Origin of the sequence: Streptomyces sp. NPDC056373 (assembly GCF_042262425.1) — a bacterium.
Lineage (GTDB): Bacteria > Actinomycetota > Actinomycetes > Streptomycetales > Streptomycetaceae > Streptomyces.
The window spans coordinates 71,958-126,949 of record NZ_JBHJPX010000015.1 but is presented as its reverse complement, the minus strand read 5'-3'; the positions used below and the strand labels follow the sequence as shown (position 1 = coordinate 126,949).

At 72.2% G+C, this 54,992-nt stretch carries 56 protein-coding genes and 3 pseudogenes (2 of these 59 cut by a window edge); 32 read left to right on the top strand and 27 right to left on the bottom strand.

The genetic code is table 11. From position 1 onward, the window contains the following. Positions 1-274: the 3' end of a LysR family transcriptional regulator substrate-binding protein gene (locus ACFCXS_RS29560; RefSeq protein WP_376646395.1), read on the top strand. 515 nt of this gene lie to the left of the window's left edge; 274 of the gene's 789 nt are visible here — the last part of the coding sequence; the start codon falls outside the window, past its left edge; it ends in the stop codon at positions 272-274. Between the two features lie 97 nt (positions 275-371). On the opposite strand, the gene ACFCXS_RS29555 is transcribed toward ACFCXS_RS29560, so the two are convergent. The 3 genes from ACFCXS_RS29555 to ACFCXS_RS29545 all read right to left on the bottom strand — a co-directional run bounded on the left by ACFCXS_RS29555 (position 372) and on the right by ACFCXS_RS29545 (position 2,459). After that, positions 372-1,136 (bottom strand): DUF4142 domain-containing protein, encoded by a 765-nt coding sequence (locus ACFCXS_RS29555; RefSeq protein ID WP_376646394.1) that lies wholly within the window; start codon positions 1,134-1,136, stop codon positions 372-374. A gap of 131 nt (positions 1,137-1,267) precedes the next feature. Beyond that, on the bottom strand, positions 1,268-1,963 hold the full coding sequence (locus ACFCXS_RS29550; RefSeq protein ID WP_376646393.1) for an HAD family hydrolase: 696 nt from the start codon (positions 1,961-1,963) through the stop codon (positions 1,268-1,270). Positions 1,964-1,982: 19 nt separating this feature from the next. After that, the gene (locus ACFCXS_RS29545) at positions 1,983-2,459 is read right to left on the bottom strand and encodes an Lrp/AsnC family transcriptional regulator (protein ID WP_376646392.1); all 477 of its coding nucleotides are present in this window, start codon (positions 2,457-2,459) and stop codon (positions 1,983-1,985) included. A gap of 197 nt (positions 2,460-2,656) precedes the next feature. Here ACFCXS_RS29545 and ACFCXS_RS29540 point away from each other — a divergent pair, with 197 nt between their 5' ends. Then, the gene (locus tag ACFCXS_RS29540; protein ID WP_376646391.1) at positions 2,657-4,147 is read left to right on the top strand and encodes an FUSC family protein; all 1,491 of its coding nucleotides are present in this window, start codon (positions 2,657-2,659) and stop codon (positions 4,145-4,147) included. A 249-nt stretch (positions 4,148-4,396) separates the two neighbouring features. Continuing rightward, positions 4,397-5,422 (top strand): lactonase family protein, encoded by a 1,026-nt coding sequence (locus ACFCXS_RS29535; RefSeq protein WP_376646390.1) that lies wholly within the window; start codon positions 4,397-4,399, stop codon positions 5,420-5,422. A gap of 100 nt (positions 5,423-5,522) precedes the next feature. On the opposite strand, the gene ACFCXS_RS29530 is transcribed toward ACFCXS_RS29535, so the two are convergent. From ACFCXS_RS29530 to ACFCXS_RS29515, 4 genes are all read right to left on the bottom strand, one after another. Next, positions 5,523-6,446 carry a sirohydrochlorin chelatase gene (locus ACFCXS_RS29530; protein ID WP_376646389.1) on the bottom strand — a complete coding sequence of 308 codons (924 nt, stop codon included), beginning with the start codon at positions 6,444-6,446 and terminating at the stop codon, positions 5,523-5,525. 110 nt (positions 6,447-6,556) lie between these two features. After that, on the bottom strand, positions 6,557-7,543 hold the full coding sequence (locus ACFCXS_RS29525) for an N-acetylglucosamine kinase (protein WP_376646388.1): 987 nt from the start codon (positions 7,541-7,543) through the stop codon (positions 6,557-6,559). Continuing rightward, positions 7,540-8,217: a uracil-DNA glycosylase gene (locus tag ACFCXS_RS29520; protein ID WP_376646387.1), complete on the bottom strand. Its 678-nt coding sequence runs from the start codon at positions 8,215-8,217 to the stop codon at positions 7,540-7,542. Before ACFCXS_RS29520 ends, ACFCXS_RS29525 begins: the two co-directional genes overlap by 4 nt. 111 nt (positions 8,218-8,328) lie before the next feature. Further along, complete coding sequence (locus ACFCXS_RS29515) at positions 8,329-9,486, bottom strand: WD40/YVTN/BNR-like repeat-containing protein (protein ID WP_376646386.1); 1,158 nt, start codon at positions 9,484-9,486, stop codon at positions 8,329-8,331. 213 nt (positions 9,487-9,699) lie between these two features. On the opposite strand from ACFCXS_RS29515, the gene ACFCXS_RS29510 reads away from it, so the two are divergent. Further along, positions 9,700-10,284, top strand: a complete 585-nt coding sequence (locus tag ACFCXS_RS29510; RefSeq protein WP_376646385.1) for a hypothetical protein — start codon at positions 9,700-9,702, stop codon at positions 10,282-10,284. Between the two features lie 138 nt (positions 10,285-10,422). Here ACFCXS_RS29510 and ACFCXS_RS29505 read toward each other — a convergent pair whose 3' ends face one another. Next, complete coding sequence (locus ACFCXS_RS29505; RefSeq protein WP_376646384.1) at positions 10,423-12,525, bottom strand: HEAT repeat domain-containing protein; 2,103 nt, start codon at positions 12,523-12,525, stop codon at positions 10,423-10,425. 192 nt (positions 12,526-12,717) lie between these two features. After that, positions 12,718-13,070 (bottom strand): annotated as a pseudogene (locus tag ACFCXS_RS29500) (DNA alkylation response protein); the annotation flags it as partial. Here ACFCXS_RS29500 and ACFCXS_RS29495 point away from each other — a divergent pair. Continuing rightward, positions 13,068-13,513 (top strand): annotated as a pseudogene (locus ACFCXS_RS29495) (PaaX family transcriptional regulator C-terminal domain-containing protein); the annotation flags it as partial. The pseudogenes ACFCXS_RS29500 and ACFCXS_RS29495 sit on opposite strands and share 3 nt — an antisense overlap. A gap of 76 nt (positions 13,514-13,589) precedes the next feature. Here the strand turns inward: ACFCXS_RS29495 and ACFCXS_RS29490 are convergent. Continuing rightward, positions 13,590-14,378 carry a pectate lyase gene (locus ACFCXS_RS29490; protein WP_376646383.1) on the bottom strand — a complete coding sequence of 263 codons (789 nt, stop codon included), beginning with the start codon at positions 14,376-14,378 and terminating at the stop codon, positions 13,590-13,592. Between the two features lie 379 nt (positions 14,379-14,757). On the opposite strand from ACFCXS_RS29490, the gene ACFCXS_RS29485 reads away from it, so the two are divergent. Next, the gene (locus ACFCXS_RS29485; RefSeq protein ID WP_376646492.1) at positions 14,758-16,065 is read left to right on the top strand and encodes a PHB depolymerase family esterase; all 1,308 of its coding nucleotides are present in this window, start codon (positions 14,758-14,760) and stop codon (positions 16,063-16,065) included. Between the two features lie 21 nt (positions 16,066-16,086). On the opposite strand, the gene ACFCXS_RS29480 is transcribed toward ACFCXS_RS29485, so the two are convergent. Next, entirely contained in the window at positions 16,087-17,166 is a 1,080-nt protein-coding gene (locus tag ACFCXS_RS29480) for an NADH:flavin oxidoreductase/NADH oxidase (protein ID WP_376646382.1), read from the bottom strand. A 117-nt stretch (positions 17,167-17,283) separates the two neighbouring features. On the opposite strand from ACFCXS_RS29480, the gene ACFCXS_RS29475 reads away from it, so the two are divergent. Further along, positions 17,284-17,634, top strand: coding sequence for an ArsR/SmtB family transcription factor (locus tag ACFCXS_RS29475; RefSeq protein WP_376646381.1), 351 nt, complete (start codon positions 17,284-17,286; stop codon positions 17,632-17,634). Between the two features lie 9 nt (positions 17,635-17,643). On the opposite strand, the gene ACFCXS_RS29470 is transcribed toward ACFCXS_RS29475, so the two are convergent. Beyond that, positions 17,644-18,987: an FAD-dependent oxidoreductase gene (locus ACFCXS_RS29470; protein ID WP_376646380.1), complete on the bottom strand. Its 1,344-nt coding sequence runs from the start codon at positions 18,985-18,987 to the stop codon at positions 17,644-17,646. Between the two features lie 209 nt (positions 18,988-19,196). Between ACFCXS_RS29470 and ACFCXS_RS29465 the strand changes: the two genes are divergently transcribed. Beyond that, positions 19,197-19,655, top strand: a complete 459-nt coding sequence (locus ACFCXS_RS29465) for a DUF6214 family protein (protein ID WP_376646379.1) — start codon at positions 19,197-19,199, stop codon at positions 19,653-19,655. A 190-nt stretch (positions 19,656-19,845) separates the two neighbouring features. Here ACFCXS_RS29465 and ACFCXS_RS29460 read toward each other — a convergent pair whose 3' ends face one another. Both ACFCXS_RS29460 and ACFCXS_RS29455 read right to left on the bottom strand, forming a co-directional pair. Then, positions 19,846-20,217 (bottom strand): VOC family protein, encoded by a 372-nt coding sequence (locus ACFCXS_RS29460; RefSeq protein ID WP_376646378.1) that lies wholly within the window; start codon positions 20,215-20,217, stop codon positions 19,846-19,848. 70 nt (positions 20,218-20,287) lie between these two features. Beyond that, positions 20,288-20,941 (bottom strand): DUF305 domain-containing protein, encoded by a 654-nt coding sequence (locus tag ACFCXS_RS29455; RefSeq protein ID WP_376646377.1) that lies wholly within the window; start codon positions 20,939-20,941, stop codon positions 20,288-20,290. Between the two features lie 190 nt (positions 20,942-21,131). Between ACFCXS_RS29455 and ACFCXS_RS29450 the strand changes: the two genes are divergently transcribed. Continuing rightward, positions 21,132-22,634: an LVIVD repeat-containing protein gene (locus ACFCXS_RS29450; RefSeq protein WP_376646376.1), complete on the top strand. Its 1,503-nt coding sequence runs from the start codon at positions 21,132-21,134 to the stop codon at positions 22,632-22,634. On the opposite strand, the gene ACFCXS_RS29445 is transcribed toward ACFCXS_RS29450, so the two are convergent. From ACFCXS_RS29445 to ACFCXS_RS29430, 4 genes are all read right to left on the bottom strand, one after another. Further along, on the bottom strand, positions 22,622-23,308 hold the full coding sequence (locus ACFCXS_RS29445; protein ID WP_376646375.1) for a TetR/AcrR family transcriptional regulator: 687 nt from the start codon (positions 23,306-23,308) through the stop codon (positions 22,622-22,624). The genes ACFCXS_RS29450 and ACFCXS_RS29445 overlap by 13 nt on opposite strands. Before the next feature lie 304 nt (positions 23,309-23,612). Then, entirely contained in the window at positions 23,613-24,320 is a 708-nt protein-coding gene (locus ACFCXS_RS29440; RefSeq protein WP_376646374.1) for a phosphatase PAP2 family protein, read from the bottom strand. A gap of 115 nt (positions 24,321-24,435) precedes the next feature. Beyond that, entirely contained in the window at positions 24,436-25,371 is a 936-nt protein-coding gene (locus ACFCXS_RS29435) for a M56 family metallopeptidase (RefSeq protein ID WP_376646373.1), read from the bottom strand. A gap of 95 nt (positions 25,372-25,466) precedes the next feature. Beyond that, complete coding sequence (locus ACFCXS_RS29430; RefSeq protein WP_376646372.1) at positions 25,467-26,015, bottom strand: DUF5134 domain-containing protein; 549 nt, start codon at positions 26,013-26,015, stop codon at positions 25,467-25,469. A gap of 149 nt (positions 26,016-26,164) precedes the next feature. On the opposite strand from ACFCXS_RS29430, the gene ACFCXS_RS29425 reads away from it, so the two are divergent. Further along, positions 26,165-27,829: an FUSC family protein gene (locus tag ACFCXS_RS29425; protein WP_376646371.1), complete on the top strand. Its 1,665-nt coding sequence runs from the start codon at positions 26,165-26,167 to the stop codon at positions 27,827-27,829. Between the two features lie 245 nt (positions 27,830-28,074). Beyond that, positions 28,075-28,557 (top strand): MarR family winged helix-turn-helix transcriptional regulator, encoded by a 483-nt coding sequence (locus ACFCXS_RS29420; RefSeq protein ID WP_376646491.1) that lies wholly within the window; start codon positions 28,075-28,077, stop codon positions 28,555-28,557. Positions 28,558-28,591: 34 nt separating this feature from the next. Here ACFCXS_RS29420 and ACFCXS_RS29415 read toward each other — a convergent pair whose 3' ends face one another. Continuing rightward, positions 28,592-29,644, bottom strand: a complete 1,053-nt coding sequence (locus ACFCXS_RS29415; protein WP_376646370.1) for an aldo/keto reductase — start codon at positions 29,642-29,644, stop codon at positions 28,592-28,594. Between the two features lie 98 nt (positions 29,645-29,742). Continuing rightward, entirely contained in the window at positions 29,743-30,504 is a 762-nt protein-coding gene (locus tag ACFCXS_RS29410) for a VOC family protein (RefSeq protein ID WP_376646369.1), read from the bottom strand. A gap of 171 nt (positions 30,505-30,675) precedes the next feature. On the opposite strand from ACFCXS_RS29410, the gene ACFCXS_RS29405 reads away from it, so the two are divergent. Continuing rightward, positions 30,676-31,029 carry a hypothetical protein gene (locus ACFCXS_RS29405; protein ID WP_376646368.1) on the top strand — a complete coding sequence of 118 codons (354 nt, stop codon included), beginning with the start codon at positions 30,676-30,678 and terminating at the stop codon, positions 31,027-31,029. Here ACFCXS_RS29405 and ACFCXS_RS29400 read toward each other — a convergent pair. Beyond that, positions 31,011-31,403 carry a VOC family protein gene (locus ACFCXS_RS29400; RefSeq protein WP_376646367.1) on the bottom strand — a complete coding sequence of 131 codons (393 nt, stop codon included), beginning with the start codon at positions 31,401-31,403 and terminating at the stop codon, positions 31,011-31,013. The two genes, ACFCXS_RS29405 and ACFCXS_RS29400, sit on opposite strands and share 19 nt — an antisense overlap. 72 nt (positions 31,404-31,475) lie before the next feature. Here ACFCXS_RS29400 and ACFCXS_RS29395 point away from each other — a divergent pair, with 72 nt between their 5' ends. Next, positions 31,476-32,021: a GNAT family N-acetyltransferase gene (locus tag ACFCXS_RS29395; RefSeq protein WP_376646366.1), complete on the top strand. Its 546-nt coding sequence runs from the start codon at positions 31,476-31,478 to the stop codon at positions 32,019-32,021. Here the strand turns inward: ACFCXS_RS29395 and ACFCXS_RS29390 are convergent. After that, a complete protein-coding gene (locus tag ACFCXS_RS29390) occupies positions 32,018-32,701 on the bottom strand; it encodes a glycerophosphodiester phosphodiesterase (RefSeq protein WP_376646365.1) in 684 nt (227 codons plus the stop codon). The two genes, ACFCXS_RS29395 and ACFCXS_RS29390, sit on opposite strands and share 4 nt — an antisense overlap. 249 nt (positions 32,702-32,950) lie before the next feature. Between ACFCXS_RS29390 and ACFCXS_RS29385 the strand changes: the two genes are divergently transcribed. From ACFCXS_RS29385 to ACFCXS_RS29365, 5 genes and pseudogenes are all read left to right on the top strand, one after another. After that, the gene (locus ACFCXS_RS29385; RefSeq protein WP_376646364.1) at positions 32,951-34,348 is read left to right on the top strand and encodes a DUF6421 family protein; all 1,398 of its coding nucleotides are present in this window, start codon (positions 32,951-32,953) and stop codon (positions 34,346-34,348) included. Between the two features lie 50 nt (positions 34,349-34,398). Next, the gene (locus ACFCXS_RS29380) at positions 34,399-35,148 is read left to right on the top strand and encodes an SDR family NAD(P)-dependent oxidoreductase (RefSeq protein WP_376646363.1); all 750 of its coding nucleotides are present in this window, start codon (positions 34,399-34,401) and stop codon (positions 35,146-35,148) included. After that, positions 35,145-36,215 carry a threonine aldolase family protein gene (locus ACFCXS_RS29375; protein WP_376646362.1) on the top strand — a complete coding sequence of 357 codons (1,071 nt, stop codon included), beginning with the start codon at positions 35,145-35,147 and terminating at the stop codon, positions 36,213-36,215. The genes ACFCXS_RS29380 and ACFCXS_RS29375 overlap by 4 nt, the downstream gene beginning before the upstream one ends. A gap of 89 nt (positions 36,216-36,304) precedes the next feature. Further along, on the top strand, positions 36,305-36,877 hold the full coding sequence (locus ACFCXS_RS29370) for a transglutaminase domain-containing protein (RefSeq protein ID WP_376646361.1): 573 nt from the start codon (positions 36,305-36,307) through the stop codon (positions 36,875-36,877). A 12-nt stretch (positions 36,878-36,889) separates the two neighbouring features. Next, positions 36,890-37,590 (top strand): annotated as a pseudogene (locus ACFCXS_RS29365) (B3/4 domain-containing protein). 18 nt (positions 37,591-37,608) lie between these two features. On the opposite strand, the gene ACFCXS_RS29360 reads toward ACFCXS_RS29365, so the two are convergent. Next, the gene (locus tag ACFCXS_RS29360) at positions 37,609-38,337 is read right to left on the bottom strand and encodes a lysophospholipid acyltransferase family protein (RefSeq protein ID WP_376646360.1); all 729 of its coding nucleotides are present in this window, start codon (positions 38,335-38,337) and stop codon (positions 37,609-37,611) included. Between the two features lie 188 nt (positions 38,338-38,525). Continuing rightward, on the bottom strand, positions 38,526-38,942 hold the full coding sequence (locus ACFCXS_RS29355; RefSeq protein WP_376646359.1) for a DUF4395 domain-containing protein: 417 nt from the start codon (positions 38,940-38,942) through the stop codon (positions 38,526-38,528). A 78-nt stretch (positions 38,943-39,020) separates the two neighbouring features. Between ACFCXS_RS29355 and ACFCXS_RS29350 the strand changes: the two genes are divergently transcribed. The 4 genes from ACFCXS_RS29350 (at position 39,021) to ACFCXS_RS29335 (ending at position 42,034) form a co-directional block, all read left to right on the top strand. Next, on the top strand, positions 39,021-39,434 hold the full coding sequence (locus ACFCXS_RS29350; protein ID WP_376646358.1) for a thioredoxin family protein: 414 nt from the start codon (positions 39,021-39,023) through the stop codon (positions 39,432-39,434). Positions 39,435-39,517: 83 nt separating this feature from the next. Next, a complete protein-coding gene (locus tag ACFCXS_RS29345) occupies positions 39,518-40,009 on the top strand; it encodes a flavin reductase family protein (protein ID WP_376646357.1) in 492 nt (163 codons plus the stop codon). Between the two features lie 221 nt (positions 40,010-40,230). Continuing rightward, positions 40,231-41,019 (top strand): electron transfer flavoprotein subunit beta/FixA family protein, encoded by a 789-nt coding sequence (locus ACFCXS_RS29340; protein WP_366713936.1) that lies wholly within the window; start codon positions 40,231-40,233, stop codon positions 41,017-41,019. Between the two features lie 52 nt (positions 41,020-41,071). Beyond that, a complete protein-coding gene (locus tag ACFCXS_RS29335; RefSeq protein WP_376646356.1) occupies positions 41,072-42,034 on the top strand; it encodes an electron transfer flavoprotein subunit alpha/FixB family protein in 963 nt (320 codons plus the stop codon). A 56-nt stretch (positions 42,035-42,090) separates the two neighbouring features. Here the strand turns inward: ACFCXS_RS29335 and ACFCXS_RS29330 are convergent, their stop codons facing one another. Further along, positions 42,091-42,996 (bottom strand): endonuclease/exonuclease/phosphatase family protein, encoded by a 906-nt coding sequence (locus ACFCXS_RS29330; RefSeq protein WP_376646355.1) that lies wholly within the window; start codon positions 42,994-42,996, stop codon positions 42,091-42,093. 193 nt (positions 42,997-43,189) lie between these two features. On the opposite strand from ACFCXS_RS29330, the gene ACFCXS_RS29325 reads away from it, so the two are divergent. Both ACFCXS_RS29325 and ACFCXS_RS29320 read left to right on the top strand, forming a co-directional pair. Further along, complete coding sequence (locus tag ACFCXS_RS29325) at positions 43,190-44,491, top strand: DUF6986 family protein (RefSeq protein WP_376646354.1); 1,302 nt, start codon at positions 43,190-43,192, stop codon at positions 44,489-44,491. Between the two features lie 150 nt (positions 44,492-44,641). After that, a complete protein-coding gene (locus ACFCXS_RS29320) occupies positions 44,642-46,483 on the top strand; it encodes a protein kinase (RefSeq protein ID WP_376646353.1) in 1,842 nt (613 codons plus the stop codon). Here ACFCXS_RS29320 and ACFCXS_RS29315 read toward each other — a convergent pair. Together ACFCXS_RS29315 and ACFCXS_RS29310 are read right to left on the bottom strand one after the other, a co-directional pair. After that, on the bottom strand, positions 46,429-47,244 hold the full coding sequence (locus ACFCXS_RS29315; RefSeq protein WP_376646352.1) for a hypothetical protein: 816 nt from the start codon (positions 47,242-47,244) through the stop codon (positions 46,429-46,431). The genes ACFCXS_RS29320 and ACFCXS_RS29315 overlap by 55 nt on opposite strands. Positions 47,245-47,251: 7 nt before the next feature. Beyond that, the gene (locus ACFCXS_RS29310; protein ID WP_376646490.1) at positions 47,252-48,238 is read right to left on the bottom strand and encodes a LacI family DNA-binding transcriptional regulator; all 987 of its coding nucleotides are present in this window, start codon (positions 48,236-48,238) and stop codon (positions 47,252-47,254) included. Positions 48,239-48,511: 273 nt separating this feature from the next. On the opposite strand from ACFCXS_RS29310, the gene ACFCXS_RS29305 reads away from it, so the two are divergent. The 8 genes from ACFCXS_RS29305 to ACFCXS_RS29270 all read left to right on the top strand — a co-directional run. Further along, positions 48,512-49,465: an ROK family protein gene (locus ACFCXS_RS29305; protein ID WP_376646351.1), complete on the top strand. Its 954-nt coding sequence runs from the start codon at positions 48,512-48,514 to the stop codon at positions 49,463-49,465. Between the two features lie 348 nt (positions 49,466-49,813). After that, positions 49,814-50,257 carry a helix-turn-helix transcriptional regulator gene (locus ACFCXS_RS29300; protein ID WP_376646350.1) on the top strand — a complete coding sequence of 148 codons (444 nt, stop codon included), beginning with the start codon at positions 49,814-49,816 and terminating at the stop codon, positions 50,255-50,257. A gap of 10 nt (positions 50,258-50,267) precedes the next feature. Further along, positions 50,268-50,684 carry a VOC family protein gene (locus ACFCXS_RS29295; protein WP_361870359.1) on the top strand — a complete coding sequence of 139 codons (417 nt, stop codon included), beginning with the start codon at positions 50,268-50,270 and terminating at the stop codon, positions 50,682-50,684. Between the two features lie 110 nt (positions 50,685-50,794). After that, a complete protein-coding gene (locus tag ACFCXS_RS29290; protein ID WP_376646349.1) occupies positions 50,795-53,188 on the top strand; it encodes an ATP-binding cassette domain-containing protein in 2,394 nt (797 codons plus the stop codon). A 159-nt stretch (positions 53,189-53,347) separates the two neighbouring features. Then, on the top strand, positions 53,348-53,623 hold the full coding sequence (locus tag ACFCXS_RS29285) for a hypothetical protein (RefSeq protein ID WP_376646348.1): 276 nt from the start codon (positions 53,348-53,350) through the stop codon (positions 53,621-53,623). Between the two features lie 50 nt (positions 53,624-53,673). Next, positions 53,674-53,898 (top strand): hypothetical protein, encoded by a 225-nt coding sequence (locus ACFCXS_RS29280; RefSeq protein ID WP_376646347.1) that lies wholly within the window; start codon positions 53,674-53,676, stop codon positions 53,896-53,898. A 66-nt stretch (positions 53,899-53,964) separates the two neighbouring features. Beyond that, positions 53,965-54,204: a hypothetical protein gene (locus ACFCXS_RS29275; protein ID WP_376646346.1), complete on the top strand. Its 240-nt coding sequence runs from the start codon at positions 53,965-53,967 to the stop codon at positions 54,202-54,204. A gap of 148 nt (positions 54,205-54,352) precedes the next feature. Then, positions 54,353-54,992, top strand: the 5' portion of a protein-coding gene (locus ACFCXS_RS29270) for an NUDIX domain-containing protein (protein WP_376646345.1). It continues 404 nt past the right edge of the window; only the first 640 of its 1,044 coding nucleotides appear in the window; it begins with the start codon at positions 54,353-54,355; its stop codon lies beyond the right edge, outside the window.

Sequence of the window (54,992 nt, the reverse complement as noted above, 5' to 3'; positions counted from 1 at the left end):
GGCCCTCTCCTGGCCCGAGGACGCGAAGACGGACCAGGTCGAGGACTTCATCGGCATCGTCCGCGGCCGCACGGTCAACAGCACACGGGGCCGTCAGCAGCCGCCGGCGCGAGAGCGGTCCAAGGACGCGGCCACGGGCCGGGGAGACGCCCGGCGGAAGCCGGTGCCCGGCAAGTCGGCGGCCGGGAAGTCCGCGGGGGCGAAGCGGACGGGGAAGGGCGGGAGCGGCGCGCCCAGGAGCACCGGACGCGGCAAGCCCCGCCGCCGTTCGTGACACCGGGTCCCGCCCTCGTCCGTGGGCCCGGACCGGCCGTGGTCCGCGGTGCGGGGCGGCGGACCGACCGCAGCCCCGGACGCATGGCCGTGTCTGCTCAGCCTGCCGACGGAGACGGCGCCGGCGCCCCGTAGGACGGGTTGGGGGCGACCGTCTGGAAGTCCTTCAGGTCGTCGGGGATCGGCAGCACGCGGACCGGCGCACCCTGCTGCGGCGGCGGCGGTGTCGTCTGGTCCCCGGGCAGCTTGGGCGGCGCGGTGATCTGGAAGCTGACCTGCTCCTGGTTGATCAGGCCGGTCTTCTCCAGGACCGTGATGTGGTCCAGGACGGTGTCGTTGGTCGTGTCGGCGAGTTCCCGCACGAGGCTGTTCCGGGTGGTCGCCCGGATCTTGGCGATCGTCGGGAAGATGCCGCCATGTGCGACGCGCATGATGGTCACGGCCGTGGACTCGAACTCCTTGCCGGTGCTGCCCTCGGCCGTCGCCACGAACTGCTGCTGCTGGGGCGACGGCTCGTTCGGCAGGGTGATGCCCAGGTCCGTGGAGATCTTGCGGCAGCCCGCGTCGAGCCGGCCGTGACCGACGAGCAGGTGCTTGGAGACTTCCTGCATCTCCGGTGACGTGCTGCGCTCTTTGATCATCTGCCCGAGCGGGTACTCCCAGAGTCCGGCTGCGCGCACGCGCACCACGAAGTCGCGGTCCGCCTCGGTCAGCGGACCCCACTGGGTGTTGGCGATGATGCGGTCCTGGCCGGAAGCGGCGTTCTGCACGCCCAGCATGCTCGGGTAGGCGAGCGCGGTGAGCGTAAGGATCAACGCACCGCCCACGAACGCGGTTCCTGCCGTGCTGCGCGAGATGCGCATCGTGCCTCCTGGGATATGAACGGCCCAACACCAAGAGGTACGGACGCCGGGGGCGAAACAATCACCGCTGCCGCAAAAAAGTTCGCAGAACCCGCCGGTCCCGCTCCCCGCACGGGACGGGAGAGGCCAGATCAGGACAGGTCGGCCGAGCCGGCGAGCCAGTCGTAGGCCGATCGCGCCGTGAACTGCTCCTGGCCGCCCCGCAGGAGCAGGCCCGCGGTCGCGAACTCGGGTGCGTTCGCCTGGGCCGGGACGTACGGGATCGCGATGCAGCGCATGCCCGCCGCGTGCGCGGCGGCGGCCCCCGGAGCGGCGTCCTCCAGCACGACACAGCCGGACGGGGCGGCGCCCAGCCGTCGGGCCGCCTCGAGGAAGACGTCCGGCGCGGGCTTGCCGTGCGCGACCTCGTCGGCGGAGACCACGGTCTGCAGGCGCGCGTCCAGTCCGGTTCCGGTCAGCACCGCCGCGATGGCCTGCGGCGACGAGCCCGAGGCCACGGCCATGGGTACGCCCTCCGCCGCCAGCAGCTCGACGAACGCGCGCATCTCCGGGTAGGCGCGCGTGGCGCTGCGGGCCAGCTCCAGGTAGTGGCGGTTCTTCAGGGCGACCATGTCGTCGACCGAGGCGGGCAGGCCGTAGCGGTCCTTCCAGTCCGCGACCGTCTCCTGCGTGCTGATGCCGACGTACCGCTCGTGGTCCGCCCAGGTGAAGTCCCTGATGCCGTACTCGGCGAGCGTCCGGCGGCCTGCCTCGTAGTAGTTCGGCTCGCTGTCCACGAGTGTTCCGTCGAGATCGAAGATGACTGACATTCCACGGAGCTTGCTCATGCGGCCATGCTCTCAAAGATCATCCGCGGGCCGACCGCCCGATCGACTCCACCAGCGGCAGCATCCGATGGGCCACACGCTCGCGCAGGGCGACCTCGGTACGGGTGCGTACCACCCCGGGCATGCTGATCAGCTTCTGGACGACGTCCTCCAGATGTGCGTTGTCCCGGGCCACCACCCGGGCCAGCAGATCCCCGCCACCCGTGATCGAGAACGCCTCCACGATCTCCGGCACCGCCGCCAGGGCGTCCCCCACCTCGTCGAGATGGCCCTGGGTCACCTCGATGTGGACGAACGCGAGCACGGGATGCCCGAGCGCGGCGGGGGAGAGGGACGGCGCCGTGCCGGTGATCACGCCGTCGCGCTCCAGCCGGTCGAGCCGGGCCTGGAGCGTGCCCCGGGCGACGCCGAGGATCCGCGCGTACTCGCGCACGCTGGTGCGCGGCTGCTCCAGCAACAGCCGCAGGACACGGGTGTCGAGCTCGTCCACGGGCATGGCGCCTCCTCGTCGTCCGTTGGCTCTGCTGCGGCCGCCCATCAGCCGCTCCAGCAGTACCAATGGACCAGTCTAGAAAGAGCCGGTTGAGCCAGTGGCCTCCGGGATGCTGATATGGGGGAGTCGATGGCGCTGCGGACCCCGCGGCGCCTTTTTCATGCGTGCTCATGGCCGGTGTTCGAGAGGGGCGGTAAGCGGTGCTGAAGAGGGTGTTCATGGCTCCGGATCCGGGGCGGACACGGCTGCGGTTCGCCGCGCGTGCCGTGCTCGGCATCACGCTCGCGGTCGCCCTGTGCGGCCTCGCGGGGCACTCCCTCGCGGGAGCCGTCACCGGCGGCCTCGCCGCCCTGCTCGCCCTGTTCACCGTCACCGACGCCACGGTGCGCGCTCAGGCCGTCACGACCGCGCTGCTGCCCGCCGTCGGCCTGCCCGTGCTCACCGCCGCGGCCGAGCTGCACGACCACCCGGTGGCCAGGGACCTCACCTTTCTCGCCGTCGTCGGCGCGGGCGTGTACGCGCGACGCTGGGGCCCGCGCGGTCACAGCCTCGGCGTGTTCGCGTTCATGACCTTCTTCGTGGCGCAGTTCCTGCACGCCACCACCGACCGGCTGCCCCAGCTGTACGCCGCGGTGCTGCTGTCGGTCCTCGCCGCCGCCGCGGTGCGCTTCGGCCTGTGGTGCTACGAGCGCCGCCTGCCCCCGCCCGTCGTGCCCGTGCCGCCGGGCGGCACCGGTCTGGCCCGGGTGACCACCCGCCAGGCCGTCCAGGCGACCGCCGGGGCCGGTTTCGCCCTCGTCGTGGGCCAGCTGGTGTCCGGACAGCGCTGGTACTGGGCCGTCGGCGCCACCTGGTGGATCTTCGTCAACACCACCTCGCGCGGCGAGACCCTGGTCCGTGGTTTCCGGCGGCTGCTCGGCACCGTCATCGGCATCGCCCTCGGCCTGCTCGTGGCCGTGCCCGTGCACGGCGACCCGGCCGTCACGGCCGCGCTGGCCGCCGTCTGCGTGTTCGGCATCTTCTACACCGCCGCCGTGTCCTACACCTGGATGATGCTCTGGGTCACCCTCCTCGCGGGGCTGCTCTACGGCCTCCTCGGCGTGCTCGGCCCCGGTCTGCTCGCCCTGCGGCTCGCCGAGACCGGCGTAGGGGCGCTCGGCGCCGCCCTGGCCGTGGTCCTCGTCCTGCCCGTGACCACCCACAGCATCACCGACGCCTGGATCCGGCGGGCCCTGCGCAGCGTGCACGCCTGCGCCGTCGAGACCGCCCGGCGCCTGGCGGGTGCGGCGGACGCCGACCCGGGTCCGCTGGTGGCCGAACTGGAGCAGCTCCTCGCCCGGGTCCGGCTCTCGGTCGCCCCGCTCGTGCACCCGCTGAACCCGATGCTCGGCCGCAAGCGGCGGGCCCGGCACGTGCTGGCCCTCCTCGACGACTGCGCCCGCGAGATCCGTGGTCTGGTCGCCGTCGCCGCGGACCCGGAGGCCTCCCACGACGCCCGTCTCGCCACGGCCTGCCGGCGGGTGGAGGCCGCCGTGGAGGCCCTCACCGAGGGCAGGGACATCGCGGTCCACGCGGACGGCCTGCCCCACGCGGAACCCGCCCTGGCCCATCTGCACGGGCTGGAGCGCGCCCTGGCCGATCTGGCCCGCCCCCTGCGCACCCCGTCGGGCTCACCGCTGGTGGGCGCGTGACAGGGCTGTGAGGCGTGGGCGGCACCCTGGGCGGCACGGGCCGACTGGGCCATGAGGTGCAAACGGCCCATGGGAGGCACGGTGGCGATGCGCGCCGTGAGGACATGGGCCGCCCTGCGCCGGCACGGCGCCGATACGCGATCCGCCGGGCCCGGGGCCGACCGGGCGACGCACCCTTGACCGTTTGGTCTAGACCGCGCATGATCGGCTGCGCGGTCCACCCGGCCGCGCGGACGAGAGGGGACAGCGGTGGCGGACGGCAGGCGGCGGGCGTTCATCGGGTCGTTCACGGCGGCCGGCGGCCCCGGCATCGTGACGGCGGAGGTCGACGCCGACACCGGCGCGCTGACCGTGCTGAGCAGCGTGAACGCCGTCCCGGACCCCTCCTGCCTGACGCTCTCACCGGACGGGGAGATGCTGTACGCGGTCAGCGAGACCGCCGCGGGCGCGGTGGCCGCGTACCGGGTGGACGGGGACAAGCCCGAGCCGGCCGGGCGGCCCGTGCCGGTCGACGGCAGCGGCCCTACCCACCTCAGCCTGTACGCCGGGCACGTCCTGACCGCCAACTACGGCTCCGGCAGCGTCACCGCGGTCCCGCTCCGCCCCGACGGCACGCTCGCGCGGTCCGCGTCCCGCGTGCTCCGGCACACCGGCGCCGGTCCGCACACGCCCCGCCAGCAGAGTCCGCACGCCCACCAGGTGCAGCCCGACCCGAGCGGCCGCTGGGCCGTCAGCGTGGACCTCGGCACGGACTCGGTGCGGGTGTGCACGCTGACCGACGGCGCCCTCGTCCTGCACCGGGAGACCGCCCTGCGCCCCGGCTCGGGGCCGCGCCACCTGGCCTTCCACCCGGACGGTGGCCACGCCTACGTCGTCAACGAACTGAGCCCTTCCGTCACCGTATGCCGCTGGGACGCTTCGGAAGGCGCCCTCACGCCGCTGTCCGAGACCCCGGTCCTGCCCGGTGCACCGAAGCACGACGCCTACCCGTCGGGCATCGCCGCCTCACGCGACGGCCGCTTCGTCTGGACCGCCACCCGCGGCGAGGACGTCCTGTCCGTGCTCGCCGTCGAGGGCGAAGGGCTGCGACTCGTCACCACGGTGCCCTGCGGCGGCCACTGGCCGCGTGCCCTCACCGCCGACGACGGCTTCCTGTACGTCGCCAACGAGCGCTCCGGCGACGTGACCTGGTTCGCGGTCGACCCGCTCACGGGTGTCCCGCGGCGAGGCGGCTCGATCAGGGTGGCGGCGGCCTCGTACGTGACCCTCGGCTGAGCGGGAGCACCGAGCCGCCCGCGCCCCGCCGCGTCCTCGACGAGGAAGGCCCGCTCCGAACCGGAGCGGGCCTTCTCGGTGTTCTGCGCGGCGCCGGGTGTCAGCGCGCGGGCGTGCTCTGCGGCTGCTGCGGGGCGATGCCGAGCGCCGTCGTGTACTTGGCCAGGGCGAGCTTGCCGATCGCCGGGTACGGGCCGAGCGGCTCGGCGGCGGAGCACCCGGCCTCCTTCGCGGCCTCCTCGAGCAGGACCTGCTCGATCTCCGGGCCGATCAGGTACGGCGCGAGCGCCAGCTGCTGCGAGCCCGAGGAGCGCAGCTGGTCGGCGACGGAGGCGATGGAGCCCTCCTGGTCCAGCGCCGCGGCCATCACCGGAACGGCGAGACGCGCGGCGAGCAGCATGCCGGTGATGCCCGCCGCCTGCACCGCCTCGTCACCGCCCACCGAAGCGAGGATGATGCCGTCCGCGGCGGTCGCGACGGTGAACAGCCGGGCACGGTCGGCACGGGCCAGACCGGCCTCGGACAGCCGCACGTGCAGCGCCTCGGCGAGCAGCGGGTGCGGGCCGAGGACATCGGTCAGCTCGGCGGCGACACGGCTTTCCATGAGGGCCTGGCGGACCTGGCGCAGCAGCGAACCGTCCGGGCCCGCGAGCAGCGGCACGACGACGGCGACGGGGCCGTCGGGCATCTTGACGTCCATGCCGGCGGCACGGGCCTGCTCGAAACGGGCCGTGCGCTCCTCGGCCGCGTGCACGAGCACGGCCTGCAGAGAGGGGAACTCGGCATTGTCCCCGTCGAGGTATCCGATGCGGGCGTCGAGGCCGGGCAGCTCGGAGCGGGCGATGCTCACGACCTCTTCGGCGAGGCTGCGCGTGGTGTTACTGGGCGTCCCCGGCACGGCGAGGACGAGCGCGGGCGCGCCCTCGGGAGCAACCAGCGGCTCGGGACGGCGGTGGCGTCCGGGCTGGCGGGGGCGCGGCATTCGTACGGGCAGGCCATCCGCGGGCCCAGTGGGGGAACTCATGGCGCCGCATGTTACTGGCTTCCTGGGTTCCTCTGTTCGGGGAGGGTGCAGGTGAGCGGTATCCGTCCCGTTTTGTCTATTGAGTTAGGTACGGATCGGACGCGATCGGATCAATCACCCGAACGGATGGTCACGGACAGCAGCCTCTCGTCACCCGGCAGCGAGAGGGAACCGGTGCTCAGTGCGGCCGCGATGCGCACCGAGCCGTGCAGCGGATCGCCCTCGGCCGCTACCCGCCGCGCCCGCGGCAGCCGCCGGGTCAGTTCCTCGTCCAGGGGCCCGAGCAGCGGGTCGCCCAGCTCGAACAGGCCGCCGGTGACGGCGACGCGCGGCTCACCGCCCGTGGGGCACACGGCCGCCGCGGAGTCCGCCATGTGCCGGGCGGCGCTACGCAGGATGCCCGCGGCAACGGGATCCTCGTCCGCGCAGGCGGCCACACGGGGTGCGAAGGAGGCGAGCACGGCGGGCCGGTCGGGACGGGGATACAGCGCGCCGGGCAGCCCCGCGACGGGCCCGAACTGCTCTTCGGCGCACGCCAGCAGGCGGGCCGAACCCTCCTCGCGTCCGTCGTGGGCGCGCAGCGCGGCCTCGAGGCCGGCCCGGCCGATCCAGGCGCCGCCCCCGCAGTCGCCGAGAAGATGCCCCCAGCCGTCCGCGCGCCGCCAGCCGGTCAGGTCGGTTCCCATCGTGATCAGCCCCGTACCGCCGGCGATCACGGCACCGGGGCGCGCCCCGAGCGCACCCATGTACGCGGTCACGGCATCGGCGGCCAGCGCGACCCGGCGCACCCCCCACTCCCGGGCCAGAGCCCCGGGCAGTTCGGCCCGCAGCCCGTCCCCCAGGGAGGCCATCCCGGCGGCGCCGACGGCGACGGTGGTCAGCGGCACCGCTCCCGCCTCCGCGGTCAGCGCGGCCACCAACGGCACGAGTCGGGCCATGAAGTGCTCGGGATCGATGCCCCGCTCGCCCGTGCGCACCGGCTCACCGGCCGCCCGGCGGGCCAGCGGTCCACGCTCGGCGGTCCCGATCACGGCCCGAAGCCCGGAACCGCCGGAGTCCACGGCGAGAAACCCGGAACCTTCCGGCGCGCCTGTCATGGCAGGCGCCAGTCCACCGGTTGGCCGCCCTGACGGATCAGCAGGTCGTTGGCCCGGCTGAACGGGCGCGAACCGAAGAAGCCCCGGTCGGCCGACATGGGGGAGGGGTGGGCGGACTCGACGGAGGGGAGGTCGCCGAGGAGCGGGCGCAGATTGCGGGCGTCACGGCCCCACAGGATGGACACCAGCGGCTTGCCGCGCCCCGCCAGGGCCCGGATGGCCTGCTCCGTGACCTCCTCCCAGCCCTTGCCCCGGTGTGCGGCGGGCTTGCGCGGGGTGGTGGTCAGCGCCCGGTTGAGCAACAGCACGCCCTGCCGTGTCCACGGCGTGAGGTCGCCGTTGGACGGCTGCGGGAGCCCCAGGTCGGCGTTCAGCTCGCGGTAGATGTTGATGAGGCTGCCGGGCAGCGGCCGCACGTCCGGCGCCACCGAGAACGACAGCCCCACCGCGTGCCCCGGAGTGGGGTACGGGTCCTGACCGACGATCAGGACGCGTACGTCGTCGAAGGGCTGCTGGAAGGCCCGCAGGACGTTCGGCCCGGCCGGGAGGTAGGTGCGTCCCGCGGCGATCTCCGCGCGGAGGAAGTCCCCCATCGCGGCGACGCGTTCGGCCACCGGTTCCAGGGCGTTAGCCCAGCCCGCTTCGACGATTTCATGCAAGGGTCGTGGTGCCACGGGCGTCACCCTACTGCCGTACGGACAGCGGCGATCAACCGGTGGCCAACGCCTGCGCGCACTCGTCCCCCGCCCGTTGCCCTGCCTCGTCCCCCCGTCCTCGTCCCTGCCTCAGCCGACGAGCGCGGCCCGCACGCACAGCACGTCCGGCAGGTGCGAGGCGAGCTGCTGCCAGCTGTCGCCGTCGTCGGCCGACGCGAACACCTCGCCGTTGCGGTTGCCGAAGTAGACGCCAGCGGGGTCGGCGTCGTCCGTGCACATCGCGTCGCGCAGCACCGTGCCGTAATGGTCTTCCCGGGGCAGGCCCGTCGAGAGGGGCTCCCAGCTCTTGCCCGCGTCCGCCGTCCGGTAGACCCGGCACCGGTGACCGGCCGGGACCCGGTCCGCGTCGGCGTTGATCGGGAACACGTACGCCGTGCCACCCCGGTGCGGATGCGCCGCCGTGGCGAAGCCGAACGTGGACGGCAGCCCCTCGCCGATGTCCGTCCAGTGCGCGCCGGCGTCGTCGCTGCGGTACACGCCCCAGTGGTTCTGGAGGTACAGCCGGTCCGGAGTGGCCGCGTCCCGGGCGACCTTGTGCACGCACTGGCCGAACTCCGGATTCGGGTCGGGCAGGAACACCGCGGAGACACCCGAGTTGGAAGGTGCCCAGCTCGCGCCGCCGTCCAGGGTGCGGAACACACCGGCGGTCGAGACGGCGACCGTCACCGCCTTCGGGTCGCGCCGGTCGGTGAGCACGGTGTGCAGGCCCTCGCCGCCGCCGCCCGGCACCCATTTCGAACGCGTGGGGTGCTCCCACAGGGGCCTGACCAGCTCGAACGTCTCCCCGCGGTCCTCCGAGCGGTACAGCGCGGCCGGCTCGGTGCCCGCGTACACCACGTCCGGCTCGGCGGCGGCCGGGTGCAGCTGCCAGACCCGTTCCAGTGACGCCCCCGTGTCCTTGGGGAACTTGACCGCCGGGCGGGCCGGTTCGGTCCAGGTCCGGCCGAGGTCGTCGGAGTGGAACACGGACGGGCCCCAGTGTGCGCTGTCACCGCCGACCAGCAGCCGCGGAGTCCCGGTCCGGGTGTCGATGGCGACCGAGTACACGGCCTGCGCGTTGAAGTAGGGGCTCTCGTCGAACTCCCAGGCCTCACCGCCTCGCCGGCGCCCGATGAACAGGCCTTTGCGCGTGCCCACGGCGAGCAGTACCTCGGTCATGCCGATCACCTCCGCGGCGTCGTCGTTGACGCCCTCGTCCCGAACACCGGCCAGTCTGCACCCGGCCACTGACAGTCACCTCCGGAGCGGGCTGCGCCCCAGGTCAGCGGGGGTGTCGGCGAGGCGGGCCCGGGGGCTCGCGGGCCGCCCCGGCCGGGCGCTCGCGGGCGCGGGGAACCGTGGAGATCGTCACGCCGGGTAGGTGCAGTGAGCATCCAGGCGCCGCCGTCCGTATGGGGAGAACGGCGGGATGGTCGTGGGCTCGTGAGGAGGAGGCCTTCGATGGCGTTACGTGGTCCGAAGGTGTGGCTGTGGCGCTGGCGGCGCAATGCGCTCAAGCGCCGTGGTGACCGGGTGGAGGCCTGGGTCGTCCTGGGCGTGTGGATGCTCACCGCGCTGGTCGGGCTGCTGGCCGGCACGACGGTGAGCCGCTCCGTCGAGGACGGACTGGCCCGGGAACGCGCCGAGTGGCGCCCCCTCGTGGCACGGCTCGCCGAGCGCGCGCCCGGGGCGGCCCCCGAGAGCGGCCGTGCGTCCCGCACCGAGACGGTGTGGGCGACGGCACGGTGGACCGCCGCGGACGGGTCCGAGCACTCCGGTCAGCTGCGGGTCCCGGCGGGCAGTGCCATGGGGGCGCCGGTCACCGTGTGGACGGATCCCGAGGGCCGTCAGGTCACCCGGCCCGTCACCGAGTCCCAGGCGCGGGTACGGGCCTCCCTGATCGGTGGCGCGACAGGTCTGTGCGCCGCGGCCGTCCCCCTGCTCGCCGGCCGTGCCCTTCGCGGTCGCCTGGAGCGTCGCCGCATCGACCAGTGGGACGCGGAATGGGCCCGCTTCGGCCCGATGTGGGGGCGCACGACGGGGTGAGGCCGTGGACATGATGAGCCCGTGCGGCACCCCGCTCCGGCGGCAGACGGGCCGGTCCTGCCGGGAGTCGGCCTGTCCGGCCCCTCCGCAGGCGCCGGCCTGCCGGTGGCGTCGTCCCGCTGCCCGGAGGCGTAGGCCTTACCGGTGCCCCGCTCCGGCCAGTGCCTGACCGCATGTCCGGAGCAACGTCAGGTCCTCGCGTATGCCGTCGCCCCCGGCGCCGGTGCGATGCCGCAGGGGAGAGGCGAGTTCCGCTCGGAGCAGGTCGTGCAGGGGCGCTCCCGAAGGTCCCAGTGCCCGGACGCACTCGGCGATCGTCGCGCGGGTGCGTGGGTGATCCCTCCACGCCGAGCGCAGGACGGGGAGGAACCGTTCCGGTTCGCCCGTCGCCCGCCACACCGCGCAGGCGGCGGTGGCCCGTGCCTGCGCGTCACCCCGGTCGGCCAGCTCGCGCAGCCCGGGCAGGGCCGGGCGAGCGGCCGGGCCCAGCCGCCCCAGTACGGCCGCCGCACGGCGTCGGTGGCCGCTGTCCGTGTCCGGCGACGTGTCCGTCAACGCGCGGAGCAGCACGGGCAGCACGGCATGCGCGTCGCCAGTGATCGACCACAGCGCGTCCGCCGCCGCGACCGCGCAGTCGCTCTCCAGCAGCCGGTGCAGATCCGGTACCGCCTCGCGCGCGGCGCCGCCGAACGCGCCGAGGGCACGAACCGCCGCCTCCGTGACGGTGTCACGCCGCCGCAGCCCGTCCGGCATGCCCCGCAGCAGACGCAGCACAGCGGGCAGGGAAGCCTCGTCACCCAGCGCGGCGAGGGCCGACAGCAGGGGAACGGCCCGCTCGCAGATGTCGGACGTGTCGAGCGGCACGCGGGCGAGCGACCGCCGCAGCGCCGGGACGAGCGGCACGGCCGTGCGGCCCAGACGGGGTACGGCCAGCCCCAGATCGAGCGGTACGACCGGACCCGCCAGCACCTCGGCCAGCACCGCGGCGGCCCGCGCGTCGCCCGTCCCGGCCAGTGCCTTGAGCGCGCCGCCCAGGGTCGGAGCACCCCGCTCCCCATGCCGTACCCGCAGCTCGGGACGGTACGTCACCAACGCGTGGAGACGGTCCGCGGCGGGCGCGGCCAGCTCGGAGAGCTCCACCAGGACCGCGACCGCCGCGTCGTGCAACCGGCTCTCCTCCGCGCCCAGTTGGTTGCTGATGAGGAGGACCGGCTCCGCGTGGCCGGTGCGCCACTCGCGGAAGAGCCCGGCCGACATCCACACCCCGTTGCACCGGTCCAGGGGATCCGGGCTGGTCAACTGCCCGCACAGCAGGGCGACACGGTCGGCGACCCGGCTGCCGAGCGACGAGTGCAGGGTCCGCAGCAGCCGGGAGCCCTCCTCGTCCGAGGGGCGCAGCCGCCGCAGCCGGGAGGCGAGCGTGTCCGGACCGGGACAGTCGTCCGGGGCCCCCGCCCGGGCCCGCACCTCCGATCTCTCTCTGAGCAGCCCGACGACGGTCGGTACGAGAGCGGCGGGGAGCAGTTCCGGGGCGCACCCCGCGAGCTGGCCGAGGGCGGCGAGCCGGAGACCGGGGCCGTAAGGCGGCCCGCTCAGCTCGGTCAGCAGGCGCACCGCCCCGGCTGCGTCCGCCTCGCCGGCCGTGTGAGCCTCGATGGCCGTGTGAGTCTCCCCGGCTGTGCGGGACTTCTCGGACGCGGCGGTCTTCCCGGCCGGGAGGTGGCGCTGGACGAACAGGCCGAGGCTCTCCGCGAGGGCGAGCAGGACACCGTCGTCCCGCTCCACGGTGATCCGTTCCCGCAACAGGGCGAGCACCCGCCCCGGTCGGTCCGCGTAGCGCACCAGTGCGCCCGGGACCACCCGCCGCACCGCGGGGTCCGGGTCCCCAGCGAGACGCACGAAGACGCCGGCACCCGCGCGCAGGGTGTTCCGCACCTCTGCCGTGCTGTCGTCGCGGGCAGCGGCGATGTCCCCGATGCTGACGAGGAGCTCCACCACGCCTGCCCGGTCCCGCACGTCGTCGCGGTCGGCGAGCTCGAGGAGGAACGGAACACACGCGAGCGCCGAGTCGTGGACGTCGTCGTCCCTGTGGTGCACGGCGCCGTACATCCCGTCGAGGGCGGTCTGCCGCTCGGCCGGGTCGGAGGAGGCCAGCCCCCGCAGTAGTCCGGGCACGTCCGCCGCGCTGCCGTACCCGTGGCGCAGCGAGGCCCGGTCGGCCTCGTCCATCCCCCTGAACACGCTGTCCTCCCCGAGACGAAGTGCCAACGACGGGGAGTCTGCACCACTGCACTGACAACGAAGCGGAATCGGGAGATGACTGTGCGCGAACTGTGCGCATGATGGCTTGAGTTCGAGTTCGGCCCTGCCCTGGCCGGTTTGTCCCGCACCGGCCGGTCGCCCTCTCGGCCGGCCGGTCCCGCCCCCGGCGCCTCAGCCCTCGCCGCCGGGCAGCGCCCGCTCCACGATCGTGTCCAGGTCCGCCGTCCGCGGCAGGGTCCCGAACGCGTGCCCCCAGTCGCCCCGAGCCGCGTCGCGCAGAACGCGTCGGCGACCGCCGCCGGGGCGTGCCGGACGAGGAGGGGGGCCTGGAGGGCCAGCGCCATCTGCTCCACGAGACGGCGGGCCGTGACCGGCGACGCCTCGGACAGACCGGCCTTGAGACGCGTCACGGCCGAGTCCAGGCGGGCGTCCGCTCCCCGGGCGAGGGCGAGCTCGCCGAACAAGGCCTCGGCGGTGCCCGGTTCACGGCTCAGCGCCCGCAGCACGTCGAGCGCGTTGACGTCGTGAACACCGCGACCGGACGCGGCCCGGCGGAACGGGCCGACCTGCGCACGCGACTGACCGCCCTCCGGCTCGCCGAACCCCGCGAAGGCGTCTGGCTCCGGCCCGCCAACCTGACCCGTCCTCTCCCCGGTGAGCTGGGCCAGGTCGTCCAGCGCTACACGGCGCGCCCCGACCGCCCCTCGGACGACCTGGCCGACAGCCTGTGGCCGCTGGACGCCTGGTCCGCCACCGCCCGGGCCCTGCTCGCCCACATCGCGGCTCGCCCCGCCCGGCCGACCGCCTGACGGCTTTCCCCGCCGTCGTACGGCACCTGCTCGCCGGCCCCGTGCTGCCGCCCGGGCTCCTGCCCGCCGACTGGCCCGGCGCCGAACTACGCGCCGTCTACACCGCCTACCAGCGCGAGCTGATCGGGGAGGTACGCGCGCGGGTGCGCGGCACATGACGCGGACGGCCGTGTGCAGCACTCGTCGTGCGCTGCACACGGCCGCCCTCACCGTGGGGGGACTGCCCGCCCGGGACTACCTGTAGGCGATGTCCGAGGCGGAGTAGAGGCAGTTCTTGCTGTCGGGTCCGGATCCGACGGCGGTGTTGTTGTTGTACTTCTGGCAGGGGACGACCTTGCGGCCGGCGTCGTTGCGGATCGTGATGTTCCGCAGGGTCGCCACGTCGTTGCGGTTGACGTTGATGCCGACGAGCCGAGCGGTGGAGCCGGTGCCGGTCACGTCGATGGTGTTGAGGTTGACCTTGCGGGTGTACTGCGTGGAGCAGTCGCCGCATGAGCGGTACAGCGTCTTGAACTCCTGTACCGCGAAGTTGGAGACGGTCAGGGTGCCGCCGCCGTTGTGCTGGAAGACCTTGTCCGCCGCCTTCTTCGCACCGCCGCCGATCACCTGGTAGGTGGCGCCGTTGCCGCCGCGGAAGGTGGCGGCGTCCTCGCCGACGTCCTCCCACCAGACGTTCTGCAGGGTGCAACTGCCCTCGCAGTGGATGCCGTCGGCCGCGGGGGCGCCGAGTATGACGTTCTTCAGCACCGCGCCGTTGGCCAGTTTGAAGATCGGGTCCTGACCCTCCTCCTGGCCGTCACCGGCCAGGGCGCCGGTGCCGTAGAACCGCTTCATCCCGTAGTCCTTGGTGCCGGACACGGAGATCGTGGACGAGGTCCCCTGGCTGCCGTTGGGAGTCGGCCAGGTGGCGGCGCTCGCGGCGGGCGCGTTGACAGTCATGATCATGCCAACCGAGAGGCCGAGTGCGGCCAGGGTGCCGGTCATCGCGCGCCTACGGGCGCGTGAACGTGTCGCAGAAGTCATGTCCCGAGTCCTTCTGTTCGTGGGAGTGGATGGGGGGTCAGGGCCTTCCGGTGATCGTGGGTTCCGTCGAGGTCTTCAGAAGCCATGAAGGGCGCATATGTGAATGGTGTTCGTAAACATGATCGTCATGCGTCCTGCACGTGCCCCGTTCGCGCCAGCGGGTCACACTGCTGAACGGAACGTAGAGGGCAAGCGCTTTCTGGTCAACGCCTCGAGCGGAACTGATTCGGTCGCCGCTGGTCACGGCGACAGTCGTGTGGGAGCGCTTCCATGGCGGCCATGTCCATGCCACCATGCCCGAACGGACGCCTCCCACGACGGAAGGAACCCGGACGTGCCTGCCACCCCCCACCCGAGGTCGAGGGGACCCCTGCGGTCGATGCTCCTCGCGCTGGTCGCCGCGTTGTTGCCGCTGGTCGCGGCAACCGCGCTCACCGCTCCCGCGGCCGCCGCCGACGGGTCCGCCGGCGGTTCCGCCCCAGGACCCGCCCGCAAGGGGGCCGTACCCGCAGCGGCCCTCACCGAGGTCACGAACTTCGGTACCAACCCCAGCAATCTGCGGATGTACCTGTACGTACCGGAGAGCGTGACCCCGAAGCCGGCGGTCGTGGTGGCCGTGCACTGGTGCACCGGCTCGGGCCCGGACATGTACAACGGCACCGAGTACGACACGCTCGCCGACCGGTACGGATTCATCGTGCTGTACCCGTCCGTCACCCGCAGCAGCAAGTGCTTCGACGTCTCCTCGCCCCAGGCCCTGCGTCGCGGCGGCGGCAGCGACCCCGTCGGCGTCAAGTCGATGATCGACTGGGTCACCCGCACCTACGACGCCGACACGAGCCGGGTGTTCGCCACCGGCATCTCCTCCGGCGCGATGATGACGAACGTCCTGCTCGGGGACTACCCGGACGTGTTCGCGGCGGGCGCCGCCTTCTCGGGCGTCCCGTTCGGCTGCTTCGCCACCACCGACGGCTCCGAGTGGAACAGCGCCTGCTCGGGCGGCACGGTCAACCGCACCGCCAAGGAGTGGGGCGATCTTGCCCGGGGCGCGTATCCCGGCTACACCGGCCCCCGGCCCCGCATGCAGATCTGGCACGGCACCGAGGACGACGTCCTGCGCTATCCCAACTTCGGGGAGCAGATCGAGCAGTGGACGAACGTGCAGGGTGTGAGCCAGACGCCCGCCGGTACCGACACTCCCCAGCCGGGCTGGACCCGCACCCGTTACGGCGGCACGGGTGACCGGGCTCCCGTGGAGGCCATCAGTCTCCAGGGTGTCGGCCACAACCTGTACGCCCAGGGCATGGCGTCCCGCGTGCTCACCTTCTTCGGTCTGGACGTCTCCGGCCCGGCTCCTCAACCCCAGCCCGGAGCCTGCCGTGCGACGGCCTCGGTGAACGCCTGGAACACGGGGCTGACCGCGTCCGTGACCCTCACCAACACCGGCACGACGACCGTCGACGGCTGGAAGCTCGGCTTCACGCTGCCCGCCGGGCAGACGGTCACGGGCGGCTGGGGCGCCACGATCGCGCCGTCGTCCGGCTCGGTCACCGCCACCAACGTGTCGTACAACGGCACCATCGCGCCGGGCGCCGGCGTGAGCTTCGGCTACCAGGCCTCTCACACGGGCAACAGTGCCGCTCCGGCCGCGTTCACGCTCAACGGGACGGCGTGCACGGCCGGTTGACGTGCCTGAGCGGGTGCCAGATCAGACCGACCGGTGGTACTGGTCCGGCACCCGTACCTCGCCGCCGAGTTCGCGCGCCGCGTGCCGTGCCCACGAGGGGTTGCGCAGCAGCTCCCGGCCCAGCAGGACGGCGTCCGCCTCGCCGTTGGCCAGGATCTTCCCGGCCTGCTCGGCATCGGTGATGAGCCCGACCGCGGCGACCGGCAGGGCGGTCTCGTTCTTCACCCGGGAGGCGAAGGGCACCTGGTAGCCGGGCCCGGTGGGGATGTGGACGCCGGTGGCGTTGCCGCCGGTCGAGACGTCGAGCAGGTCGATGCCGTGGGCCCGCAGATCGGCGGCGAAGCGGACCGTGTCGTCCGAGCTCCAGCCGCCGTCCTCCAGCCATTCGGTCGCCGAGATGCGGAAGAACAGCGGCTTGTCGTCCGGCCAGACCTCCCTCACGGCGTCGACGACTTCGAGGGCGAAGCGGGTGCGGTTCTCGTACGAACCGCCGTAGGCGTCGGTGCGGTGGTTGGAGTGCGGGGAGAGGAACTCGTTGATCAGGTAGCCGTGGGCGCCGTGGATCTCGGCGACCTCGAAGCCGGCGGCGAGCGCACGGCGGGCAGCGGCGGCGAACTGCCCGACGACGGATCTGATCTGATCGACGGTCAGCTCGGCCGGAACCGGATGCCCGTCGTCGAAGGCGAGCGGGCTCGGGGCGACCGCGTCCCAGCCGTGGGCGTCCGGTCCGACCGGCGCGCCGCCCTTCCAGGGGCGGTCCGTCGATGCCTTGCGGCCGGCGTGGGCGAGCTGGATCGCCGGCACCGTGCCCTGTGCGGCGAGGAAGCCGGTGACGCGGCGGAACGCCTCGATCTGCGTGTCGTTCCAGATGCCCAGGTCGTAGGGGGAGATGCGCCCCTGCGGGGACACCGCGGTCGCCTCGACGATGATCAGTCCCGTGCCGCCGGTGGCGCGGGCGGCGTAGTGCGCGAAGTGCCAGTCGGTGGGTGCTCCTGCCTCGGGACCCTCCGGCGCCGCCGAGTACTGGCACATCGGGGGCATCCACACGCGGTTCGGGATGGTCAGCTCGCGCAGGGTGAAGGGCTCGAAGAGCGCGGTCACGGCGGACTCCATTCGTCACGGGGCCGAGGTCGACTCGTACGATAGGCATCGTAGTACGGTGGATGTCAAACTACGAAGGTTCTCGTACTATGGACTCCCCGAGGGAGTGGAGCCGCCGTGTCGTCGCCCGCAGTCAGCAGTCGTGACCTGCCGCATCCCGCGAGTGACGAGATCAGGCTGGAGGGCGTGCTGCATGCGCTCTCGGATCCGATGCGGCTGCGCATCGTGCGGGAACTCGCGGGCGTGCCGGGGGAGTTGTCCTGTTCGGACTTCGAGCTGCCCGTCACCAAGTCGACCACCACGCACCACTTCCGTGTGTTGCGGGAGAGCGGGGTGATCCGGCAGGTGTACCGGGGGACGGCCAAGATGAACGGCCTGCGGCGGGACGAGCTCGACGAGTTGTTCCCGGGACTCATGGCCGCGCTGCTCGATGCGGCTGCCCGGCAGGCCAGCTCTCCGGGAGACTGACGCGCGCCTCTAAAGAGCCCCGGCCCGAGCGGCTTCCAGGAGCGACGGCCAGTCGGGGAGTTTCACCATGCCCCGGCCCAGGGATGCGCCCAGTGCCGCCTCCGCCCGCTCGATCGACTGCCATCCGGTCCATCCCACCGGATCGGCGCCTTCCCCGCGCAGGGCGGGCAGGGGGTCGTCGGCCACCGTCTTCGAGGCGAGCGAGGGGGCGTCCTCCAGGAGGGACGTCGCAGTCTCCTTCGCGCAGGGGCGGTTCGTGCCGATGACGCCGGTGGGGCCGCGCTTGATCCAGCCCGCCACGTACTCGCCGGGGGTGACGACGCCCTCGCGCAGGACGCGGCCGGCCAGGTTCGGCACGGTTGCGGTGACCGGGTCGAACGGAAGCCCCTCCAAGGGGACTCCGCGGTAGCCCACCGAGCGCAGGACGAGCTGTCCCTCGATGACCTCGTACCGGCCCGTACCCGTCAGGCCGCCGTGGCCGTCCGGAGCGGTGCGTTCGAAGCGGGCGGCGCACACGTGGCCCTGCTCGGCGAGGAGTTCGGCCGGGCGGAGGAAGAACCGGAGGTGGATGCGGCGTGGCGCGCCGGTGGGGGGTGTCTGCGCCCAGCCGCGCAGCACCTCCACGTTGCGGCGCTGGGGCGCGGGCAGTGCGGACGGGTCCGTGTATCCCGGGTCCAGGGCCAGTTCCGCCGGATCCACCAGGACGTCGGTCTCCGGCAGCGTGCCCAGTTCGCGCAGCTCCTTGGTGGTGAACCGGACCTGGGACGGACCACGTCGGCCCACCATGTGGATCTCGGTCACCCGGCTGTCCGCGAGGGTGGTCAGGGCCGCCTGGGGCATGTCGGTCGGGGTGAGTTCGGCCAGGCCCCGGGCCAGCATCCGCGTGACGTCCACGGCGACGTTGCCCACGCCTACGACCACGGCCGACCGGGCGTTCCGCAGAAAACCGGCGTCCACGGCGTCCGGGTGGGCGCTGTACCAGGACACGAACTGCGTCGCCGACCAGCTGCCCGGCAGGTCCTCCCCGGGGATGCCCAGATGTCGGTCGGTCGCGGCGCCCATGCAGTACACCACCGCGTGGTAGAGCTCCCGCAGCCGTGCGACGGTCACGCCGCCGGGGCCGACCTGTATGCCGCCGAGGAACCGGACCCGGTCGTGCTCGAGGACCGCGCGCAGGTTGGTCTGCAGCGACTTGATCTTCTCGTGGTCGGGTGCCACGCCGTAACGGACGAGGCCGTACGGGCACGGCAGCCGGTCCAGGACGTCGACGTGCACGTCGGAATCCAGCTGGACGAGGCTCTGGGCGGTGTAGCACCCACTCGGCCCGGAGCCTACGACGGCGACTCGCAGCACGGCGGAACTCCTCACCCGGGGGAACCGGCGGATCTCAGGAGAGCGCTGACGCCTCCAGCATCGCACCGGCAGGGCTCCGCTGACAGGGTGCTGTGCTCCACCCGCGGCGCGTGTCCGATCTGTAGGGAATGTGATCATGCGGTTACGTTCGGCGTGTGCTGAAAGCATCCATTCTGAATCTTTCTGATCGCTCTCCGGTGGACGGTGCGGTGTCCGTGCGCCCCGCGTGGGAAGTACGGGAGAACGAGGGCACGACGAGGTGGTTCGAGTTCCGGCTGGTCTTCGCGGACGGTGCCCGGATCGATGCGCTGGCCGTCGTCGGCGACGGATGCGTCTGCGTCGAGGAGATGCGCGCCCAGCCCGCGCTGTCCCTCGACGACCTGGCCGTGCTCGCCGACCTGATCGAGGAGTCGGTGGCGGAGGCATGCGGGCCCGAAGCCGGGGCCGACGGATGCGGGGGCCAGGGGCGCCGCGCCAGACCGTCCTGGCCCCGCGGGCCGGAGGGGCGCCGGCTGGTGGCACAGGAGTACCGCGCGGCCCAGCGGGACGGCGCCGACCCGATCCTCGCCGTGATGGGCGCGACCGGGCACAGCCGTCGAGCGTCCCTCCGGCTGATCGGCCAGGCCCGCGACGCAGGCCTGCTCCCACCACGCCGCGCCCGACGCTGAACGGACTCGGGCGCATGGGCCGGCGATACGACTGTGCCCCTGCGTGGCGGCCTCGGTGGCCCTGTGCGGTTTCGGGCCGGTGCCGCCCTGGCCGAACGCCCTGGCCTCCGTCACCTCCGTGGCGGCGGTCCCTGCGACGGTGATCCTGGTGTCCGGTGGCCAGAAGCCTGTTGCTCGTGCGGAGACCTGGTCAGGCTCCTTCGGGAGTGATCAGGCAGAAGGGGTGGCCGACGGGGTCCTCGTACACCCGGTAACCGATCGGCTTGTCCGAACCGTCAAGCAGTGTCGCCCCGAGGGCGAGCACCTGCTCCTCGGCTGCGTCGAGGTCCGCGACCATCACGTCGATGTGCATCTGCTGAGGTCGCGCGGGCTCCGTCCACCGAGGTGCGCGGAAGTCGTCCACTCGCTGAAACGCGACAAACGGGATGCCCTCGGCGTTCTGGAGCACGATGAAGTCACCGGAGGCCTCCTGCCGTGAGAGTGACAGCAACTTCTCGTAGAAGCCGGCGAGCTGCTCCGGGTCGGGGCAGTCGATGACAACGGTGTACAGGCGTCCGATCACCCGGCTCACCGTGCCACTGGCCTGCGGGCGGGCCAAACGACCTCTGTTCGGCCCAGCTTGCGGAACAAGCTCACAGCATGTTCCGCATCCGCGTGATCTCGCTCGTCTGCTGTGCGATCACCTCGTCGGCCATCTCCTCGACGCGGATGTTGTTGCCCTGTCCCTTGACGTCCGTGGCCATGGTGATCGCGCCCTGGTGATGGGTCGTCATCAGGGTCAGGAAGAGATGGTCGAACGCCTGCCCGTCGGCGGCGCGGAGCTTCTTCAGCTGGGCCTGCGTCGCCATGCCCGGCATGGCGGTGTGCTCGTGCCGCTCGGCCTTCAGCGGCTTGCCGTACGACTTCAACCAGCCTTTCATCGCCTCGATCTCGGGCTTCTGGCCGGCGGCGATGCGCTCGGCGATCCGCTTCACGTCCTTCGACTCGGCGCGTCCAGGGGCGAGTTCGGTCATCACCAGCGCCTGGGCGTGGTGCTCGATCATCATGCGGACGTAGGAGACGTCGGCCGAGTTGGGTGAGTCGTTCTCCGAGCGCCGGTCGGCGGCCTCCTCGGCGGACAGGGTGCGGTTCGCCTCGCCGGGCTCACCCGGCGCGATCACGGACGGCCCGTCCGCCGCGGCCGGCTTCCGGTCCGGGCCGGAGTCACAGCCTCCGGTCGCGAGCACGGCCAGGGCGACCAGCCCCGTCGTGACGGCGGACGCCCGGGACGCACGGCGGAACAGCACAACGACCTCCTGTGGCAGACGGGTTGGAGAACCCCTCGAGTTGCGGACGACGTACTGGCACGCTTCCGCGGGTCATTGATCGGAAAACTTCATTGCGATTCTGTTGCCCCCTGTTGGTATGAGCATGGCGAAGACGATACTGCGTGGTGCGTGAACCGTTCCGCAGTGAACGGAACCAGGGAGGAAAACAGTGATCCTGTTGAACGACCGCAGAACACGCCGCAGACGCCTGGGAGTTGTGGCAGCTGCTGGTGGCCTGCTCGCCGCGCTCCTCACCGCCTCACCGGCAGGGGCCACCCCCGACCCCGGGGACGCGCCGCCCGCGCCGAAGAAGGTCTCCAAGAGCGCCCAGGCCGAGGTCCGAGAGGCCATCGAGAGCGGCGAGATACCCGGCCAGGACGAGATCGTCCACTCCGACAACATCAAGCACCTGGCCCACGTCCCCAAGGACGTGCTGCCGGGCACGAACTCGGACCTCGCCTTCCAGGGCAAGTACGCGTTCGCGGGCAACTACGACGGCTTCCGCATCTTCGACATCAGCAACCCCAAGGCGCCGAAGACCGTCGCCCAGGTGCTGTGCCCCGGCTCGCAGAACGACATCTCCGTCTCCGGCGACCTGCTGTTCCTGTCCACCGACTCCTCGCGCAGCGACAGCAGTTGCTCCAGCACCACCCAGCCGGCGACCGAGAAGTCCTCGTGGGAGGGCATGAAGGTCTTCGACATCAGCGACAAGCGCAACCCGAGGTACGTCGCGGCCGTCGAGACCGCCTGCGGCTCGCACACCCACACGCTGGTGCCCGAGCGGCGCAACGTCTACGTGTACGTCTCCTCGTACTCGCCGAACGCCGCCTACCCCGACTGCCAGCCGCCGCACGACGGCATCTCCGTCATCAAGGTGCCGCGCAAGGCGCCCGAGAAGGCGAAGGTCGTGGGCTTCCCCGTGCTGTTCCCGGGTGAGGGTCCCGACGGCGGCGGCAACCCGGGCGGGCCCACCAACCCGGGCGTGTCCAAGACCACCGGCTGCCACGACCTCACCGTGCTGCCCTCGAAGGACCTGGCCGCGGGCGCCTGCATGGGCGACGGGATCCTGTTCTCCATCAGGGACCCGGAACGCCCGAAGGTCATCGACCGCGTACAGGACAACGTGAACTTCGCGTTCTGGCACTCGGCGACCTTCAACCAGAAGGCCAACAAGGTCGTCTTCACCGACGAGTTGGGCGGCGGTGGCGCGGCCACCTGCAACGCGGAGGTCGGCCCGGACCGTGGTGCCGACGGCATCTACGACATCGTCGGCAAGGGCGACAAGCGCAAGCTGGTCTTCCGCAGCTACTTCAAGATCCCCCGCCACCAGGCGAACACCGAGAACTGCGTCGCCCACAACGGCTCGCTCATCCCGGTCAAGGGCAAGGACATCATGGTCCAGGCCTGGTACCAGGGCGGCGTGTCCGTCTGGGACTTCACCGACTCGGCCGAGCCGAGGGAGATCGCCTACTTCGACCGCGGCCCGCTGACCACCGATGTGATCCAGACGGGTGGCTCGTGGTCCGCGTACTACTACAACGGCTACATCTACTCGAACGAGATCGCCCGGGGCTTCGACGTCCTGAAGATCGACGACCGGCGCACCGACCCGGCCCGCCGGGTCCACCAGCGTGAGCTCAACGTGCAGACACAGCCGGACTACTTCGACTGATCCCGGGGGTCGCACCCCGGTGCGGCCCCGGTAGCGAAGAACCGCGACAGATCCTCGTCGCCCCTCCCGCCGGAGGCTGCGGTCTCCGGCGGGAGACCCAGCTTCCGGTCGAGCCGGTAGCGCTTGAACAGCTCGGCCCGCAGCACCGGCACCGGCATCGGCACCCCCGGCACCAGGGCCGCGTACACGGCGCCCATCAGCAGCGCGCGCATCATCGGGTAGTCGCTCTCGACGTCCGGCGACCCGTGCCGGGCCATGGTGTCCCGCAGCAGCTCGGCCAGCCGCCGCTGCTCCGGGCACTGCATGAAGCCCTCGGCCTGCAGGATCCCCGCCATGTGCTGGCGCATCAGCACGGGCCGGTCCCGGGCCAGGCCCAGGATCGCGTCGATCGCCCGGGCCATCCGTTCCCGGCCGTCCTCGGTGTGCGGCTCGCGCTCCAGTGCCTCCTCCAGCGTGCGGTGCATCAGCCGGTGCACCGCGGACTGCACCAGCTGCCGCTTGCCGGGAAAGTAGTACGACACCAGGCCACGGGCCGAACCCGCCCGGTCGGCGATGTCGCCGAGCGTCGTCGCGTCGTAGCCGCGCTCGCTCACCAGCTCGACCGCCGCCTGCAGGAGCCGCTCACGGGAACGCCGCCGCAACTCTTCGTTCACCGAGGCGCTACGCGGAGACATGCTGCAACTCCCGTGTTGACTGGCTGCCAGCCAACTATACTCAGAGGGGTCCGGCCACGACCTGTCAGGTCCGGCCGGTGATGCCGTCTGCCTCGGGCGACGCGGGGGATCGTCCGAGGCGGGCGAGCAGTCGGCCCCGGTAGTGGCCTCGGGCTACCTTCCGGTGGCGGGGGCGCCCACTTCCGTGACGTGCGCAGCACCTTGACGGAGTCGGGGGCCACCCGGCCGGGCCGTGCGGTGGTCGTGCAAGGAGTCGCACCGTACCGGGCCGGGCAGCGGGACCTGGCCGGGAGGGGCGGCGAGCCTAAGAGGCCGCTTCATGCGGCGGGGGAAGATCCCCGGCCGGGGGCTGCCGGCGCCGGTGGACCCACACCGCGAGGGCCACCACCATGGCGCCCAGCAGCCAGCCGCCCAGCACGTCCGACGGCCAGTGGACACCGAGCCAGATACGCGTCAGGCCGACTCCGACCACGGAGACGACGGCCACCGCCACGGCGGTGCGCCACACGGCCCGGCCGACGCCGTGCCGGTGCAGCAGCCACAGCAACAGGCCGCAGACCACGGTGGCGGTCATGGCGTGGCCCGACGGGAACGCCGAGTAGTGGGCGGAGTCGACGGGGTCGGGCCAGACCGGGCGGGGACGGTCCACCGCGGCCTTGACGCCCTGCTGCAGCAGGGTGCCCATCGCGACGGCCACCGCCAGCCACACCGCCGTCCAGCGGGCCGCCCAGCGCACCACCAGCCACACGACGACCGCCGCGCACAGCAGACGCATCGTCCAGGGGTCCCACACCCAGTCCGTGAGGATGCGGCACGTCCGGGTGAGGACCGGTTCGCCGACCGCCCAGCGGTGGGTGGTGTCGGAGATGTCCCGGTCCACGCCGATCAACGGGCTCCATCTGGCCGCGACGAGGACCAGCAGCAGCGCCGAGCACAGAGCCAGGGCGCCGGCGAGACCGGCGGTGGTGCGGTGTTCCGGACGGGGCGGGGAGTCGACGGACGAGGTGTGCATACTGCGATCCTCGCCGAACCGGGGGGTCCGGATCCAGTACGGGGACGATCTTCTGCCGGCCAGGCGAGGTGCTTCGGCCATGCCGTGGCCTCGGCAGGGTGCTCGGGAGGGCCCGCTAGCCCAGTGCCCGCAACCCCGGCACGAACGCCAGCAGCACCGGCACCACGGGTACCAGTGCGGCCGCCGCCGTCAGCCGCAGGCGCCGCGCCGCCGTCAGCCGGTCCGGGGGAGTGAGCAACCGGTTCACCCGGGCCGGGACATGGGCCTGCGGTGTCGGGCAGGGCCCGAACACGCCGCGGTGCTCGTTCAGTTCGACCAGCGCCAGTGCCGTGGTCAGCCGGCCGAAGCGGCGCGATGCCGTGTCGTCGGCGGCGAGTTCGACCAGGCGGTGCATCTCGTCGCGGAACGCGGCGAACACCGGCACCTGCGGAAAACCGCCGGCGAGCGCCGAGGAGCAGTTCAGCAGCCAGTCGTGCCGGGCCCGGGCGTGGCCCTGCTCGTGAGCGAGCACGGCGTCCAGCTGCCGGCCCTTCAGCCGGTGCAACGCGGCCGTGGTGACGACCAGTTGCGGGGGAGTGCCGGGCTGCCACCAGGCGTCGGGCTGCTCGCTCTCCAGGACGACCAGCCGGCCCCGGACGGCCACCTCGCCCGGCAGCAGCGGAGCCCGGACCAGCAGATCGGCGCGGCGACGGCGGCGCCGGGCGCGGGCGCGGCCGATCTCGCGCAGCAGCATCGCCGCGCTCCACAGCCCGCCGCCGGCCAGCGTGAGCGCCGTGGTCGCCGCCCAGGGGCCCGCGGTGCCGAGGGCGTAGGCCTCGACGACCGCGCGCGGGGCCGAGGCGAAGAGCTGCCCGCCGACCGCGTGCCAGGCCGCGGCCGCACTGAGCGTCATCGACAGGGCGCAGCACACGAGCACGGCCGCCACCACGCACTGCCACACCCACAGCGCCACCACCGGCTCACGGTCCGGCCAGTCCGCCCGCGCGAGCAGCCGGGGGGCGACCACGGCGGTCAGGGCGCCGAGCAGCAACAGCGCGGCGGTGAGCATCATGGGGGCAGCCTATGAGCGCCGCCCCGCTCAGGGGTACGACTTCTGACGCCGAAGTGACGCAGGCAACGGATCCGTTGGGCGCGGTCCGGTCCCGCTCACAGCGTCAGCAGCATCGCCACCATCGCGATCGCCATGGACAGCCGGCAGGCCCGAGCCAGTTCCGGCCGGTCGCCCCGGCCGGTGGGGCCGGCGCCCCCGGCCACGGCGGCGACCGGCACCAGACGGACCCCGGCCAGGAGCACGTACCCGGCGAAGTAGAGCAGCAGTGCCCCGGTCAGGAGCGGGACTCCCGATCCGCCCTGACCGTGCGCGTGCGCGGGAGAGCCGGCCATGACGACGGACATGTACACCATCGCGGCGGCCCCCACCAGGTGATGAAGATGGTGCGTGCCGGCCCGCGCCGCCCACAGCGCGTGGACGCCCGCCGCCCCGAACACCGCGGCGAAGACGGGCCACGCCCACGCGGGTGGCGTGTACACCGCCGCCGGCACGGCCATCGCGGCCATCCCGAAACCCATCAGTGCCTCGCCGCCCGCGGCGCTGCGCTGCCCCTCGGCGCCGCTGCGCATCCGTGCCAGGCAGTAGGCGCCGGTCACCGCGCAGAGCGCCACCAGCAGCCAGCCGGACGAAGCCGGTCCGTGCACGCGCACCTCCCCGTTGGACGGTCGGTCATTCGATGCCCGGGCCATGCGGCGCGCACGCAAGCGCAAGGGTGTACACGGGGAGCATTCGGCGGAGCACGCCAGGTGAGGGGATATGCTTCACGAGTAAAATACATGTTAATCTTCTGGGTATGAGCAGTGCGCCCCCCATGCCCTCCACCCCACCCGCCCGGCGTCTCCCGCTGGCGGGTGTGCTGCGCCTCGGCAGGCCCTCGGAGATCTGGTTCAAGCCCGCTGTGAGCGTGGTCGCGGCGATCGCCCCGCCCGCCCTCACCCTGCTCGCGCTCGGCCGGCTCGACCTGGTGATGTACACGATGGCCGGCTCCCTGTGCGCCCTGTACGCACACAACCGCCCTTACGCCGCCCGGGCCGGGGTCCTGGCGCGGGTGGTGCTGGGCATGCTCGGCGGGCTCGCCGTCGCCCTGGTCGCGGCCTCGCTCACCGGCAGCGCCGTCGTCCTGGTCACCGTCGGCGCGCTGCTGGCCGCCGCGCAGAAGGTGCTGTGCGACGCCACCCGGGTCGGCCCGCCGGGCAACGTCGTCCTCACGTTCGTCAGCTCCGCCTCACTGTTCGCGCCGCAGACCATGGGGCAGGTGCCCGGACATCTGGCCCTGGCCGCAGGAACGGGTGCCTGGGCCTGGCTGGTCTGCATGGCGCCCGCGCTCCTCAGGCCGCACGGACCGGAGCGCCGCGCCACCGCCGCCGCTCTGAAGGCCGCCGCCGGGTACGCCGCCACCGGCCGCACGGGCGAGGGCCATGCCCGGGCCCGCGCCGCGGGCTATGCCGCCGTGCAGGCCGCCTGGCAGTCGCTGCTGTCCACCAACGCCCCCTCCCGGACCCGGCGCGCTCTGGAACGGCTCGTCGTCCGTGCCGAGGTCGCCCTCGCGGCGCCGGCGGAGGCGGACGCGGGCCGGCTGCGCGCGTGGGCGGGTTCGCTGCGCGGCACCGGGCCCGTCCCGGAGGCCGGACTGCCGGACGCGGGCGCCGGTCAACTGCTCGGCGTGGCCGCGGCCCGGCCCCTCCGGGCACGGCTGGGGCCACTGACCCCGCTCGCGGTGCGTACCGCGCTCGGCTGCGCGCTCGCCGGCTACGCCTCCCTCGCCCTCGGCATCGGCCGCCCCTACTGGGCACTGGTCACCGCCGCCTCGCTCTACCAGGCCAACACCGCTCTGACCTGGAGCCGGGCCGTCCAGCGGGTCGTCGGCAACGTCGTCGGCGTGCTCGTCTTCCTGGCGGTCGTGCCGCTCGCGCACCTGGGACCGATGGCGCTCGTGCTGTGCTGCCTGGCGTTCAGCTTCGGCGCGGAGGTGCTGATCAGCCGGAACTACTGGCTCGGCAGCGTCTGCGTGACGCCCATGGCCCTGCTCATCACGGAGTTCGCCGGATACCAGGAGCCCAGGACGCTGATGACGGAGCGGGTCGTGGACACCGTCGTCGGTGCGCTGGTGGGATTCGTCGCCGCCGTGGCCGTCACCGACCGGCGCGCGGGCGACCGTGTCGAACACGCGCTGACCACCGCCGACCGGGCCCGCGAGCACGCCGCCCGCCTCCTGGCCGAGCCGGGCCCCGGCACCACGGGCCTGGAATCGGCTCGCCGAGGCCTCGCCGTCGCGCTCGCCGACCTGCGTGCCGCCGCCGACGCCGCCGCCGGTGAATGGTGGCAGCGGGCCCTGCCGCAGGAGCGGGTCGTGCTCGCCGAGCAGTCCGGACACCGTACGCTCGCCGCGACGGCCCGACGCCAGGGCCTGCTCCCGGACCGGGACCCGGCCACAGAAGCGGAGGACGCACGGCCATGACGCCGACCGAAGGACCATCGCCCGAGCGGAGCGACACGGGTCACGGCCCGCAGCCGGCGGCGGAGGAGCGGGCGGCCGACGAGGCGGGGACGACGGGAGCGGCCACCGCGGCGAGCGACCCCGGAGGCGGCCCCTCCACCGAGGCCGGCGCTCCGGGTGGTGGCCGTGGGGACGACACCGTCCGCGGCAGCCTCCCCGCCGAAGCGGACACCCCGGGTGGCCGCCGGGGTGACACCGTCGCCGCCGTGGTGCGGCAGTGGCAGGCCGTGCACCCCGGGCTCGACACCGGGCCGATGGAGATCATCGGGCGGATCAACCGCTGTGCCGCTCTGCTGCAGCAGGCCGAGGACGCTCCCCTGCGCCGGGCGGGGCTCAGCCGGCCCGAGTTCGATCTGCTGGGCGCGCTGCGTCGTACGGGGCACGAGCTGACGCCCGGGGAGCTGGCCAGGGAGACCTTCTCCTCGGGGGCCGCCGTCACCAAGCGCCTGAAGCAGCTGACCGAGCGCGGGCTGGTCGAACGGCGCGGGGACACCCGTGACAGGCGGGTCGTGCACCTGCGCCTCACCGACGCCGGGCGCGACCTCGTCGACGGCATCCTGCCCGTCCAGCTCGCCTACGAGACCGCCGTGCTGTCCGGCATCGAGGGCTCCGCGCAGGGCGAACTGGCCTCCTCGCTGGGAGAGTTGCTCAGCCAGCTGGAGGGGCGGCTCGGAGCGCTGCGGGCCTGATGCGGCCACCGGCCCGGACGCGCCGGCGCACCGGTCACAGCACCTCGTGCACCGTGCGGCGATGCGTGGAGCGGCGGTCGTCGACGGCCTCCCAGCGGTCGCCGTAGACGGCTTCGGTGATGGCCGGCTCCCGGAGGAAATCGTGCGGGAAGCCGAGCGGCACCGCGCTCACCTCGTCGAGCCGGGCGAGGGCGTCCGTGTCGAGGCGGACGTCGACACTGGCCAGATTGTCGGCGAGCTGGCTCTCCCTGGTCGCCGCGATGATCGGCACCACGTTCCCCGGCCGGGCCAGCAACCAGGCCAGCGCCACCTGCGCCGGGCTCCAGCCGCCCTGCTCGGCCACCTCCAGCACGGCGCTGACCACCGCCTCCTCGCGCGGGTCGGCGTCCCCGCCGGTGGTGTCGAGACGCCCCGCCTCGCCCTTGCGGTACTTGCCGGTGAGCTTTCCGGCCGCGAGCGGCGCCCACGCCAGCACGGCCAGGTCGAACGCCCGGGCCTGCGGCAGCAGTTCGCGCTCCGGCGTCCGTTCCAGCAGGCTGTAGCGCAGCTGCGAACCGGCGAACGCGGTCCATCCCCGCAGCTCCGCAAGGGTGTTGGCCCGGGCGATCTCCCAGGCCGGCCAGTCCGAGACACCGACGTACAGCACCTTGCCCGTGCGGACGAGGTCGTCCAGGGCCCGCATGACCTCCTCGACCGGTGTGAAGTTGTCCCGGGCGTGCACCCACAGCACGTCCAGCCGGTCGGTACGCAGCCGCCGCAGGCTCGCCTCCACCGACTGGACCAGGTTCTTGCGGTGATTGCCCGCGGCGTTGACGTCACCGTCACGGATTCCGCAGGTGTACTTGCTGGCCAGTACGAACCTGTCGCGCCGGCCTTCGAGCAGCTCGCCGAGGATCCGTTCCGAGCTGCCGTCGGTGTAGTTGTTGGCGGTGTCGATGAAGTTGCCGCCCGCCTCCGCATAGGCGTCGACGATCCGGGCGCTGGTCTCCTCACCGGCGCCCCAGCCCCAGTCGTCGCCGATGGTCATCGCGCCGAGGCTCAGCTCGCTCACGCGCAGACCGGTCTTGCCGAACAGTGTGTAACGCACGGTTGTCCTCTCGGGCAGGTCGTGCGCAGGACGCTAGGAGCTGGAGTGCACTTCAGCGCAAGCCCCCACCGATGCCCTCGGCGTCACACACCGTCGTCTCAGCGCTCGTCGTCCGCCCGGTACACGCCGAACACCGCCCCCTGCGGGTCCCGCAGCACCGCGATGCGCGGGCCGTCGGGAACGGAGGTGGGCACCATCAGGACCGTGCCGTGCCGCTGCACGACGGCGGTCGTGCCGTCCACGTCGGCCACCGCGAAGTAGGGCAGCCAGTGCGCCGGCACCTCGGGCGGGAACTTCTCGTCCATGGTCACCATGCCGCCGAAGTCGGCGCCGCCGACGCCCCACTGGGTGTAGCGGTCCGACGGGGCGACCGTCCAGCCGAACACCCGCGTGTAGAAGGACACCGCCCCCTGCGGATCTCGCGTCATCAGCTCCACCCAGCCCAGCGAACCCGGCGCGTTGAACAGCCCGGCGCCCGGGAAGGTCCCCGCCTGCCACAGCTGGAACACGGCCCCGCCGGGATCGGCGGCCACCGCGAAACGGCCCGCGTCGAACACGTCCGTCGGGCCGAACAGCACCGACCCGCCGGCCTCCGTCACCGCACGCACGACGGCGTCCGCGTCGGCCACCGCGAACGACACGTTCCACGCGACCGGCTGCGACGGCTGGTACAGCGGGGCGAGCGCCGCCACGGCCGCGTCCCCGAGGTGCGCGACGGTGTACCCGCCGGCCTCCTGACGCGCGTCCGTCTCGGGCCGCCAGCCGAACAGCCGCGTGTAGAACCGCCGGGCCGCGTCCAGATCGCTGGTCCCCAGCTCGGTCCAGCAGGGACCGCCGGTCACCGGTGCGTCGAGTTTCATGGCGTTCCTTCCGCGAGCGGCGGGGGTCCCCTCCAGCACGCTAAGCCGCCTCCCGGGCTCACTGCCATCCGGGGGAAACCCGGTGGTGCGCCGCGGCGGCCCCGGCGTACCCTCGCCCCGTACCGCACCGCGTGGCGGCCGCCGGCTCTGCACCCTGCCCGGAGGTACCCCATGCCGGCGCTCCAGGTGCGCCCCTTCCGCCGGACCGACCGCGACCAGCTGACCGACCTGGTCAACCTGCACGTGGCGGCCCTTCCGGAACGCCACGCCCGCCCGGCGGGTATCGCCGACATCGGCAACCTGTACATCGACCCCGCGCAGTCCGGCACCGGAGTGGCGCACTGGCTGCTCGCCCGGGCCGCCGACCGGCTGCGGCTGTGCGGCGTCGACCGTCTCGTCGCCTGTGAGCCGGCCGCCGACAGTGCCCCGCCGGCCCTCCTGACCGGTGCGGGCTTCGGCGGGCTCACCCGCACCGACCGGGGCTGGGAGCACCGCCCCGGGAGAACTCAGATGCCGGGCCGGTAGCGCATCGGGTGGTCCGCCGGAACCTCCACCAGCACGATCGGCGTCCCGTCCGGATCCGCGATCCACATCTCGACCAGCCCCCAGGGTTCCTTCACCGGCGGCCGCACGATGTCCACGCCCTTCGCCCGCAGCTCCTGCTGTGCCGCGGTCACGTCGTCGACCTGCAGCCACAGCCGTACGGCGGGCGCCGGGGGCGTCTCGGAGCGGCCCGAGACCTCCAGGAAGCCGCCGCCCAGGAAGAACACCGTGCCGCGCTCCGCGCCCGTGCCGAACTCGCGGTACACGGCGAGGCCCAACTGCTCGCCGTAGAAGGCCCGGGAGCGCTCGGGGTCGGTTGGGCGGAGCAGGATCCGGCTGCTGAGTACATGCACCATGCAGCGGAGCTTAGTGGGGGCGTTACGCTCATCCCTGCCCGAGCCGCGCCAGGAAGACGGAGACGCACGCCCATGGAGACCGCCGCCACCGCCACCGCACTGACGTACCGCGACGCCACCGACGCCAACGTGGACGGGCTCGTCGCGCTGGTCGAGTCGGCTTACCGGGGCGACGACAGCCGTGCCGGATGGACCACCGAGGCGGACATCCTCGAAGGGCAGCGGACCGACCCGGAGGGCGTGCGAGCGGTCATCAAGTCGCCCGACAGCCGGCTCCTCACGGTGGAGCGGGACGGCAGGATCGTCGCCTGCTGCCAGTTGGAGCACCGGGGCGAGAACGCCTACTTCGGGATGTTCGCCGTCAGCCCTCTGCTCCAGGGCGCTGGCCTCGGCAAGCTGGTCATCGCGGAGGCGGAGCGCCGGGCCCGCGAGACGTGGGGCGTGCGGGAGATGCAGATGACGGTGATCTCCGTGCGTGAAGACCTCATCGCCTGGTACGAGCGGCGCGGCTACCGCCGTACGGGACGGATGACCCCGTTCCCGTACGGCGAGGAGCGCTTCGGGATCCCGCAGCGCGACGACCTGCAGTTCGAGCTGCTGGTCAAGGAACTCGGCTAGGCCGTGAAACGGCCGGTGCGTTTGATGTCCGGGTGGTCGGTGGTCGCGCCGTCCAGACCGAACGCCCGGACCAGTCGCAGCTGGTCCTGCGTGTTCACCACCCAGCCGATGATCCTCAGGTCGGCCTTGCGGGCCCGCTCCACGATCTCCAGGGTGAGCCGGCGGATGTTCAGGCACACGGTCCCGGCGCCGGCCTCGACCGCGCGGTCCACGATGTCGGTGCCGTAGCGACTGGCGATCAGTGCCGTGCGCACCCCCGGCACCAAGGGCTTGATCTCGGCGATCGCCTCGTCGTGGAACGACGACACCTCCACCCGGCCGGCCAGATCGCGGCGGTTCATCACCTCGGCCAGTGCCCGCGCCGCCTGTTTGTCCTTGATCTCCGCCTGGAGCGGCGTGTGGACGGCCTCCAGGACCTCCTCGAATTCGGGGACGTGCTCGCCCCGGCCCGCGTCCAGAGCCCGCAGCTCGGCGAGGGTCTTCTCGGCGATCGGGCCGGTGCCGTCGGTCGTGCGGTCCACATCCGTGTCGTGCATGACGACGAGCGCGCCGTCCTTGCTGAGATGCAGATCGAGCTCGATGGCGTCGAGGCCCGCCTCCTGGGCGGCGACGAAGGACCGGAGGGTGTTCTCGGGTTCCACACCCATGACTCCGCGGTGACCGATGGTGAGGAAGTTCAAGACGCGACTCTCTTCCGTCGACAGGCGGCGATGGGGGCCTGACGGCCCCCCTGACCGTATCGCCTGGACCCGCCCTGTGCAGAGAGTGAGGGCATGGTCGCCGCGCATTCGGGCAGAAGTGTGACCGACAGGAAAAAGTGCGGTGGAGCACAGGGTCGGGCAGGATAATTTCCCGGGTTCACCCTTGCTGGGAGGAACCTCGTGTGTATACGGTCTGCATACGTGAGATTCTCCCGTGGAAGGTGGGACATGACGGAAATTCTTGTGCAGGTGGGTTCGGAGGAAGTTCTTCCTCCCGTGGCCAGGGTGGTGGACCACCCGGCATGGCCCGTGCTCAAGGATGCCGTGGAGCGGATCCGGCCATGGCAGTCCAAGGACGGGTCGATCGACTTCGACGCCGAGGGCGCGCCCGACCCGGCCGACGCCGAGCTCGCGGTCCGCCAGGTCGCCGACGCCGTCCTGGAGCTCTCCTCGCTGCTCCCGCACGACGGCGCTTACCACGAGGCCCTGGCCAAGGACCTGACCCGGTGGGCCGACGGCGGCTTCCAGGTGCCCGACTTCCTCGACTCGCTGCTGGCCTTCCATCCCGCCGCGAACCGCGCGGACGGCCTCCAGCACCTCGTCGTCTTCCCGATGTACACGCAGAACGGCAACCCGGACCGCAACCTCGAGGCGGTCGTGCTGCGCATGGTCTGGCCGGACTGGCTGGCCGAGCTGGAGCGCACCCGCTACGACAACCCGCTGTTCTGCGGCATCAAGTTCGAGGACTTCACCTCCGGCTACGACACCAACTCGGCCGTCCTGTTCCCCGAGACCATCGCCGTGCGCGAGGCCCCGGAGCGGTTCACCTGGGGTGGCATCTTCTGCGACCGCGAGGCCGCCCGCTTCCGCCGCGTGACCGACGCCGCCGTCGACATCCTGGGCCTGGAGCTGCCCGAGGACGTCGCCGCGATGGTCCACGACCAGAAGCGCTGCGAAGAGGCGTTCGTTCTGTGGGACATGGTCCACGACCGCACCCACAGCCACGGCGACCTGCCCTTCGACCCCTTCATGATCAAGCAGCGCCAGCCGTTCTGGATGTACGGCCTGGAGGAGCTGCGCTGTGACCTCACCGCCTTCAAGGAGGCCGTGAAGCTCTCCGCCGACGGCGTCCCGCAGGCCCGTGACGTGCAGGTCGCGGTCCTCTTCGACCGCATGTTCCGCTTCCCCGTCACCGGCGAGCGCGTGCGCAACTACGACGGTCTCGGCGGCCAGCTCCTCTTCGCCTACCTGCACAAGCACGACGTCGTCCGCTGGACCGACAACAAGCTCACCATCGACTGGGAGCGTGCCCCGCAGGTCACCAACCAGCTGTGCGCCGAGATCGAGGACCTGTACCGCGACGGCATCGACCGCCCGAAGCTCGTTCACTGGTTCGCCGGCTACGAGCTGGTCTCGACCTACCTCTCCCCGCACCCGGGGTCCAAGTGGGCCAAGGGCCCCGACGCCCTCGACACGACGCAGCCGCCGCGCAAACTCGTCGATGACGTGCTTCCGGACGAGTTTCCGCTGAGCATGTTCTATGAGGCACTGTCCAAGAAGCTGAAGAACGTGATCGCCTCCACCAAGGGCATCACGGCGGACAGCGCCGAGCGGACCGCCGCGTGAGCGGCGGAACCTTCCGCGAGACCGGGAACACTGCTCAGGAGGCGAAGGCGATGGCGGGGAACGGAGCTCTCAGCGGTGCGGTGATCGCGGTGGCCGGAGCGGGCGGCCCCGCCGGCCGGGCGGCCATCCTGCGACTGGCCGAGGCGGGGGCCACGGTCGCCGCCGCGGACAACGATCCGGAGCGGCTGGCGGAGGCCGTGGACGCGGCTCGGTACGCGTCCGGCGGCGCGACGGTCACCGGCGAACCCGTCGACCTGCTCGACCTCCAGTCCACCCGTGACTGGGCCGCCCACATCGAGAAGGACTTCGGCCGGGTCGACGGCCTCGTCCACCTCGTGGGCGGCTGGCGCGGCAGCGAGACCTTCATCAAGTCGAGTCTCGACGACTGGGACTTCCTCGAACTCCTGCTGATCCGCACCGTGCAGCACACCTCGCTGGCCTTCTACGAGAGCCTGCAGCGCAGCGACCTGGGGCGGTACGTCCTGATCAGCGCCGCCGGTGCCTCGAAGCCGACGGCGGGCAACGCCTCCTATGCCGCCGCCAAGGCCGCCGCCGAGGCGTGGACGCTCGCCCTGGCCGACGCCTTCCGCAAGGCCGGAGGCCCCGAGGGCCCGACCTCGGCGGCCACGATCCTGGTGGTCAAGGCGCTGGTCCACGATGCGATGCGCGCCGACCGGCCCAACGCGAAGTTCGCGGGCTTCACCGACGTCAAGGACCTGGCCGAGGCCATCACCGAGGTCTGGGACAAGCCCGCCGCCGAAGTGAACGGAAACCGTCTGTGGCTCACCGAGAAGCCGTGAACCCGCCGAAGACCGACGCCCGCCGTCATCACGACCCCGAGGTCCGCGGTTTCGCCAGCGACAACTACGCCGGGGCCCACCCGGAGGTGCTCGCCGCCCTGGCCCTGGCCAACGGCGGGCACCAGGTCGCGTACGGCGAGGACGCCTACACCGGGAACCTCCAGCAGGTGGTCCGCAGTCACTTCGGGCCGACGGCCGAGGCGTTCCCGGTCTTCAACGGAACCGGCGCGAACGTCGTCGCGCTCCAGGCGGTCACCGACCGCTGGGGCGCGGTGATCTGCGCGGAGAGCGCGCACATCAACGTCGACGAGTGCGGGGCCCCGGAGCGGGTCGGCGGCCTGAAGCTGCTGACCGTTCCGACGCCCGACGGCAAGCTCACGCCCGAGCTGATCGACCGGCAGGCGTACGGCTGGGACGACGAGCACCGCGCGATGCCGCAGGTCGTCTCCATCGCGCAGGCCACCGAACTGGGCACCGTCTACACGCCGGACGAGATACGGGCCATCTGCGAGCACGCCCACGCGCACGGCATGAAGGTGCACCTGGACGGCTCCCGGCTGGCCAACGCCGCCGCCACCCTGAACGTCCCGATGCGCACGCTCACCAACGCCGCCGGCGTCGACATCCTCTCGCTGGGCGGCACCAAGAACGGCGCCCTGTTCGGCGAGGCCGTCGTGGTCATCGACCAGGACGCCGTGAGCCACATGAAGCACCTGCGCAAGTTGTCCATGCAGCTCGCCTCCAAGATGCGCTTCGTGTCGGTGCAGTTGGAGGCCCTGCTCGCCCGGGACCTGTGGCTGCGCAACGCCGCGCACGCCAACGAGATGGCACAGCGCCTCGCCGAGGGCGTGCGGGCCGTGCACGGCGTGGAGATCCTCCACCCCGTGCAGGCCAACGCGGTCTTCGCCCGCCTGCCCCACGACGTGAGCGAGCGCCTTCAGAAGCGCTTCCGCTTCTACTTCTGGGACGAGGCCGCCGGCGACGTCCGCTGGATGTGCGCGTTCGACACGACCGAGGACGACGTGGACGCGTTCGTGGCGGCACTCAAGGAGGAGATGGCCCGCTAGGGCCCGACGGCACCCCCAGGCATGCATATGTATACGGCAGAGCGTAAAAAGATTGACTGCGGGGTGGGTCCTTCCTACGCTCTGCCTGCATGCAGCTCATCCAGCAAACGCCTGACCTTTCCGCCTACCTGGCCGCCGATGAGGCGATCGACCATCACCACCCGCTGGTCCGGGAGACCGCGGCGAGGCTCGCCGACGGGGTGGACGACTCGTATGGCTATGCGAGGGCAGCCTTTGAATTCGTGCGCGACGCCGTCCCGCACTCGCAGGACTCCGGCGATCTCCGTGTCACGTGGCGCGCCTCCGATGTCCTGAGGCGGCGCACCGGCATCTGCTACGCCAAGGCCCACGCGCTGGCCGCGCTGCTGCGGGCGGAGGACATCCCCACCGCGCTGTGCTACCAGAAGTTCGACGAGGTGCACGGGCTGGTCGCCGTGCGGTTCCACGGCGCGTGGCACCGGCAGGACCCGCGGGGCAACAAGCCCGGTGTCGACGCGCAGTTCTCCCTCGGCGGCGAGAGGCTTGCCTTCACGCCCGACCATGCATCCAATGAAATGGACTATCCGGTGCTGTACGCTGCACCGCATCCGGTCGTGCTGAACGCTCTCAAGGCGGCTCGCGACCGGCCGCACCTGTGGCAGACGCTCCCCACCGCACTCTGAGGCAAGGCGACCATGACGCTCACGCTGTCCGTGTCCGACGACGTACGCGCTCTCGCGCCCGGCTTCACGCACGTCGCGATCGAGGCGCACGGACTGGTCAACGGGCCCAGCAGCCAAGCCGGTTCGGAGGTCCTCGACGACGCGGCCCGGCGGCTCGCCGTACGACTGGACGGCCGAGCACCGCACGAGGACCCGCACATGGCCGCCTGGCGCGAGACCTGCACGGCGTTCGGCTCGAAGCCGTCCAGGACCCGCAACTCCGCTGAGGCGCTGGCCAAGCGGCCCTGTCGGAGTCCGGGCTGCCCCGCGTCAACCTGCTCGTCGACCTCTACAACGCCGTCTCCGTCGCCCGTCTGATCCCGGTCGGCGGCGAGGACCTCGACCGTGTCGAGGGCGGCATGCGGCTGATCCGCGCCACGGGGGAGGAGGACTTCGTGACCGTCGCCGGCGGCGAGGAGACCGTCGAGCATCCCGACGCGGGCGAAGTGGTGTGGCGCGACGACGCGGGGGTCACCTGCCGCCGCTGGAACTGGCGTCAGGGCCCGCGCACCCGGCTCACCGAGGGGACGACATCGGGCATCTTCCTGCTGGAGAGCCTGGCCCCGATGCCGGTCGCCGAGGTGGCTGCGGCCGCGGCGGAACTCGCCGAGCTGCTGACGGGCTTCAGCCCGGGCGCGGACATCGCCGTACGCGCTCCGGAGTCCTGCGCCTGAGAACCGGGCGGGTGGGGCTCAGTGCGCCTCGGCCGCCCGCACCTGCTCCGGCGTCGGGGCCGTGCCGCCGAGGTGGGCCGGCATCCACCAGGTGTCGTCCGGGCCCTTGGGGCGGACGGGGTAGGCGCGCTGGGCGGCCTCGAGGAGCTCCTGGACGCGCTCGCGCAGCTGGCGCGTGATGGCGCCCGCGTACTTGTCGCGGGACGCCTCGATCGCCTCACCGACCCGGATCGTGATGGGGATGTGGCTGCGCTTGAAGTTGCGCGGGTGTCCCTTGGTCCACAGCCGCTGCGTGCCCCACACGGCCATCGGGACCAGCGGGACGCCGGCCTCCTGCGCCAGCCGCGCGGCGCCCGACTTGAAGCTCTTCAGCGTGAACGACTGCGAGATCGTCGCCTCCGGGAAGACCCCGACGATCTCGCCCGACCGCAGCGAGTCCAGGGCGTGCGCGTAGGCCGCCTCGCCCTGCTTGCGGTCCACCGGGATGTGCTTCATCCCGCGCATCAGCGGGCCGGAGATCTTGTGCCGGAAGACCGATTCCTTCGCCATGAAGCGCACGAGACGCTTCTGCGGCAGCGCCGCCAGGCCGTCGAAGACGAAGTCCAGGTAGCTGATGTGATTGCTCACCAGTACGGCGCCGCCCGAGCGCGGGATGTTCTCCGAACCCTGGAGGTCGATCTTGAGGTCCCACACCTTGAACAGCGTGCGGGCGAAACCGACGACGGGACGGTAGACGAGCTCTGCCATGGGCGGGTCGGACCCTTCCTGCTCTGCCTGGGAAGGGATTCCCAGTGGAGAAGTTACGCAGCCGTAGGTTTACGGCATGTCGCAGATCGTGCCCGAAGAACGGCCGGGTAGCCAGTCCTCGTGCCCGTCGGCGGCGAGATTCTCGTCACGTCGTCCGCAGGTTCCCACCTCGTGCTTTTGCGTCCCCATTACTCCGCGCGGACCGCCACCCGCCGCACGAGCAGGTACAACTCGCAACCCAGGCAGTACCCGAACGCCGCATTCAGGAAGGCGGCGGCGAGCGCGGCACCGGTCGCCGCCAGCCCCAGCCAGTCGGGCCCCAGGGTGTAGCCGACGAGCCCGAGACCGGCGAAAAGCAGTCCCACGGCCTGGGCGAAGCGCGGCGGTTCGGGCGCCTCGAACTCCGTCGGCGGCCCGAGTCGCGGCCGGACCGCCTTGGCGTACAGCAGGCCGTACGGGGAGCGGCCGGCCCCACCGGCCGCGCCCAGCAGGAACGCCAGCGTCTGCCAGGCCAGCAGCCAGGCGCTTCCCGTGACCAGCACGACCGCCAGGACGGCGGTCGTGACGACCGCGCCGAAACGCGGCCCTCTCGCATCGATGTCCATGGGAACCAAGCATTCCGCAGCGCGGCCGTACATGGGGGGTGGGAATCTTTGCGGTCTCGTGAACGCTTACGCGATGTGATGACCGGACTGGTGGTGTGCGTGGCGGTGCTCGCGACGGCGAGCGCCTACGGAGTGCTGCGACGGCGGCGGAGCGGGAGAGTGCGGGTGCGCGGACGCGACGACGGCAAGCGGCTCGATGCGGTGGAACTCGGTGCGGAACTCGGCGAGCGGGCCACGCTCGTGCAGTTCTCCAGCGCCTTCTGCGCGCCCTGCCGGGCGACCCGGAGGGTCCTCGGCGAAGTGGCCGGCGTCGTGCCGGGCGTGACCCACGTCGAGATCGACGCCGAGGCCCACCTCGACCTCGTGCGGCGGCTGGACATCCTCAAGACTCCGACCGTGCTGGTGCTGGACGCCGGCGGACGGGTGGTGCGTCGCGCCACGGGACAGCCGCGCAAGGCCGACGTGATCGCGGCACTGGGGGAGGCGGTGTGACACGGGTGACGCCGTCGGTGAGTCATCTCCCACATCACGGAACGAACTTGACTGCGCGTACCATTTATCGTCAGCCTGACCCCATGCCTGCGGACCTTCTCGCCACGCCCGACCTCCTGCGCTCGGTCTTCCGGCGGCACGCGGCGGGAGTCGCCGTCATCACCGCCCGTGGCGAGGCCGGCCCGGTGGGTTTCACCGCCACCTCCCTGACGTCGGTGTCCGCCGAGCCGCCCCTGCTGTCCTTCGGTGTCGGCACCGGTGCCTCCAGCTGGCCCGCCATCGCGACGGCGGACCACGTCGGTGTCCACATCCTCGGGGAGCACCAGCAGGAGCTGGCCGCCACCTTCTCCCGCAGCGGCGCCGACCGCTTCGGCCCGCCCACCGGCTGGCGGGAGGGACCGGAAGGGGTTCCGGTCCTCGACGGTGTGCTGGCCTGGCTGGTGGGCCGGATCGTCGCGCGCGTACCCGCCGGGGACCACCGGCTCGTGATCGCCGAGGTCGTGGACGGCGACCCCTCCGGCACCGGCCGTCCCCTCCTCTACCACCAGGGACGTTTCCAGCGGCTGGGTGACTGAACCGCTTGGCCCCCCGGGCTGCGTGACCGTCGAGTTCCGGTTACGCTGCGTTGCGAAGGTCACAGTTCAAAGCGCTTGCTTAGCGGGAACGAACTGGGTGTACTGACGAGTAATATTTCGCTCGGGGCGTGGGTTCGCCCCGACCGGGATCGGACGCTAGAGGCGCCTATGCTGCCTGCAAGTAGGCAGCATGGAAATGACGATGCAGTAGGAGAGCCGGCGTGAGCTTGAGGATCGTTGTCACTGTGAAGTACGTGCCCGACGCCACTGGCGACCGGCACTTCGCCGATGACCTGACCGTCGACCGGGACGACGTGGACGGTCTGCTCTCCGAGCTCGACGAGTACGCGGTCGAGCAGGCGCTGCAGATCTCCGAGAACTCCGACGACGACGTGGAGATCACCGTCCTGACGGTGGGCCCCGAGGACGCCAAGGACGCCCTGCGCAAGGCGCTCTCCATGGGCGCGGACAAGGCGATCCACGTCGAGGACGACGACATCCACGGCACCGACGCCATCGGCACCTCCCTGATCCTGGCCAAGGCGATCGAGAAGGCCGGCTACGACCTGGTCGTCTCCGGCATGGCCTCCACCGACGGCACCATGGGCGTCGTGCCCGCGCTGCTCGCCGAGCGTCTGGGCGTCCCGCAGGTCACGCTGCTCTCCGAGGTCTCCGTCGAGGACGGCACGGTCAAGGGCCGCCGCGACGGCGACGCCGCCTCCGAGAACCTGGAGGCCTCCCTCCCGGCGGTCGTGTCGGTGACCGACCAGTCGGGTGAGGCGCGCTACCCCTCCTTCAAGGGCATCATGGCGGCCAAGAAGAAGCCGGTGGAGTCCTGGGACCTGTCCGACCTGGACCTCGAGGCCGAGGAGGTCGGCCTGGAGGGCGCCTGGACCAAGGTCGACGGCGCGGCCGAGCGTCCCGCCCGCACCGCGGGCACGATCGTCAAGGACGAGGGCGAGGGCGGCAAGCAGCTCGCTGAGTTCCTCGCGGGCCAGAAGTTCATCTGAGCCCTTTCGCTGACCGCCCCTCATCTTTCGCAAGCAGGAGAGAAGAAGTCCCATGGCTGAAGTTCTCGTCTACGTCGACCACGTGGACGGCGCCGTCCGCAAGCCCACCCTCGAGCTGCTGACCCTGGCCCGCCGCATCGGCGAGCCGGTCGCCGTCGCGCTGGGCAACGGCGCCGGTGACACCGCCGCCAAGCTCGCCGAGCACGGCGCGGTCAAGGTCCTCACCCACGAGGCCGCCGAGTACGCCGACTACCTGGTCGTACCGAAGGTCGACGCCCTCCAGGCCGCCCACGAGGCCGTGTCCCCGGCCGCCGTGCTGGTGCCCTCCTCCGCCGAGGGCAAGGAGATCGCCGCGCGTCTGGCGCTGCGTCTGGGCTCCGGCATCATCACCGACGCCGTCGACCTCGAGGCCGGCGACGAGGGCCCGGTGGCCACGCAGTCCGTGTTCGCCGCGTCCTTCACCACCAAGTCCCGTGTCTCCAAGGGCACCCCGGTCATCACGGTCAAGCCCAACAGCGCCGCCGTCGAGGCCGCCCCGGCCGCCGGTGCGGTCGAGGCCCTGAGCGTCTCCTTCTCCGCGCAGGCCACCGGCACCAAGGTCACCGGCCGTACGCCGCGTGAGTCGACGGGCCGCCCGGAGCTGACCGAGGCCGCGATCGTGGTCTCCGGCGGCCGTGGTGTCAACGGCGCGGAGAACTTCGCGATCATCGAGGCGCTCGCCGACTCCCTCGGTGCCGCTGTCGGCGCCTCGCGTGCCGCCGTCGACGCCGGCTGGTACCCGCACACCAACCAGGTCGGCCAGACCGGCAAGTCCGTCTCGCCGCAGCTGTACATCGCCAACGGCATCTCCGGCGCGATCCAGCACCGCGCCGGTATGCAGACCTCCAAGACCATCGTGGCGGTCAACAAGGACGCCGAGGCCCCGATCTTCGACCTCGTCGACTACGGCGTCGTCGGCGACCTCTTCGACGTCGTCCCGGCCCTGACCGAGGAGATCAAGACCCGCAAGGGCTGATCGACCCCGGCCGTGGAAGGCCCCCGTGACCGCGCGAGCGGTCGCGGGGGCTCTTCTCATCCCAGGGTCATCGAGGCCTGCACCGGCAGATGGTCGCTCGGATAGGTCCCGTCCACGCTGAGGGTGTTCATCCCGGCCCGGTGCGTGGTCACCCCGGGAGTGGTGAGGATCCAGTCGATGCGCCGCCCGCCCGGCCTGGGCGTCCGGTAGCCGTGGTGCGTCCCGTACGCCGGACCCCGTGAGGCCGCCGCGTCCCAGGCGTCCACCAGTCCGGTGTCCAGCATGAGGTCGTACACCCGGTTGTCGTGGGCGGCCGCGTTGAAGTCGCCGGTGACGACCACCGGTGACGACCGGTCCCACTTGGCGATCGTCTCGCCGATGAGCCCCGCCGAGCGTTCCCGGGCGTACTGGCTGACGCTGTCCAGGTGGGTGTTGAGGACGTAGAACTCCCGCCCTCCGTCGGCACGATCGGCGAAGCGTACCCAGGTCACCATGCGCAGCCAGTCCGCGCCCCAGGTGTTCGAGGCGATCGTGTACGGGGTGTCGGACAGCCAGAAGTGATCGAACTCGATCGGTTCGAGTCTGCGCGTGTCGTAGAAGACCGCCATGAACTCGTCCTTGCTGCCGCCCCCGCGTCCGGTGCCGATCCAGTCGTAGTGCTCGCCGAGGTCCTTCTCGATCGCGCGCACTTGCCGGTAGAGCCCTTCCTGGGTGCCGATGACGTGCGGTCGCTCGCGGCGCAGCAGCTTTCGCATCACCGGTCGGCGTACCTCCCAGCGCGGTGTCTCGTCGACCACGGTCCCGAAGCGCACGTTGAACGTCATGACGTTCAGGGCGCCCGCGTGCTCGTCGGCGGAAGCGTGGTGTGTGGGGCCCGCGGTGGTGAGCAGCGGTCCTGCGACGGCGGCGGCCGCCGCCGCCTTGAGTCCGTGGCGGCGCGTCACGCCGGCCTCGTTCGGCACGTGGTCTCCCTCCCCTTGCACGTCAGGATGAAGCTTGCCTTCTGAGTACGGAGGAAGAGGGCCGATCAGCAGTGATCAAGAGGGAAGCGGGGGGAAATCCCCTTCAGGATGGTGTTGACCAGGCCGAAGGTCGGCCGATAGCTTCGTTCTACGGATTATTGATTCCGCTCTGCGGAAAATGGAGGGTGTCGTCATGGGTCAGGGCCGGCAGGAGAAGGTGGCGACGAGCCTCGCGGGAGGCGTCGGCGAGGAGATCAGTGCCGCCCTCGCGTCGGTCGACGCCGAGCTGGAGCGCCGCTATCCCGGAGACCCCGGTACCCGTCAGCCCGTCCACACCGTCTACGTACCCGGCGACGCCTTCGCCGCCGGCACCGTCCGCTCCTGGGGCGACCGGGCCCTCGCCGCACTCGACGAACACGCCCCGGACACCGCGTCCTTCGCCGCCGTCCTCGGCCTCTCCGAGGAACTCGCCGAACCCGTCCACGCGCGCGTGCGGGCCAAGCTGGAGCGCGAGCCGATCGAGGACCTGCGCGTCGACTTCGAGGACGGCTACGGCAACCGCCCCGACGCCGAGGAGGACGAGGCCGCCGCCCGCGCCGCCCGGCTGATCGCCGAGGCCTACGAGGACGGCACCGCCGCCCCCTACATGGGCATCCGCATGAAGTGCATGGAAGCGCCCGTACGCGCCCGTGGTATCCGCACCCTCGACATCTTCCTCACCGGCCTCATGGAGGCAGGCGGCCTGCCCGGCGGTCTGGTCCTCACCCTGCCGAAGGTGACCTACGCCGAGCAGGTCACCGCCATGGCCCGGCTGCTCGACGCCTTCGAGAAGGCGCACGGCCTCGAGCCCGGCCGGATCGGCTTCGAGATCCAGATCGAGACCAGCCAGTCCATCCTCGCCACCGACGGCACCGCCACCGTCGCCCGCATGATCCAGGCCGCCGAGGGCCGCGCCACCGGACTGCACTACGGCACCTTCGACTACAGCGCCTGCCTCGGCGTCTCCGCCGCCCACCAGGCGAGTGACCACCCCGCCGCGGACCACGCCAAGGCCGTCATGCAGGTCGCGGCGGCCGGGACGGGCGTACGCGTCTCGGACGGCTCGACGAACGTCCTCCCGGTCGGCCCGACCGCCAAGGTCCACGACGCCTGGCGGCTGCACTACGGCCTCACCCGCCGCGCCCTGGCCCGCGCCTACTACCAGGGCTGGGACATGCATCCCGGACACATCCCCACCCGCTACGCGGCCGTGTTCGCCTTCTACCGCGAGGGCTTCGAGCAGGCCGCGGCCCGCCTGTCCCGCTACGCCAACCGCACCGGCGGCGACGTCATGGACGAGCCCGCCACCGCCAAGGCCCTCAGTGGCTACCTGCTGCGCGGCCTGGACTGCGGCGCCCTGGACAACGGCGAGGTCGCCCGCCTGGCCGGCCTGACCCGGGCGGATCTGGAGAGCTTCGCGGTGCCCCGTCGCGGGGATCTGACGGCCTCCGCGTGACCATGCCGGTCCGGCGGACCGGACGGCACGTACCGGCCCTGTCACAGCCGTCACCGAGGCCTGTCGCCGTCACCGGCGCCCCGTAGTCTGTACGCCACGCGCTGACCGTGTCGGGGTCGTCGGCGCATCCGGCACAGGAACGGGGCAGCGGTGTCGACGGGGGAGCACGGGCGGACGGACGGGGCGGGGCGGTTGCTGGCAGGCCGCTATCGCGTCACGGCGGCGCTGGGACGCGGCGGCATGGGCGTCGTCTGGAAGGCCGTCGACGAGGTCCTCGGCCGTGAGGTCGCGGTCAAGGAACTGCGCACCTACACCGACGCGGCCGGTCCCGAACTGGCCGCTCTGCAACTGCGGATGCGGCGCGAGGCGCGCGCGGCGGCCCGGGTGCGTCACCCCGGTGTCATCGCCGTGCACGACATCGCCCAGGTCGACGGCCGCCCGATCATCGTGATGGAACTGGTCGACGGGCCGTCCCTGGACGACGTCCTGCGCGAACGCGGCACGCTGGACCCGGGCGAGGCGGCCGGGATCGGCGCCGCGGTCATGGACGCCCTGGCCGCCGCCCACCGCGCGGGCGTCCTGCACCGGGACGTCAAGCCGGGCAACATCCTGCTCGACCGCTCGGGCCGGGTCGTCCTCACCGACTTCGGCATCGCCACGATGGACGATCCCGGGGACGGTTCGGCCACGCACCTCACCCGCAGCGGCGAACTCGTCGGCTCCCTCGACTACCTGGCCCCCGAGCGCGCCCAGGGCGCCGACCCGGGCCCGGCCTCCGACATCTGGGCCCTCGGGGCCACGCTGTACGCGGCCGTCGAGGGTGCTTCGCCCTTCCGCCGCACGTCGACGTTCTCCACGCTCACCGCGATCGTCTCCGAGCCGCTGCCGGAGCCTCGCCGCGCCGGCCCCCTCGCACCCGTCCTGCAACGGCTGCTGGACAAACGCCCCGAGTCCCGCCCGGAGGCCGACGAGGCCCGCGCGCTGCTCGAGGCAGTCGCGGACACCGGCGGCTCGGACACGCCCACGTCCACCCTGCGGGGCCCCGCGGTCGCGCCCCCGCGCGCGGAGACGGAGCGCAGCGTCCCGTCGGTGCCGCCGGGATTCGGTCCCCCTCAGCAGGACGCGACCGGGCCGCGCGAGGGCGGCGCCACCGGGGAGCCGTCGGTGCCCGGGCGCCCCGCTCAGGCAGGCAGCGACACGCAGGCCCCGGACCCTGGTCACCTCTCGCTGTCGGGTCCCGGCACCCGCCCCCGGGGTGGCGGCCCCCTCGCAGCAGGCGGCACCGCACCCACCGGCTCGATGGATCCGGGCGGCCCCGCGCCCCGCCGCAGGGCGCGCGCCCTGCTGGCCGCCGCGGCGGTCACGGTCGTTCTGGCCGCAGCCGGTACCACGATCGCCCTGCTGAGCGACGACTCCGGCGGCAAGGAGACCGGCACGCGGACCGGCGGCGCCGGCGCGGACGGCCGGTCCTCCGCGCCCAGCGGACCCGACGACGGCACGAATGCCCCGAGGGCCACGGAACAGGGCGACGCCGAGGGCGGGGCAGCCTCCGGGAAGACCGCTGCCCCGAAGGACCCCGGCCCCACCGGCGGGGAGACCACACCGGCCCCCGGGAAATCGACCGGTGGCGCCACCACGGGCGGCACCACCACCCCCGGCGGCGGTCCGGGAGGCGGGGCCACGACCGGCGGCGGCTCGGCCACCCCGGCTCCGGTCTGCCACCCCGTCGGCGGCGGCAAGTACAACTGCCAGGTCTGGAAGACCGCCGGCTCCTACACCGCCTCCGGCGCCAGGGCCGGCATCCTCAACGCCGGGACCAACTACTTCTACTGCCAGCAGAACCTGGGCCGCCGCGAGACGTCAGGGAAGTGGACCAACGTCTGGTGGGCGAGGACCGACGACGACAGCGGCAACAAGGACGTCTGGGTCAGCGACGTCTACATCAAGGGCGGCGACAACGACGAGCCGGTCCCCGGACTCCCGGTCTGCTGACCCCGCGCCGAGGCGGCGACGTACCGCTCGAGACCGGAGGCCGTCACCAGCTTCTCCTCGACGAACAGCCGCGTGCCCCGCTCGCACAGCCGCCGGTCGCCACGCGCCCGCGCGCAGAACTCCTCGGGCACGACACCGAACAGCTCCCGCAGGCGCGGCAGTCCGACCAGGAGCTCGGTCAGCAGCTCCCGCTCACCCGGGTGGGTGCGCGGCGTGCCCGTGCCGTCGTGGAGGACACCGTGCCGGTTGACGTAGGCGTACGCCCCGGGCAGCCGGGTGCCGTCCGCGAGGTCGATCCGGACGTCGGGCGACGGCAGCCAGGCCCGGTCGAAGTTGCCGCCCGGCACCGGCGCGCCCTCGCTCGCGTCGATCACCGCGAGCTGCTCGGCGTCCAGCCACAGGACGAACAACTCCCTCACCGTGCCCGGGGCGCCGACCGGCGACGCCGACACGTATCCCATGCGGCTCACGTGCGCGGAGACGCCGGCGTCGATGCCCGTCACCCGCGCCTTCACCATGGGCAGCGGCGCCCCGATCCCGAACTCCACCATCTTGTGCCGCAACTGCCCCGGGCAGCCGTTCGAGCCGATGGCGATGACCGGGGTACGGTCCTCGTGCACCAGCTGCTCCAGCGGCAGGAAACGGTCCCCGTCGAGCAGCCCGGAACCGGCGGGCCAGGCCCCCGGGTAGAGCAGGGGGTGCTCGCGCGGCGCCTCGGCCAGGCCGAGTGCTCGCAGCGTGCGATCGGTGGCGTCGTCCATCGGCCGCTCAGTCCGCCGGAGGGATCTCGCCCGAGCCGCGGGTGATCAGCCGGGTCGGCAGCTCGATGCGCTCGGGGGTGACGGGGGTGCCGTCCAGCTGCCGGAAGAGACGTTCCGCCGCGGTGCGGCCGATGTCCGAGGCGTCCTGGGCGACGACCGTGACGCCCGGCTGGAGCAGGTCGGCGAGCTCGATGTCGTCGAAGCCGACCAGGGCGACACGGCGGGCCTGCTCGGCGAGCACCCGGATCACGGTGACCGTCACGCGGTTGTTGCCCGCGAAGATCGCCGTGACCGGATCCGGGCCGGTCAGCATGTCCTCGGCCGCCCTGCGCACCCGCTCGGGGCCGGTGACGCCGAGGGACATCCAGGAGTCCGCCACCGGTATGCCCGCGTCCTCCATGGCGGCCCGGTAGCCGCGCAACCGCTCGGCGGCGGTGTGGATCCGGGGCATGTCGCCGATGAAGCCGATCCGGCGGTGGCCGTGTGCGATGAGGTGGGCGACGCCGCCGCGGGCGCCGCCGAAGTTGTCGGACAGAACCACGTCGGCGTCGATGCGCCCGGCCGGGCGGTCCACGAACACCGTGGCGACCCCCGCCTTGAGCTCCGGCTCCAGATACCGGTGATCGTCCCCGGCCGGAATCACCACCAGCCCGTCCACCCGCCGCGCGCACAGGGCCAGCACCAGCTCCTGTTCCCGCTCGGGGTCCTCGGCGCTGGAGCCGTTGATCAGCAGGGCGCCGTGCGCACGGGCCACCTCCTCGACGGACCGGCTCAGCGGCCCGTAGAACGGGTCCGCGAGGTCCTCCAGGACCAGGCCGATGCTCGCCGTGCGGCCCTTGCGCAGCACTCGCGCGCTGTCGTTGCGGCGGAAACCGAGCGCGTCGATCGCCTCCTGGACCCGTTGCTCCGTCTCCGCGGTGACCCCCGGCTCCCCGTTCACGACACGGGAGACCGTCTTGAGGCCGACCCCGGCGCGTGCGGCCACGTCCTTCATGGTCGGCCGGGTGCCGTAGCGCGCTGCGGAGCGGAGGGGGGTCTGGGGCACGGTGCGGTGTCCTGTCCTGTCGTCCACGGGGGTGCGTCGATTCTCGGTTTGTATGAGGATGTGGCGTCGAGCATAGAGCCTGGACAACGTTGTCAGGCTCGGGGGAGACTGTCCACCGCACTCTCCGGCCCGCGCACCGCCGTGGGACGGGCCTGCTGCTTGGCCTGCTCGATGGCCTTTATCGGCGTTTTTCTCATGTCCCGACGGGGAGATCCGACTCTGATGCACACCGACCTCGTGGCCGCGCTCGACATCGGCGGTACCAAGATCGCCGGCGCTCTGGTGGACGGCGGCGGCCGGATCCTGGTCCGTGCCCAGCGGCCGACGCCGGCCCGGGAGGACGGCGACACCGTGATGGGTGCCGTGGCGGAGGTGCTCGGCGAGCTCACCGCGTCGCCGCTGTGGGAGCGTGCCTCGGCCGTGGGAATCGGCAGCGCCGGTCCCGTGGACGCCTCGGCGGGCACAGTGAGCCCGGTGAACGTGCCCGGCTGGCGCGACTACCCGCTCGTCGCCCGGGTCCGGGCCGCCGCAGGCGAGCTGCCCGTCGAGCTGATCGGCGACGGTGTGGCGATCACCGCGGCGGAACACTGGCAGGGCGCCGCCCGCGGGCACGGCAACGCGCTGTGCATGGTCGTCTCCACGGGCGTCGGCGGGGGTCTGGTGCTCGGCGGCCGGCTGCATCCCGGGCCCACCGGCAACGCCGGCCACATCGGCCACATCAGCGTGGACCTCGACGGAGATCCGTGCCCGTGCGGCTCGCACGGCTGCGTGGAGCGCATCGCCAGTGGCCCCAACATCGCCCGCCGCGCCCTGGAGGAGGGCTGGCGGCCCGGCCCGGACGGGGACACCTCCGCCGCCGCGGTGGCCGCCGCCGCCCGCTCCGGCGATCCGGTCGCCGTCGCCTCCTTCGAGCGGGCCGCCCAGGCGCTGGCCGCCGGGATCGCCGCCACCGCGACGCTCGTGGAGATCGACATCGCCGTGATCGGCGGGGGAGTGGGCAAGGCGGGCGGCGTCCTGTTCGATCCCCTGCGCAAGGCCCTGAGTTCCTACGCGACGCTGTCCTTCGTCCGGCACCTGACCGTGGCGCCGGCGCAGATGGGAACCGACGCGGGGCTGGTGGGCGCGGCGGCGGCGGCACTGGCGCGGCGGACGGACGCGGCGACGGCCGGGGTGTGAGACCGGGCGGGCCGATCGAGCAGGAACGTTCAGCCGGCGGTGGTCTGCGCGGGGGTGGCGCGGGGCCGACATGACGGCCGGCTCCGGGCCATGGTTGTGGTCCGAGTTCGCCCCTGGTTCGGGAGCGGCCGCCCGACGGGCCCCCGGGCGCGGGCCCGAGGCCGATCGGCGGTCGGTCGGGACCGATCCGGACCGATCCGGACCGATCCGGCCCGTTCGGTCGACGGTGGCGTGCCGCGAGGTGGAGCGGGCGCCGACGTGACGGTCGGCTCCGGGCGATACGGACCGGTCCGGTCCGTATCGCCGGAAATCGGCCGCACGGGCGTGCGATGTGGCACGATCGCGCTTGTGAGCAGCAGACCCGCCTCGGCGCAGCATCTGCGTGACCTGGCCCGGTTGCGGCGCGTCAAGGACCGCATCGACCGGGAGTACGCCAAACCCCTGGACGTCGAGGCGCTCGCACGGGGCGTGCACATGTCGGCCGGGCACCTCAGCCGTGAGTTCCGGCAGGCGTACGGCGAGTCGCCGTACAGCTACCTCATGACGCGGCGCATCGAGCGCGCGATGGCGCTGCTGCGCCGGGGTGACCTCAGCGTCACCGAGGTGTGCTTCGAGGTCGGCTGCGCATCGCTGGGCACCTTCAGCACCCGTTTCACCGAGTTGGTGGGCATGCCGCCCAGTACCTACCGGCGCGAGGCGGCGCGCGCGACGGCCGGGATTCCGTCGTGCGTGGCGAAGCAGGTGACCAGACCGATCAGGAATCGAGAAGCGCCCGCCCCGGGCCGAAACTAGCGTGAGGGCCATGGACCTTCGCATTCACGCCAGTTTCCTTCCGCACGACGACCCGGACGCCGCCCTGGCGTTCTACCGCGACACCCTCGGCTTCGAAGTCAGAAACGACGTCGGGTACCAGGGCATGCGCTGGATCACGGTCGGCCCCGTGGGCCAGCCCGGCACGAACATCGTGCTGCACCCGCCGGCCGCCGACCCCGGCGTCACCGAGGACGAGCGCCGTACCATCGCCGAGATGATGGCCAAGGGCACCTACGCCAGCATCGTCCTGGCCACCACCGACGTCGACGCCACCTTCGAGCGGGTGCAGGCGGGCGACGCCGAGGTGGTCCAGGAGCCGGTGGACCAGCCCTACGGCGTGCGCGACTGCGCCTTCCGCGACCCCGCGGGCAACATGGTCCGCATCCAGCAGCTGAAGGCGCCGTAGCAGTCCCCGCACCGCACTCCCCGCACCGCACTCCCCGCACCGCTCAGAGAGCGGCGCGGGGGAACGAGATCGCCCGAGCGCGGCAGCGCCGCCCGACAGATGGAGACACCATGAGCAAGGCCACGACGACGGACAGACAGTCGCCCGGGCCGCACGTTGCCGACAGCCATGACGTGATCCGCGTGCACGGCGCGCGCGAGAACAACCTCAGGGACGTCAGCATCGAGATCCCCAAGCGCCGGCTCACGGTGTTCACCGGCGTCTCCGGCTCGGGCAAGAGCTCCCTGGTGTTCGACACGATCGCCGCGGAGTCGCAGCGGCTGATCAACGAGACCTACAGCGCCTTCCTGCAGGGGTTCATGCCGAACCTGGCCCGGCCCGAGGTCGACGTCCTGGACGGGCTGACGACCGCGATCGCCGTCGACCAGCAGCGCATGGGTTCCGACCCCCGCTCCACCGTCGGCACCGCCACCGACGCCAACGCGATGCTGCGGATCCTCTTCAGCCGGCTCGGCACCCCGCACGTCGGCCCGCCCGGCGCCTTCTCCTTCAACACCGCCTCGGTCTCGGCGAGCGGCGGCTTCACGGTGGACCGGGGGGCCGACAAGACCAGGACCGAGAAGGTGTCGTTCAGCCGCACCGGCGGCATGTGCACGCACTGCGAGGGACGGGGCACGGTCTCCGACATCGACCTCACCCAGCTCTACGACGACTCCAAGTCGCTGTCCGAGGACCCGTTCACCATCCCCACCTACACCGGTGACGGCTGGGTGGTACGGGTCATCGCCGAGTCGGGCTTCTTCGACAAGGAGAAGCCCATCCGCGAGTACACCAAGAAGGAGCGGCACGACTTCCTGTACCGCGAGCCGGTCAAGGTGAAGATCAACGGGGTCAACCTCACCTACGAGGGGTTGATCCCGAAGCTCCAGAAGAGCTTCCTGTCCAAGGACCGCGAGTCGATGCAGCCGCACATCCGGGCCTTCGTGGACCGGGCGGTCACCTTCACCCGGTGCCCCGACTGCGACGGCACCCGGCTCAGCGAGCTCGCCCGCTCCTCGAGGATCGGCAAGGTGAACATCGCCGACGCCTGCGCGATGGAGATCCGTGACCTGGCGGAATGGGTCCGAGGGCTCGACGAGCCGTCGGTGGCGCCGCTGCTCGCCAAGCTCCGGCACACCCTCGACTCGTTCGTGGAGATCGGCCTCGGCTACCTCTCCCTCGACCGGTCGTCGGGCACGCTCTCCGGCGGCGAGGCGCAGCGCACCAAGATGATCCGCCACCTCGGCTCCTCGCTCACGGACGTCACCTACGTCTTCGACGAGCCGTCCATCGGTCTGCATCCCCATGACATCGAGCGGATGAACAACCTGCTGCTGCGCCTGCGCGACAAGGGCAACACCGTGCTGGTCGTGGAGCACAAGCCCGAGACGATCGCCATCGCGGACCACGTCGTGGACCTCGGCCCCGGCGCGGGCACGGCGGGCGGCACCGTGTGCTTCGAGGGCACCCTGGAGGGGCTGCGGGGCAGCGGCACCGTCACCGGACGTCACCTCGACGACCGCGCCAAGATCAAGGCGACGGTCCGCAAGCCCACCGGCGCGCTGGAGATCCGGGGCGCCTCGGCGAACAACCTCCAGGGCGTCGACGTCGACATCCCGCTCGGCGTCCTCACCGTCGTCACCGGTGTCGCGGGCTCGGGCAAGAGCTCGCTGGTGCACGGCTCGATCCCCGTCGAGGAGGGCGTGGTCGCGATCGACCAGACCCCGATCCGCGGCTCCCGGCGCAGCAACCCGGCGACCTACACCGGGCTGGCCGACCCGATCCGCAAGGCCTTCGCCAAGGCCAACGGGGTCAAGCCGGCCCTGTTCAGCGCCAACTCCGAGGGCGCCTGCCCCACCTGCAACGGCGCCGGTGTCATCTACACCGACCTGGCGATCATGCAGAGCGTGGCCACGCCGTGCGAGGAGTGCGAGGGCAGGCGGTTCGAGGCGTCGGTGCTGGAGTACCGCCTCGGCGGACGCGACATCAGCGAGGTGCTGGCGATGCCGGTGGCCGAGGCCGAGGAGTTCTTCGGCAGCGGCGAGGCCCGCACCCCGGCCGCTCACAAGATCCTCTCGCGGCTCGCGGACGTCGGACTCGGCTATCTCACCCTCGGGCAGCCGCTCACCACGCTGTCGGGCGGCGAGCGGCAGCGTCTCAAGCTGGCCACGCACATGGGTGAGAAGGGCGGCGTGTACGTCCTCGACGAGCCGACCACCGGGCTCCACCTCGCGGACGTGGAGCAGCTGCTCGGCCTGCTCGACCGGCTCGTCGACTCCGGCAAGTCGGTCATCGTGATCGAGCACCACCAGGCGGTCATGGCACACGCCGACTGGATCATCGACCTCGGCCCCGGCGCGGGTCACGACGGCGGCCGGATCGTCTTCGAGGGCACGCCGGCCGACCTCGTCGAGGCCCGCTCCACACTGACCGGAGAGCACCTGGCGGCCTACGTCGGCGCCTGACGGGGGAGTCTTCGGAGGCCGTGAGGTGACCGCTGCGGGTTCACCCCACGGCCTCCATGTCGGACATAAAGAATAAATGTCGCGAATATCGGCGTCGGTCGAGGGCACTCCGTCTCCTGAATCCCCCACGGATGAATCCCCCACGGAACGGAGCCGCTGATGATCATCAAGAAGATGCATGAGATGGGCGTCCGCAGCGAGCACGCCTACATGGCCGGCATGGCCTCCATCGGCCTCAGCGTCGTCGCCTGGATGGGCTCCCGGAAGATGGAGACAGCCACCGGCCTCGCCCGCGCCGACCGCTGGGGCATCTTCGTCGGGGAGTGGGCGCCCACCTTCTTCGGGCTCGGCCTCGCCCTGTCCCACTACGAGCAGCAGGACGGCACCCTCACCGCCGACGTCCACGAGTTCCGGCCGATGCGCAAGGCGGGCTGAACGGCCCATCCCGGCGCGCGGCGGTCACCCTCCCCGCGCATCCTGGTGCCATGGCGTCCGAGAAACCCGTCGTGGTCTACCCGCCCGCCGCGGACGGCGGCCGCCGGGTCCGTGTGGACGACCAGTTCCTCGGCATCGCCTACGGTCCGCTGGATGTCGCCGAGTTCCTGCGGCGGGCGGGGATCGAGGACGCGGACGCGGCGTACGTCGCGGCCACGGGGCTGATCGAGTGGCGTGGCGGCGGCTCCGGCACCTGGGGCACCGGCCCCGGGTGAAGCCGCCGCTTCGCCCGAACGGCCCAGCGGCGTGACCCCGGGGCCCGTCCGGCAGTTGAGTGGGGCATGAAGAAGCGCAGCATGCTCGCCATCGCCTCCCTGGCCACCGGCTTCGCCGTCGCGGCGATCACCCCGTCGCACGCCGTCGGAGACAAGCTCCCCGCCATCAACGTGGACGAGACCCTCAAGACGCTCGACCAGACGGTCGCAGGAGAGGGTCTGGCCGTGGACGGGAAGAACGGCGTCCAGAAGAAGGGCGTCCAGAAGAAGGGCGCGCAGAAGAAGGGCGCCCATAAGAAGGGCTGACGGGCCGCCCCGGCCACGGCGCACGGCGTCGGCGCCCCTCGCGTGAGCGGGGGCACCGGCGCCGTCGTCATGCGCCCTCAACTGCGGCTGGTTTTCGTGGCAGTGTGGAGCGGGCAAGCCTCAGGGGGCCAACAGAAGAGGGGGACCTGTGACCGTCGTCTGGATCAACGGCGCGTTCGGTGCGGGGAAGACCACCACCGCACGGGAACTGATCGAACTGATCCCGAACAGCACGCTCTTCGACCCGGAGGTCATCGGCGGCGCGCTAGCCCACCTGCTGCCGCCCAAACACCTCGCCGAGGTCGGCGACTTCCAGGACCTGCCGATCTGGCGACGGCTCGTGATCGACACGGCGGCCGCGATGCTCGCCGAGCTCGGCGGGACCCTCGTCGTGCCCATGACCCTGTTGCGCCAGGAGTACCGCGACGAGATCTTCGGCGGGCTCGCCGCGCGCAGGATTCCGGTCAGCCACATCCTGCTCGCCCCGGCCGAAACGATACTGCGGAAACGTATAGCGGGTCGGGAGGTGCCGCGGGACCTCCCCGACGGCGACCTGCGAATACGCCAGTGGTCCTTCGATCACATCGAGCCGTACCGGACCGCCCTCACCTCCTGGCTCACCGCCGACGCCCACCCGGTCGACACCAGCGACCTCACTCCGTACGAGACGGCCGTGCGCATCGCCGAGGCCGTCACCGGCGGGTCGGTGCCCGTCTGCGACATAGTCCAGACCCCCGAGCCCACCGCCGAGACCGTCGCCGCCGGAGTGCTCCTCTTCGACGAGCAGG

Excerpts from the sequence above, each read along its gene's own strand:
- ACFCXS_RS29510 (WP_376646385.1), top strand. The coding sequence starts at position 9,700 with ATGGCGTTACGTGGTCCGAAGGTGTGGCTGTGGCGCTGGCGGCGCAAT.
- ACFCXS_RS29305 (WP_376646351.1), top strand. The coding sequence starts at position 48,512 with ATGCACACCGACCTCGTGGCCGCGCTCGACATCGGCGGTACCAAGATC.
- ACFCXS_RS29325 (WP_376646354.1), top strand. The coding sequence starts at position 43,190 with ATGGGTCAGGGCCGGCAGGAGAAGGTGGCGACGAGCCTCGCGGGAGGC.
- ACFCXS_RS29290 (WP_376646349.1), top strand. The coding sequence starts at position 50,795 with ATGAGCAAGGCCACGACGACGGACAGACAGTCGCCCGGGCCGCACGTT.
- ACFCXS_RS29405 (WP_376646368.1), top strand. The coding sequence starts at position 30,676 with ATGCCGGCGCTCCAGGTGCGCCCCTTCCGCCGGACCGACCGCGACCAG.
- ACFCXS_RS29380 (WP_376646363.1), top strand. The coding sequence starts at position 34,399 with ATGGCGGGGAACGGAGCTCTCAGCGGTGCGGTGATCGCGGTGGCCGGA.
- ACFCXS_RS29350 (WP_376646358.1), top strand. The coding sequence starts at position 39,021 with ATGACCGGACTGGTGGTGTGCGTGGCGGTGCTCGCGACGGCGAGCGCC.
- ACFCXS_RS29355 (WP_376646359.1), bottom strand. The coding sequence starts at position 38,942 with ATGGACATCGATGCGAGAGGGCCGCGTTTCGGCGCGGTCGTCACGACC.
- ACFCXS_RS29335 (WP_376646356.1), top strand. The coding sequence starts at position 41,072 with ATGGCTGAAGTTCTCGTCTACGTCGACCACGTGGACGGCGCCGTCCGC.
- ACFCXS_RS29555 (WP_376646394.1), bottom strand. The coding sequence starts at position 1,136 with ATGCGCATCTCGCGCAGCACGGCAGGAACCGCGTTCGTGGGCGGTGCG.
- ACFCXS_RS29295 (WP_361870359.1), top strand. The coding sequence starts at position 50,268 with ATGGACCTTCGCATTCACGCCAGTTTCCTTCCGCACGACGACCCGGAC.
- ACFCXS_RS29485 (WP_376646492.1), top strand. The coding sequence starts at position 14,758 with ATGCTCCTCGCGCTGGTCGCCGCGTTGTTGCCGCTGGTCGCGGCAACC.
- ACFCXS_RS29490 (WP_376646383.1), bottom strand. The coding sequence starts at position 14,378 with ATGACTTCTGCGACACGTTCACGCGCCCGTAGGCGCGCGATGACCGGC.
- ACFCXS_RS29435 (WP_376646373.1), bottom strand. The coding sequence starts at position 25,371 with ATGATGCTCACCGCCGCGCTGTTGCTGCTCGGCGCCCTGACCGCCGTG.
- ACFCXS_RS29370 (WP_376646361.1), top strand. The coding sequence starts at position 36,305 with ATGCAGCTCATCCAGCAAACGCCTGACCTTTCCGCCTACCTGGCCGCC.
- ACFCXS_RS29275 (WP_376646346.1), top strand. The coding sequence starts at position 53,965 with ATGAAGAAGCGCAGCATGCTCGCCATCGCCTCCCTGGCCACCGGCTTC.
- ACFCXS_RS29550 (WP_376646393.1), bottom strand. The coding sequence starts at position 1,963 with ATGAGCAAGCTCCGTGGAATGTCAGTCATCTTCGATCTCGACGGAACA.
- ACFCXS_RS29410 (WP_376646369.1), bottom strand. The coding sequence starts at position 30,504 with ATGAAACTCGACGCACCGGTGACCGGCGGTCCCTGCTGGACCGAGCTG.
- ACFCXS_RS29385 (WP_376646364.1), top strand. The coding sequence starts at position 32,951 with ATGACGGAAATTCTTGTGCAGGTGGGTTCGGAGGAAGTTCTTCCTCCC.
- ACFCXS_RS29440 (WP_376646374.1), bottom strand. The coding sequence starts at position 24,320 with ATGCACACCTCGTCCGTCGACTCCCCGCCCCGTCCGGAACACCGCACC.
- ACFCXS_RS29345 (WP_376646357.1), top strand. The coding sequence starts at position 39,518 with ATGCCTGCGGACCTTCTCGCCACGCCCGACCTCCTGCGCTCGGTCTTC.
- ACFCXS_RS29545 (WP_376646392.1), bottom strand. The coding sequence starts at position 2,459 with ATGCCCGTGGACGAGCTCGACACCCGTGTCCTGCGGCTGTTGCTGGAG.
- ACFCXS_RS29445 (WP_376646375.1), bottom strand. The coding sequence starts at position 23,308 with ATGTCTCCGCGTAGCGCCTCGGTGAACGAAGAGTTGCGGCGGCGTTCC.
- ACFCXS_RS29315 (WP_376646352.1), bottom strand. The coding sequence starts at position 47,244 with ATGGACGACGCCACCGATCGCACGCTGCGAGCACTCGGCCTGGCCGAG.
- ACFCXS_RS29425 (WP_376646371.1), top strand. The coding sequence starts at position 26,165 with ATGAGCAGTGCGCCCCCCATGCCCTCCACCCCACCCGCCCGGCGTCTC.
- ACFCXS_RS29530 (WP_376646389.1), bottom strand. The coding sequence starts at position 6,446 with ATGAGTTCCCCCACTGGGCCCGCGGATGGCCTGCCCGTACGAATGCCG.
- ACFCXS_RS29285 (WP_376646348.1), top strand. The coding sequence starts at position 53,348 with ATGATCATCAAGAAGATGCATGAGATGGGCGTCCGCAGCGAGCACGCC.
- ACFCXS_RS29400 (WP_376646367.1), bottom strand. The coding sequence starts at position 31,403 with ATGGTGCATGTACTCAGCAGCCGGATCCTGCTCCGCCCAACCGACCCC.
- ACFCXS_RS29280 (WP_376646347.1), top strand. The coding sequence starts at position 53,674 with ATGGCGTCCGAGAAACCCGTCGTGGTCTACCCGCCCGCCGCGGACGGC.
- ACFCXS_RS29395 (WP_376646366.1), top strand. The coding sequence starts at position 31,476 with ATGGAGACCGCCGCCACCGCCACCGCACTGACGTACCGCGACGCCACC.
- ACFCXS_RS29525 (WP_376646388.1), bottom strand. The coding sequence starts at position 7,543 with ATGACAGGCGCGCCGGAAGGTTCCGGGTTTCTCGCCGTGGACTCCGGC.
- ACFCXS_RS29360 (WP_376646360.1), bottom strand. The coding sequence starts at position 38,337 with ATGGCAGAGCTCGTCTACCGTCCCGTCGTCGGTTTCGCCCGCACGCTG.
- ACFCXS_RS29310 (WP_376646490.1), bottom strand. The coding sequence starts at position 48,238 with ATGAAGGACGTGGCCGCACGCGCCGGGGTCGGCCTCAAGACGGTCTCC.